52 protein-coding genes and 1 tRNA gene (1 of these 53 running past the window's edge) are annotated in these 57,671 nt (G+C 35.3%); 24 read left to right on the top strand and 29 right to left on the bottom strand.

Going from position 1 to position 57,671, the window contains the following annotated elements; genetic code table 11:
- Nucleotides 1-2,048, top strand: the 3' portion of a protein-coding gene (locus ACFSQ0_RS07600; protein WP_379046463.1) for a DNA polymerase III subunit alpha. The gene continues 919 nt to the left of window position 1, outside the view; only the last 2,048 of its 2,967 coding nucleotides appear in the window; the start codon falls outside the window, past its left edge; the stop codon is at nucleotides 2,046-2,048.
- 253 nt (nucleotides 2,049-2,301) lie between these two features.
- Complete coding sequence (locus ACFSQ0_RS07595) at nucleotides 2,302-2,451, top strand: hypothetical protein (RefSeq protein ID WP_379046460.1); 150 nt, start codon at nucleotides 2,302-2,304, stop codon at nucleotides 2,449-2,451.
- Here ACFSQ0_RS07595 and ACFSQ0_RS07590 read toward each other — a convergent pair.
- The 5 genes from ACFSQ0_RS07590 to ACFSQ0_RS07570 form a co-directional block, all read right to left on the bottom strand.
- A complete protein-coding gene (locus ACFSQ0_RS07590; protein ID WP_379046457.1) occupies nucleotides 2,441-3,163 on the bottom strand; it encodes a hypothetical protein in 723 nt (240 codons plus the stop codon). The genes ACFSQ0_RS07595 and ACFSQ0_RS07590 overlap by 11 nt on opposite strands.
- Nucleotides 3,164-3,430: 267 nt before the next feature.
- A complete protein-coding gene (locus tag ACFSQ0_RS07585) occupies nucleotides 3,431-3,637 on the bottom strand; it encodes a YgaP family membrane protein (RefSeq protein ID WP_379046454.1) in 207 nt (68 codons plus the stop codon).
- A 46-nt stretch (nucleotides 3,638-3,683) separates the two neighbouring features.
- Entirely contained in the window at nucleotides 3,684-6,875 is a 3,192-nt protein-coding gene (locus ACFSQ0_RS07580; RefSeq protein ID WP_379046451.1) for an efflux RND transporter permease subunit, read from the bottom strand.
- 5 nt (nucleotides 6,876-6,880) lie between these two features.
- A complete protein-coding gene (locus tag ACFSQ0_RS07575) occupies nucleotides 6,881-7,972 on the bottom strand; it encodes an efflux RND transporter periplasmic adaptor subunit (RefSeq protein ID WP_379046448.1) in 1,092 nt (363 codons plus the stop codon).
- 32 nt (nucleotides 7,973-8,004) lie between these two features.
- Nucleotides 8,005-9,306 carry a TolC family protein gene (locus ACFSQ0_RS07570; protein WP_379046446.1) on the bottom strand — a complete coding sequence of 434 codons (1,302 nt, stop codon included), beginning with the start codon at nucleotides 9,304-9,306 and terminating at the stop codon, nucleotides 8,005-8,007.
- A 201-nt stretch (nucleotides 9,307-9,507) separates the two neighbouring features.
- Between ACFSQ0_RS07570 and ACFSQ0_RS07565 the strand changes: the two genes are divergently transcribed.
- Nucleotides 9,508-9,924 (top strand): PepSY-like domain-containing protein, encoded by a 417-nt coding sequence (locus tag ACFSQ0_RS07565; protein WP_379046443.1) that lies wholly within the window; start codon nucleotides 9,508-9,510, stop codon nucleotides 9,922-9,924.
- Nucleotides 9,925-10,001: 77 nt separating this feature from the next.
- Here the strand turns inward: ACFSQ0_RS07565 and ACFSQ0_RS07560 are convergent, their stop codons facing one another.
- Nucleotides 10,002-10,634, bottom strand: a complete 633-nt coding sequence (locus ACFSQ0_RS07560) for a Crp/Fnr family transcriptional regulator (RefSeq protein ID WP_379046440.1) — start codon at nucleotides 10,632-10,634, stop codon at nucleotides 10,002-10,004.
- 40 nt (nucleotides 10,635-10,674) lie between these two features.
- Entirely contained in the window at nucleotides 10,675-11,904 is a 1,230-nt protein-coding gene (locus tag ACFSQ0_RS07555) for a multidrug effflux MFS transporter (protein ID WP_379046437.1), read from the bottom strand.
- A gap of 214 nt (nucleotides 11,905-12,118) precedes the next feature.
- Between ACFSQ0_RS07555 and ACFSQ0_RS07550 the strand changes: the two genes are divergently transcribed.
- Nucleotides 12,119-12,196, top strand: a tRNA-Pro gene (locus ACFSQ0_RS07550).
- Between the two features lie 217 nt (nucleotides 12,197-12,413).
- Here the strand turns inward: ACFSQ0_RS07550 and ACFSQ0_RS07545 are convergent.
- A complete protein-coding gene (locus ACFSQ0_RS07545) occupies nucleotides 12,414-12,722 on the bottom strand; it encodes a hypothetical protein (RefSeq protein ID WP_379046434.1) in 309 nt (102 codons plus the stop codon).
- Nucleotides 12,723-13,056: 334 nt separating this feature from the next.
- Here ACFSQ0_RS07545 and ACFSQ0_RS07540 point away from each other — a divergent pair, with 334 nt between their 5' ends.
- Nucleotides 13,057-13,725: a hypothetical protein gene (locus ACFSQ0_RS07540; RefSeq protein ID WP_379046431.1), complete on the top strand. Its 669-nt coding sequence runs from the start codon at nucleotides 13,057-13,059 to the stop codon at nucleotides 13,723-13,725.
- Nucleotides 13,726-13,929: 204 nt separating this feature from the next.
- On the opposite strand, the gene ACFSQ0_RS07535 is transcribed toward ACFSQ0_RS07540, so the two are convergent.
- The 21 genes from ACFSQ0_RS07535 to ACFSQ0_RS07435 form a co-directional block, all read right to left on the bottom strand.
- Nucleotides 13,930-14,571 (bottom strand): DUF6266 family protein, encoded by a 642-nt coding sequence (locus ACFSQ0_RS07535; RefSeq protein ID WP_106676379.1) that lies wholly within the window; start codon nucleotides 14,569-14,571, stop codon nucleotides 13,930-13,932.
- Between the two features lie 88 nt (nucleotides 14,572-14,659).
- Nucleotides 14,660-15,133, bottom strand: a complete 474-nt coding sequence (locus ACFSQ0_RS07530; protein WP_379046428.1) for a DUF6943 family protein — start codon at nucleotides 15,131-15,133, stop codon at nucleotides 14,660-14,662.
- Nucleotides 15,134-15,364: 231 nt separating this feature from the next.
- Nucleotides 15,365-15,661, bottom strand: a complete 297-nt coding sequence (locus tag ACFSQ0_RS07525) for a helix-turn-helix domain-containing protein (RefSeq protein WP_223077120.1) — start codon at nucleotides 15,659-15,661, stop codon at nucleotides 15,365-15,367.
- Nucleotides 15,662-16,431: 770 nt separating this feature from the next.
- Nucleotides 16,432-18,381, bottom strand: coding sequence for a heavy metal translocating P-type ATPase (locus ACFSQ0_RS07520; RefSeq protein ID WP_379046425.1), 1,950 nt, complete (start codon nucleotides 18,379-18,381; stop codon nucleotides 16,432-16,434).
- Nucleotides 18,382-18,414: 33 nt separating this feature from the next.
- On the bottom strand, nucleotides 18,415-19,206 hold the full coding sequence (locus ACFSQ0_RS07515) for a cation transporter (protein ID WP_181898143.1): 792 nt from the start codon (nucleotides 19,204-19,206) through the stop codon (nucleotides 18,415-18,417).
- 27 nt (nucleotides 19,207-19,233) lie between these two features.
- Nucleotides 19,234-19,674 (bottom strand): Fur family transcriptional regulator, encoded by a 441-nt coding sequence (locus tag ACFSQ0_RS07510; protein WP_379046421.1) that lies wholly within the window; start codon nucleotides 19,672-19,674, stop codon nucleotides 19,234-19,236.
- A 50-nt stretch (nucleotides 19,675-19,724) separates the two neighbouring features.
- A complete protein-coding gene (locus tag ACFSQ0_RS07505; protein WP_379046418.1) occupies nucleotides 19,725-22,253 on the bottom strand; it encodes a heavy metal translocating P-type ATPase in 2,529 nt (842 codons plus the stop codon).
- Entirely contained in the window at nucleotides 22,250-22,612 is a 363-nt protein-coding gene (locus tag ACFSQ0_RS07500) for a SpoIIAA family protein (RefSeq protein ID WP_379046415.1), read from the bottom strand. The genes ACFSQ0_RS07505 and ACFSQ0_RS07500 overlap by 4 nt, the downstream gene beginning before the upstream one ends.
- A 44-nt stretch (nucleotides 22,613-22,656) precedes the next feature.
- Complete coding sequence (locus ACFSQ0_RS07495; protein WP_379046412.1) at nucleotides 22,657-23,079, bottom strand: Fur family transcriptional regulator; 423 nt, start codon at nucleotides 23,077-23,079, stop codon at nucleotides 22,657-22,659.
- Nucleotides 23,080-23,094: 15 nt separating this feature from the next.
- Nucleotides 23,095-23,433 (bottom strand): P-II family nitrogen regulator, encoded by a 339-nt coding sequence (locus tag ACFSQ0_RS07490; RefSeq protein WP_045079539.1) that lies wholly within the window; start codon nucleotides 23,431-23,433, stop codon nucleotides 23,095-23,097.
- 115 nt (nucleotides 23,434-23,548) lie between these two features.
- Nucleotides 23,549-24,802, bottom strand: a complete 1,254-nt coding sequence (locus ACFSQ0_RS07485; RefSeq protein WP_110473894.1) for an efflux RND transporter periplasmic adaptor subunit — start codon at nucleotides 24,800-24,802, stop codon at nucleotides 23,549-23,551.
- A 17-nt stretch (nucleotides 24,803-24,819) separates the two neighbouring features.
- Nucleotides 24,820-29,235 (bottom strand): CusA/CzcA family heavy metal efflux RND transporter, encoded by a 4,416-nt coding sequence (locus ACFSQ0_RS07480; protein ID WP_379046407.1) that lies wholly within the window; start codon nucleotides 29,233-29,235, stop codon nucleotides 24,820-24,822.
- 117 nt (nucleotides 29,236-29,352) lie between these two features.
- Nucleotides 29,353-29,685 (bottom strand): hypothetical protein, encoded by a 333-nt coding sequence (locus tag ACFSQ0_RS07475; protein ID WP_379046404.1) that lies wholly within the window; start codon nucleotides 29,683-29,685, stop codon nucleotides 29,353-29,355.
- Nucleotides 29,686-29,810: 125 nt separating this feature from the next.
- A complete protein-coding gene (locus ACFSQ0_RS07470; RefSeq protein ID WP_379046401.1) occupies nucleotides 29,811-31,874 on the bottom strand; it encodes a Piwi domain-containing protein in 2,064 nt (687 codons plus the stop codon).
- 20 nt (nucleotides 31,875-31,894) lie between these two features.
- Nucleotides 31,895-32,188, bottom strand: a complete 294-nt coding sequence (locus ACFSQ0_RS07465; protein WP_379046398.1) for a helix-turn-helix domain-containing protein — start codon at nucleotides 32,186-32,188, stop codon at nucleotides 31,895-31,897.
- Nucleotides 32,189-32,366: 178 nt separating this feature from the next.
- Nucleotides 32,367-34,106 carry a DUF3987 domain-containing protein gene (locus ACFSQ0_RS07460; RefSeq protein ID WP_379046395.1) on the bottom strand — a complete coding sequence of 580 codons (1,740 nt, stop codon included), beginning with the start codon at nucleotides 34,104-34,106 and terminating at the stop codon, nucleotides 32,367-32,369.
- Entirely contained in the window at nucleotides 34,103-35,011 is a 909-nt protein-coding gene (locus ACFSQ0_RS07455; RefSeq protein WP_379046392.1) for a BT4734/BF3469 family protein, read from the bottom strand. The genes ACFSQ0_RS07460 and ACFSQ0_RS07455 overlap by 4 nt, the downstream gene beginning before the upstream one ends.
- A complete protein-coding gene (locus ACFSQ0_RS07450; protein ID WP_093026612.1) occupies nucleotides 34,998-35,294 on the bottom strand; it encodes a helix-turn-helix domain-containing protein in 297 nt (98 codons plus the stop codon). Before ACFSQ0_RS07450 ends, ACFSQ0_RS07455 begins: the two co-directional genes overlap by 14 nt.
- A 2-nt stretch (nucleotides 35,295-35,296) precedes the next feature.
- Nucleotides 35,297-35,593, bottom strand: coding sequence for a helix-turn-helix domain-containing protein (locus ACFSQ0_RS07445; protein WP_093026613.1), 297 nt, complete (start codon nucleotides 35,591-35,593; stop codon nucleotides 35,297-35,299).
- 211 nt (nucleotides 35,594-35,804) lie between these two features.
- Nucleotides 35,805-36,809 (bottom strand): DUF6617 family protein, encoded by a 1,005-nt coding sequence (locus ACFSQ0_RS07440; RefSeq protein ID WP_111126202.1) that lies wholly within the window; start codon nucleotides 36,807-36,809, stop codon nucleotides 35,805-35,807.
- A complete protein-coding gene (locus ACFSQ0_RS07435; protein ID WP_111126203.1) occupies nucleotides 36,802-37,914 on the bottom strand; it encodes a site-specific integrase in 1,113 nt (370 codons plus the stop codon). The genes ACFSQ0_RS07440 and ACFSQ0_RS07435 overlap by 8 nt, the downstream gene beginning before the upstream one ends.
- 295 nt (nucleotides 37,915-38,209) lie before the next feature.
- On the opposite strand from ACFSQ0_RS07435, the gene ACFSQ0_RS07430 reads away from it, so the two are divergent.
- The 19 genes from ACFSQ0_RS07430 to ACFSQ0_RS07340 form a co-directional block, all read left to right on the top strand.
- The gene (locus ACFSQ0_RS07430; RefSeq protein WP_225037337.1) at nucleotides 38,210-39,004 is read left to right on the top strand and encodes a cation transporter; all 795 of its coding nucleotides are present in this window, start codon (nucleotides 38,210-38,212) and stop codon (nucleotides 39,002-39,004) included.
- A 153-nt stretch (nucleotides 39,005-39,157) separates the two neighbouring features.
- Nucleotides 39,158-39,739 carry a DUF1287 domain-containing protein gene (locus ACFSQ0_RS07425; RefSeq protein WP_379046386.1) on the top strand — a complete coding sequence of 194 codons (582 nt, stop codon included), beginning with the start codon at nucleotides 39,158-39,160 and terminating at the stop codon, nucleotides 39,737-39,739.
- A 221-nt stretch (nucleotides 39,740-39,960) separates the two neighbouring features.
- On the top strand, nucleotides 39,961-41,280 hold the full coding sequence (gene creD / locus ACFSQ0_RS07420; RefSeq protein WP_379046383.1) for a cell envelope integrity protein CreD: 1,320 nt from the start codon (nucleotides 39,961-39,963) through the stop codon (nucleotides 41,278-41,280).
- Nucleotides 41,281-41,502: 222 nt separating this feature from the next.
- A complete protein-coding gene (locus ACFSQ0_RS07415; protein ID WP_379046380.1) occupies nucleotides 41,503-42,204 on the top strand; it encodes a hypothetical protein in 702 nt (233 codons plus the stop codon).
- 201 nt (nucleotides 42,205-42,405) lie between these two features.
- A complete protein-coding gene (locus tag ACFSQ0_RS07410; RefSeq protein WP_379046377.1) occupies nucleotides 42,406-42,981 on the top strand; it encodes a hypothetical protein in 576 nt (191 codons plus the stop codon).
- Nucleotides 42,982-43,162: 181 nt separating this feature from the next.
- On the top strand, nucleotides 43,163-43,774 hold the full coding sequence (locus ACFSQ0_RS07405) for a hypothetical protein (protein WP_379046374.1): 612 nt from the start codon (nucleotides 43,163-43,165) through the stop codon (nucleotides 43,772-43,774).
- A 453-nt stretch (nucleotides 43,775-44,227) separates the two neighbouring features.
- Nucleotides 44,228-44,767, top strand: coding sequence for a hypothetical protein (locus ACFSQ0_RS07400; protein ID WP_379046371.1), 540 nt, complete (start codon nucleotides 44,228-44,230; stop codon nucleotides 44,765-44,767).
- 414 nt (nucleotides 44,768-45,181) lie between these two features.
- The gene (locus tag ACFSQ0_RS07395; RefSeq protein ID WP_047788656.1) at nucleotides 45,182-45,592 is read left to right on the top strand and encodes a Fur family transcriptional regulator; all 411 of its coding nucleotides are present in this window, start codon (nucleotides 45,182-45,184) and stop codon (nucleotides 45,590-45,592) included.
- A gap of 67 nt (nucleotides 45,593-45,659) precedes the next feature.
- Nucleotides 45,660-47,843 carry a TonB-dependent receptor gene (locus ACFSQ0_RS07390; RefSeq protein ID WP_379046368.1) on the top strand — a complete coding sequence of 728 codons (2,184 nt, stop codon included), beginning with the start codon at nucleotides 45,660-45,662 and terminating at the stop codon, nucleotides 47,841-47,843.
- Between the two features lies 1 nt (nucleotide 47,844).
- Complete coding sequence (locus ACFSQ0_RS07385) at nucleotides 47,845-48,639, top strand: cation transporter (RefSeq protein ID WP_379046366.1); 795 nt, start codon at nucleotides 47,845-47,847, stop codon at nucleotides 48,637-48,639.
- A gap of 285 nt (nucleotides 48,640-48,924) precedes the next feature.
- Complete coding sequence (locus ACFSQ0_RS07380; RefSeq protein WP_379046362.1) at nucleotides 48,925-49,758, top strand: hypothetical protein; 834 nt, start codon at nucleotides 48,925-48,927, stop codon at nucleotides 49,756-49,758.
- Nucleotides 49,759-50,285: 527 nt separating this feature from the next.
- Nucleotides 50,286-50,921 (top strand): hypothetical protein, encoded by a 636-nt coding sequence (locus ACFSQ0_RS07375; protein WP_379046359.1) that lies wholly within the window; start codon nucleotides 50,286-50,288, stop codon nucleotides 50,919-50,921.
- 410 nt (nucleotides 50,922-51,331) lie between these two features.
- The gene (locus tag ACFSQ0_RS07370) at nucleotides 51,332-51,829 is read left to right on the top strand and encodes a hypothetical protein (RefSeq protein WP_379046356.1); all 498 of its coding nucleotides are present in this window, start codon (nucleotides 51,332-51,334) and stop codon (nucleotides 51,827-51,829) included.
- A gap of 475 nt (nucleotides 51,830-52,304) precedes the next feature.
- Nucleotides 52,305-52,739 (top strand): hypothetical protein, encoded by a 435-nt coding sequence (locus tag ACFSQ0_RS07365; protein WP_379046353.1) that lies wholly within the window; start codon nucleotides 52,305-52,307, stop codon nucleotides 52,737-52,739.
- A 171-nt stretch (nucleotides 52,740-52,910) separates the two neighbouring features.
- Nucleotides 52,911-54,020, top strand: a complete 1,110-nt coding sequence (locus ACFSQ0_RS07360; protein ID WP_379046351.1) for a hypothetical protein — start codon at nucleotides 52,911-52,913, stop codon at nucleotides 54,018-54,020.
- A gap of 522 nt (nucleotides 54,021-54,542) precedes the next feature.
- The gene (locus tag ACFSQ0_RS07355) at nucleotides 54,543-55,172 is read left to right on the top strand and encodes a hypothetical protein (protein WP_379046348.1); all 630 of its coding nucleotides are present in this window, start codon (nucleotides 54,543-54,545) and stop codon (nucleotides 55,170-55,172) included.
- A 55-nt stretch (nucleotides 55,173-55,227) separates the two neighbouring features.
- Complete coding sequence (locus ACFSQ0_RS07350; RefSeq protein WP_379046345.1) at nucleotides 55,228-56,160, top strand: hypothetical protein; 933 nt, start codon at nucleotides 55,228-55,230, stop codon at nucleotides 56,158-56,160.
- 296 nt (nucleotides 56,161-56,456) lie between these two features.
- Nucleotides 56,457-57,125, top strand: coding sequence for a hypothetical protein (locus tag ACFSQ0_RS07345; RefSeq protein WP_379046342.1), 669 nt, complete (start codon nucleotides 56,457-56,459; stop codon nucleotides 57,123-57,125).
- Between the two features lie 61 nt (nucleotides 57,126-57,186).
- A partial coding sequence (locus ACFSQ0_RS07340) for a hypothetical protein (RefSeq protein ID WP_379046339.1) occupies nucleotides 57,187-57,671 on the top strand: 485 nt, incomplete at its 3' end.

Below are 57,671 nucleotides of genomic sequence, written 5' to 3'. Positions count from 1 at the left end.
ACGCCTATATTGGGCGGGGTAGTGGAGCCAATTCGGTAGTGGCTTACATTTTAGAAATCACCAATGTAGATCCTATTGAACTCGATTTGTATTTTGAACGCTTTATCAATGCAGGACGCAGTTCACCTCCCGATTTTGATCTCGATTTTTCTTGGAAAGATAGAGATGACATCACCCGGTATATTTTCTCTAAATATACGCATACCGCTTTGATGGGTACTTATGTGACTTTTAAACGCAAAGCGGTAATTAGGGAGTTGGGTAAAGTTTTTGGTTTGCCCAAAGCACAAATAGACCGTTTGAGTAAAGGGAGGTTTAATGATAATCAGCTCGATCATTTAGAGCGCTTGGTGTTACGCTACAGCAAATACATAGCAGGTTTTCCCAATTATATAAGCGTGCATTCTGGTGGTATTCTCATTTTAAATCAACCGGTTTTTCATTATGCCGCCACTTTTATGCCACCCAAGGGTTTTGCTACCATACAAATAGATATGCATATTGCCGAAGAAGCTGGTATACATAAATTTGACATTTTGGCTCAGCGTGGTCTTTCAAAAATCACCGATGCACTCGCTTTAATAAAAGCCAATCAACCTCAGGCTAAACTTAAAGACATCAATAAGGTAGATGACTTTAAACAAGACACGCGTATAAATGCTCTGCTAGCTCAAGGCGATTGCATGGGCGTTTTCTATATTGAGTCTCCCGGTATGCGTGCTTTGTTAACCAAACTAAAAACCGATAATTACCTGAATTTAGTTGCTGCCAGCTCGATTATACGCCCCGGGGTTTCTAGTGCAGGTATGAAAGAAGAGTTCATCAAAAGACACCGACAACCCGAAAAAAGAAAAGAAGCGCACCCGGTTTTGAATCAGATTATGCCCGATACTTACGGTATTATGGTATATCAAGAAGATGTGATGAAGGTAGCGCATCACTTTGCTGGCTTAGACTTAGAAGATGCCGATATTTTACGCCGTGGTATGAGCGGTAAAAAAACGTCTAAAGATCAAATGCAGCGCATAAAACAAAAGTTTATTAGCAACTGCCTGCAAAAAGGTTACTCCAGAGAAATTATACATGAAATTTGGGGACAGATAGCTTCTTTTGCCGGATATGCTTTTCCTAAAGGGCATTCGGCATCTTATGCGGTAGAGAGCTATCAAAGTTTGTACTTAAAATGTTATTTTCCTCTAGAATTTATGGTGGCTGTTATTAATAATGGAGGCGGATTTTATGGTATGCAAACCTACTTGCAAGAGCTGCGAAACTGCGGAGGGCGTGTGCATTTGCCTTGTGTAAACCAGAGTCATTTTGCTCTAACTATTGATAAACAAGATGTTTATTTGGGTCTGGGATACTTAAAAGAACTAGAACAAAAAAACATACAATTACTTTTAGAAGAAAGAAATTTTGGTGGCGCATTCCGCTCGCTCGAAGACTTTTTAAATCGGCTAAATGTTTCTATCGAGCAAGTAAGTATTTTGATTAATGCTGGAGCCTTTAGATTCACGGGGCAATCTAAATATGAATTGCTTTGGCAAGCTCATTTTCAGCTTTCTACAAATCCGTATCAACAGCAAGTCAATCGCTGGCAACAAAAGCTATTTGTAAATCCCACAAAGAAATATGAGTTACCGGCTTTAGAACAAAATTTTTTGAGTGATGCTTATGACCAAATGCATCTTTTGGGATTTCATGTGTACCATCCGTTTCAACTGCTTCAACATAAAATAAGCAGCAAGCTAGGCGTGCGCCACTTCTCTTCTTGGGCAGGTAAAAGCATTTGTATTTACGGCGATTTAATTTGCTTAAAAACCACAAAAACCAGCAAAGGGGCATATATGGCTTTTGGAACTTTCTATGACGCTTGGTTTGAAGTTTTTGATACGGTACATTTTCCAGCAACTTACAATCAATTCCCTATTTATGGTATGGGTATTTATAAAATTGTAGGTAAGCTCACCTACGCTTATGAGTACCCCAGCATTATAGTGAGCAGTATAGAAAAACAAGCCGTACGTAAAGATCCGCGTTTTGTTTAGAAAATGTAGCTACTGCTTAAAAGAAAAAATAGTACTAAGTATTGGGCGTGACCAATAAGAGATTTCATATGCCAAACATATAGGTAAATTACATTCTGATGCAGATATATAGCAAATGAGCTGCACGAGCAACTAGAATTGCGTTGACTTAAATATAGCCTTAAACATTGGGATGTAGGAATTTATCTATAAAGCGAGCAGATAAAGTAAATGCTCAAATAGAATCAATTGTTTTAGAAAAAGGATTTTGACTATGCGAAGCTTTATAATTTTACGGTTAACTTGGCAAGTATTCACCAAGCAAATAGTCCTGCATCTGCCAATACTTTACGAATTAAAAGTAAGCGAAGACAAGCCATTAATCATAGATTTAGCAATGGGCATAGAATATATTAGTAACTAAACGGACTTTTAAAGGTTGTCCAATCGGTTGTTTTTAATGATTTCCCTTCAGTATTCATTGGCGTGAACCTAACTTTATATTTTCCTTTATTTTTAAATCTAAATGCACCCGAACACATTCCATGTCCAACATTTAGTTTGGCATTCTGAGCTTTAATATAAAATGTTTTTTTAATGTCGGAGCTTAAGTCAACCACTTCAGTCTTGTACCAAATTTCAGATTCGGGGTTATTTTTAATAACGAAAATAGCATTAGCAGCTGGTCCACAACCATAATGTATAACTTCGGTTTTTTCGAATTCAATTTTCAGATTAGACTTTAGCGGCTCGAGTTCCTTTTTGTCTGTTGTTCTCCAATAAACGCTCTCTCTTTTTTCATTTTTAAATTGGTCAGCGTAATTAATATAGTATTTTGTATTGGGTTTTAATTCTATAGAGGAACAAAAAACAGCTTGGGTTAACTGCATTTGTCCTACGTGTATTTCTTCAAGATTCAGTTCAATTAATTCACCGGTTTCACTTTCAAGATAAACTTTTTTGTTTTTGAAACTATTAATTGTTTTTTGACTTGAAGCGTATCCTTGGATGATAAATTTTGAATTTAAGCCAATTTCTCTTTCTTCTGGAAAGAAAGTTATTCCACTCATCGAGCAGTCTGCAAACACTGTTTCACTACCGAAAGTGAGTAATAAAAGAAGTACAATATTTTTCATGATGATGTTTTTTAAACTTAGGTCAAATTTCGTTCCATTTATATTTTAACCCTTTGTACCTATACGGTATATACATCCGCTTTAAGCGGAATTGTGTACTTTAAAATCATAAGAAACCTCTTGTTTTATTATTAAAAGTACCCCAACGCCATAAAAAGTATTTTAGCTCACAAGCCTACTACTTTTAATCAAATTAAAATTTAAAATAAAAAAAGGTCATCTAGCATTAGCTTAGACGACCCATTTATAATTTTCAAGAATTTACTCTTATCTTGAGCAGCAATCTCCTGCTTCTTTTACCCCTAATTTTTTGAGGATATCTTCCATAAGACACCATTTAGTAAGGGAGGACTGCAGGAGATTAATTCCTACAAAACCTGTAAACCATAAAAAATTCAAGTTTACATATACGGCCAGTAAAACACTTATTATAACAAAACTACCAGCAATTGCTCTTATCCATCTATTAATCATATTCTTTATTTTTATTTAATTATTTATTTAGCATTTATCTTTTACTTTACGGATGATTTTTACGCTCAACTAAGTAATACACCAACGGCACTACCAGTAGCGTTAAAAAAGTAGAGGCTATGGTACCACCCATTAGTGAAATAGCCAGTCCTTGAAATATTGGATCAAACAAAATTACAAAGGCGCCAATGACCACTGTCCCAGCTGTAAGCAGAATAGGGGTAGTACGTACTGCACCCGCTTCAATCACCGCTTCTTTAAAAGGCATTCCTTCGGCAAGTTGCAGGTTAATAAAATCAATGAGTAGTACTGAGTTACGCACCATAATACCTGCCAAGGCAATCATACCAATAAATGAGGTAGCCGTAAAAAAGGCGCCCATCATCCAATGCCCTAGAATAATGCCTATTAAAGACAATGGGATGGCTACCATCATTACGATAGGGGCTTTAAAGTTTTGAAACCAACCTACAATAAGCATATATATTATGATGATTACCCCTAAAAAGGCGATACCTAAATCTCTAAAAACTTCTAAAGTTACCTGCCATTCTCCATCCCATTTAACAGTATAATCGGTTTCATTTTCTGGGGAACCTAAGTACAGCTCATCTATTTGATAACCTACTGGCAAATCCAATTCTTTTAGTTTTTGGGTCATTCCTAAAATAGCATAAACCGGACTTTCGAGTACTCCCGCCATATCGGCGGTAACAAAAACCACTCGTTTTTGGTCTTTGCGGTAAATACTTTGTGGTGCTTGGCGTTTTTCAATACTTACTAACGAATGCAAGGGAATCATTTGTCCGTTTGCATTTTTTATACTTAAATCGGTGATAGCGTCAATATGATTCTTTTGAGCATTTGTTAAACTCAATACAAGGTTCACGGCCTCTGCAGCTTCGGGTTGGTAAACTCTACCAATTGACCGTTCAGCCAAAGCCAATTGTGCAGTTTGTACAATTTTTTGTGTACTTATACCTTGAAGCATGGCTTTGTCTTGGTTAACTATTAGATTGTACTCTTCAAAAGGGTCTTCACTCATCCAATCTACATCTACCACATCTGAAGTAGTGCGTAAAAGTTGTTTTATATCTTTAGCCAATTGTAGTTGTTGATCATAGTCGGGACCATATATTTCGGCTACTATAGTCGATAACACCGGCGGACCCGGAGGTACTTCTACCACTTTTATATTTGCACCAAATTTATCGCCTATTGCTTGAATGTGCGGTCTTAGCAATTTTGCAATAGCATGGCTCTGCTCAGACCTATCTTTCTTATCGCGTAAATTTACTTGAATATCGGCGGTATGGCTACCGGCACGTAAATCATAGTGACGCACTAAACCATTAAAGGTTATAGGAGCTGCGGTACCCACATAGTTTTGATAACTTACTACTTCTGGACGAGTTTTTAAAAACTGTCCGATTTCTCGGGTCACTACTGCGGTACGTTCTAAACTTGTGCCTTCGGGCATATCGATAATGAGCTGAAATTCATTCTTATTATCAAAAGGTAGCATTTTTACGGCAACACTCTCGGTAAAAAATAAACCCATACTTAAAAATAAAATGCCGAAGGTGCCCAGTAAAAATCCCCAACGCCAGGCTTTGCGTTCTAATAGCGGACGCTCGAATTTATTGTACAGATTATAAATTATACCTCTTCCTTCTTTTTGAGCTTTAGGCTTAGCCTCTTTTTTCTCTTTTTCACGCAAGAAAATAAAACCTAAATAAGGGGTAATGGTTAAAGCTACAAATAAAGATAGAATCATTGCAATAGAGGCACCAATAGGCATCGGACTCATATAGGGGCCCATCATACCACTCACAAAAGCCATAGGCAACACCGAAGCAATTACGGTAAAAGTTGCCAATATGGTAGGGTTTCCTACTTCGTTAATAGCATATAATGCAGCATCTTTAAATGCTAATTTTTTCATTTTAAAATGCCGGTGCATATTTTCGGCAATGATAATAGAATCATCTACCACAATACCAGTAACAAAAACCAAAGCAAATAAGGTAATACGGTTTAAGGTGTAATCGAGCATGTAATAGCTTAGCAAGGTTAAGGCAAAGGTTATGGGTACAGATAAAAATACCACTAAACCACCGCGCCAGCCCATAGCCATCATAACCACCAAAGTTACCGCTATAATGGCGCCAATAAGGTGCAATAATAGTTCACTTACCTTTTGCGAAGCGGTCTCACCATAATTACGCGTTACCTCTACGTGTACATCAGGAGTTAGGGTGGAAGCCCTTAGACTCTCTACTTTTTCTAAAATTTTATCGGCAAGTTGCATAGCGTCAGCACCTTTTCTTTTGGCTATAGATAAGGTTACTGCTGGATATTCACTTTGAAAGTCTTGTTGCGCATCGTGTCCCTTACCAAAACCAAGCGAGACATAAGTGGTTGATCGCTCTGGGGTTTCTTCTATTTGCGCAATTTGTTTAAGATAAACAGGTTTACCGGCTTGTGTGCCTACGATTAATTGTTCAACTTCTTGTTGGCTTTTTAAAAATCTACCAGTTTTAACCTGGTACTCAGTATCGTTTTGATTAAATTTACCTACGTACTGTTTATGGTTGTTGGCACCGATTAATTGCACCACCTGTTGTAAATCAAGTTGACGCTCTCGTAGCTTGTTTTTGTCTATGCTAATGCGCATTTCTTTACTACGGCCTCCAATGATTGAAGTCTGACTTACATCGGGTATTTTTTCAATGGCGTTTCGAGTTTCTTGTGCGATTTGTTTTAGCATATAATCATCTAGATGCTCGCTCCATAGGGTTAAACCTAGAACGGGTACATCGTCTATGGCTCTGGTTTTTACCAAAGGCATACTTACCCCGCTGGGCATCAAATCCATATGTTTTTGAATCTCATTGTAAAGTTTAACATAGGATCGTTCGGTATCTTCGCCCACATAAAATTGAGCAATAAGCATCCCACCATCTTTCTGTGCTACGGCTTGCACATGTTTTACTCCCGTAATATTGGTGAGTATCTTTTCTAGTGGTTCAATTACACGCGATTCTACCTCTTGAGGACTGGCTCCCGGATATCCGATAAAAATATCGGCCATCGGCACTTCAATTTGCGGTTCTTCTTCGCGCGGAATCAAAAACGAACTCCATACGCCTACCACCATAAAAACAATCATCAATAATATGGTGAGTTTTGACTGTATAAACGATTTGGCAATTTTGCCAGCAATACCTTCTTTCATCCGATTCATTTTTTAACAATGGGGGTTCCGTTCTGCAACCTGCCTTGTGAATTAATAATAATTTGTTCTTCAGGAGATAAACCGCTCAAAACTTCTACTTGGTCACCAAAATCTTGACCCAAGCGCAACCAACGTAATACGGCGGTGTTTTGAAGGCTAGGGGTGAACACTCCGGTTAATTGACCCTGTTTTACCAAAGCCTCTTTAGGAATTAGAAGCGGAGCGGCTTGCAATTCGTGGTCTTTTTTTAATTCAATGGGGAGTTTTACCTGTGCATACATTCCAGCTTTTACGCTCGCTGGCGGATTAATTAAACGAACTTTTAATGTATACTGTCCGCCTGTAAAGCGTGCCGAATTACTTAACTCAAAGACTTCGGCTTTAAGTCGCTGGTCAATACTACTTAAATAAACCGCTACACTATCTTGCTGATTGATACGATTAATATCGGATTCGGGGATACGGGTTTCAACCAATAAACTTTGGTCACCTTCTAATTGCATCAATACCTGCCCTGGTTTGGCTAAATCGCCTACTTGAACATTTTTGCTAGTAATAGTACCGGTGAAAGGTGCTTTTATTTGTGTATATGCAAATTGCGACTCAATTTCATTTTGCATTTCTTGCGCGGCCTTTAAGCGAGCTTGCGCCATGCTATATTGGGTTTGCATATCATCTAGTTCTTTTTGGGTGGCACTATTTTGTTTAAAGAGTTGGGTATAGCGTTCGTAATCTTTTTGAGCATTTAGAAAAGCCGCTCTAGCCTCTGTCTGCTTGGCTTTTACCTGTGCCAATTGAGCCGAAAGCTCTGTATTGCTAATGTTAATCAAGCTCTGACCCTTTTTTACTTTATCGCCTAGTTTAGCATACACAGCTTTCACATAACCCATATGCCGAGTGCTTATCTGCGCTGCATTATCGGCTGCGACCGTACCGCTTACCATAATATAAGGTTGATTTTCTTGTGCTTTTTTAAGCGTGAAAAGGTTTACCGCAACCGGATTGGCTTGTTGAGTTTTTGCAGCCGACTGTTCTTTATTGCATGAGATAAACAATAAGGCTATGACTAGGCCAACAGGGAATAATATATTTTTCATTTGTAAAGGTTTATAGAATCGTGTTATCATCATTAATTGGTTAAAAAGTTGACATAATATAAGGCTTGGTTGTAGCTATAAATGCTTTGGTAATACTGTAAGCGTTTTTGTGCATAGACCGCTTCTGCTTGTAAAAGTTCGGTGGTTTTTTCGAGTCCGGCTTTAAAGCGGTTAGCTCTTATGCGAAGCGCTTCTTTTGCTTGCTCTACTGCCAATTCGGCTTGTGCTACTTCACGCTCTGCATCTTGTAACTGGCGTTTTGCTTGCTCAAGCTCTGCTAAACTCTCTTGTTCATAATCTTTGGTTTCAAGAACGGCTTTTTCCCATTCATTTTTAGCGCGTTTGTTTTTAGCAAATCGCTGGCCGCCCTCAAAGAGTGTCCAGCTTATTTGAGCACCTATCCAATAGCCTTCGGCTTGTGTTCCAAATAGTGCATCATCGTGCCATTGGTAGCTCCCAAAGGCTGCAAGTTGGGGTAAAAATTGCATGCGCGCTGCCCGTAATAAATTCTTTTGAGCCTCGGTAGCCTGTTTCTTCGCCATTATATCATTACGCTGTTGTAAATTATAATTTGTATTTAAAGCAACCATTTGTAGTTGCAGGCTATCTGCTGGTTGGTAGGCAGTGGCCAAATTATTGCCCATCAATAAATTCAGATGATCAGAGGCATTTTGAATAGCACTTTTAGCATAGTTCAACTTGGTTTGAATATCACTCACTCGCATTTGTACCAAAAGTACATCGGCATCTTGTAAGTAACCGGCGGCTCGATTGTCTTGAGCCATTTTGAAGTGTGCTTGTGCGGCGACTAAAATTTTTTGCAATACCGCATAGTTTTTGTGTGCTAACTGCAATTGCATATAAGCCATTTTGGCCTGATATATCATAAAAGTTTGTGTGTGCTGTTCTTGGTATTGAGCTGCTTGCCAGGCTTTTTTGGCTGCTTTTCGCTCATAAATACCGTCTAAATGAAGTAAAGGCATTTGTATGCTGGCCTTGGTTTGAAAATTCTCTATGGCTTCTGGATTATTCAAGCGCATAGGGTCAAAATCAATTGGTGTTAAGATTTCTTGATTGAGTTTAGACCCAAAGGCCATCAAGGGGTTGGTAGTGGTGGTGGCCTGATGAGAAATTCCTAGTTCGGGTAAGAATACCGCGGCACTTTGTTGATAGTCGGCTTGCGCCATGCGCGTATTGTACCCCGCAATTTTAATTTTAGCATTTTTTTTCTGCACCTGTGCTAATACTTCCTGTTGAGTAAGCAGGTTGTATTCCTGTGCTTGACTTAAAAATCCGCTTAAAGCGAAAATATACAGTAAAAACTTGACCTTCATTGTTTCTAATTTTAAACAAAGGTATTTGTATATTGATCTACTTTTCGTAACCTAAGTTACCTAAACCTTAATTAAATTATAAAAGGAGGCCTATAACGTTAAAGCGAATTAAATTCACATGATTTTAATACAAGACAGAAATTATTTTAATAGCTTTGGGTAAACATAAAAACAAAGTTGAATTTTAAATTTTAAAATATTATGAAAAAGATAATTTTAGGTGGAGCAATGGCACTTTTTAGTTTTAGCTTTATGCAAGCTCAAAGCGTAAACGACTTACCACAACCAGCAAAAGATGTTATTCAGAAGCATTATAAGGCTTGGAAGGTAGATAAAGTAAATATAGATAAAGATGACCGTCAAGAAGCTTTTCAAGTGAAGTTTGCAAACGGTGCTAAAATGGATTTTAATATTGAAGGTTACCTTACCGAAATTAAAGGTGATACCGAAATTCCTGCGGCTTTAATTCCTGAAAAAGTAAGTTACTTTGTGCAAAATAAATATCCTGAACAAAAGATTACCGAATGGGAATATGAAGACGGTAAACACGAAATTGGTTTAGACAACGGTACCGAATTGGAATTTGACGGAAACGGAAAATTTTTAAAAGTTGACTAATAACCATTGATTAAATTGAAAAACCCAAACTTTAAGTTTGGGTTTTTTTATGTTTGATTATAACTAACAAACTACGTTTAGACTTTTAGTAGTTCTAGGCTATTGCGATTAATTTTGAGGTAACCTTGATATTCTAGTTTTTTTAATAGGCGAGAAATAACCACGCGCGACGAGTTTAAATCTGATGCTATTTCTTGGTGAGTCATTTCTAGATGAACCGAACGGTTGATTTTCTTTTTGCTTTCTAAATAACGTAGAAGGCGCTCGTCTAACTTGGTAAAAGCAATATTGTCTATAGCCGAAAGTACTTCCATCAAGCGGTTGTGGTAGCTTTCAAAAACATAATTGCGCCAAGATTTATACTTAGAAGACCATTCTTCCATTTTAAAAACGGGAACCATGAGTAAAGTAGAGTTTAATTCAGCTACAGCTTTAATTTCACTTTGTTTGTGCCCCACACAACAACTAAGGGTCATGGCGCAGGTTTCGCCGCGCTCTAAAAAATAGAGCAATAACTCATATCCGTCTTCATCTACACGCGAAATTTTAATCGCACCATCTAGTAATAAAGGCATAGAGCGTATATAGTCGCCTACTTGTATCAGCTCTTCACCGGCTTTTACCTCTTTAATCACACCAACGTCTTCAATTTCGGCGATTAATTCAGGTTGAAAAAGCGATTGGTAAGCTCCGTCTAAGGTGTTGGGCATAATTAGGTCTGTTTAGCATTAGTGTTTTACTAAGGTACACTTATTTTGCACTTTTTAAAAAACTTACGGCGGCTTTTTCTTTCCACTCAAAACCAATCAGTAAAACATAGCTCAGTAAAAAACAAAGAAAAATACAAATGGCCATAGGCAATAAATACTGCCCAGAAAATGAGCTGATTACAAAGGAGGAGACCGCTCCTAAAATCATTTTAAAACTGCCTACCAACGCCGAAGCTCGTCCGGCTTTTCGTGTAAACGGATAAAGCGATAGGGCAGTGGTATTGGGGTTTTGAAAACCCAATAAAAATAATATTACAAACAAGCAACCTAATATACTGATGTAATGATCTACATACAACGAGAAAACTACCAGTAAAATACTAAATACCAGCAGAATAAAACCAACAAATTTAGTGGTTTGGTAGGTGCTAAATCGTTTGAGTACCACCCGGTTTAACTGACTTCCCGCAATAAGTCCTGCGGCGTTTAAACCGAATAACCAACCGAATTGCAATTCGGTGAAATGAAATTTATCGGTAAATAAAACTGGCGCATTGGCGATATAAGCAAATAGCGCTCCTATGCATAAACTACCGGCAAGCGAGTAGGTGAGGAAAATTTTGTTTTTAAAAATACCCACATACTTTTTGGTTACCTCAATCGGATTCAGGTTTACGCTATAATCGGCAGGAAAATTATCGGGTAGAAACCTAAACACACTTACAAACATCAAGCTGGCGACAATAACCAAAGCCAAAAAGATGTAGGGCCAATGCAGGTGGTGAATGATAAAGCCGCCTAGAGTAGGAGCCACAATGGGCGCACCTCCCATAATGAGCATTAAAAATGAAATGGCCCGGGCTACTTCTTCGGGTTTAAAAACGTCGCGCACCACAGCTTTTGAAGCGACCATACCTGCCGAAGCACCTATGGCTTGTAAAAAACGTGCAGCCATGAGCCACCAAATATTGGGAGAGAAAAAGCAAATTAAAGCGGCAAAGATATACAACACTAAGCCGAATAACAGTGGAGTTTTACGACCAAACTTATCCATCACCGGACCGTACATTAATTGCCCCAGAGCAATTCCGATAAAATAAGTGGTAAGCGAATAACCTACTTGTGATTTGGGTATACTAAAATCCTGTGCTATTTGTTCAAAAGCTGGCAAATACATATCAATAGAAAGCGGACCTAGAGCAATTAAGGTTCCTAGCACCCAGAGAATAATCTGTTGCTTTTTCTTATGTGTTAAAGTCGTGGAAGGCATTTTGCAAAGGTGCAAGTAAATTGGATAATAGCGAACGGTTATAGGTTAGTTTAACAAAAGATTAATCGGAGTCTAAAAGCGACTAAAAGCTTAGCGTCTTGGTAATGAAAAGTTTAGTATACTACGCAATACGAGGCTAATTATCTGGTGCAGATTAAGCCTTTTAATATTTGGTAAATTGTCAAAAACTTAAGTATATTTGCGCTGCAACATTCGGGATGTAGCTTAGTCCGGTTAAAGTGCGCGTCTGGGGGGCGCGAGATCGGAGGTTCGAATCCTCTCATCCCGACCAAAGGAATCCAATCACGAGAGTGATTGGATTTTTTATTTTTAGCCCTAAAGCCTAGCTTTAAAGGGCATAAAAATAAAAAATCCAATTTCAGGCGGTAGCCTGTTGGATTCATTTGAGCAACGATCCCTTAATGAGGATCAACGCAGTTAATCCTAGTAAAGATAGCCCTAAAGCCTAGCTTTAAAGGGCATAAAAACAAAAAATCCAATTTCAGGCGCTAGCCTGTTGGATTCATTTGAGCACCGATTCCTTTTTGAGGATCAACGCAGTTAATCCTAGTATAGATAGCCCTAAAGCCCAGCTTTAAAGGGCATAAAAACAAAAAATCCAATTTCAGGCGGTAGCCTGTTGGATTTATTTGAGCACCGATTCCTTTTTGAGGATCAACGCAGTTAATCCTAGTATAGATAGCCCTAAAGCGCAGCTTTAAAGGGCATAAAAACAAAAAATCCAATTTCAGGCGGTAGCCTGTTGGATTCATTTGAGCACCGATTCCTTTTTTTTGAGGAAAATCTCTCGTCTGCATTGCTTTACATTCCCAACCTGGCTTATCCTTTTTCTTTATTAAAATGTATCAAAAATGTATCTTTAAAGAAACGGTAAAATAGTAGGCCTTTAATTCAAAGGCATGCCTCCAGATTGTTATGGTATCTATGGCAAGGATAAATGTATAAGACTCATGAAACAATTTATTTCATTGCGCTCCTTGTAGCTTATAAACTAAATCTGCCTCTACTGGTTAAAACTGACTCTAACACATTCACTCCTCAATAACTTAGTTACACTTTATCCAATAAAGAAATTGTTTTAAAAGAGTATATTTGGGTTGATAAAACGAGTTGTGCCTCATTTGAAAAAAATTGAATTATCTGTTTAAAGACATAGAAAAAAGCTTAATTCGGAAATTAAAAAACTCCGAACCCAACAGCGTTTGGACTGAATTTGTAAGAGTGGTATTTGAATTTGAAAATTCCTATATCGAAATTGACTGCCTACCAGAAAAAGCCGATTCACAAAATATCGCTGACGAAGCAATGACTGTCAAAATTCGAGAGAAAACAGAAAAGTACCAACCTAACGAACAAGCAATAAAAATTAAAGAAAAGAATAAGATTACAGATATCAAAATTGCCCGAACACTACTCTATTTCACTGACGCCATAACACAAACTAAAAAGGTGAAAAAGTTAGATTCCAAATGGAATAGAATGTTAAGCAAAATTTCTGGAGTTAGGAAAAGTGAAATCGATAAGTTACTTGAAGGGACTACAAGCAGTTATCACAGTCAAATTATTTGTAGTCCTGATTCAGAAGAATCAAAAAACGCAAGTGCAAAATACTCGAACTTAATCGACGTTGGAATTGTAGTGGAATTTGACAATCAATATTTACCTGCTTTGGTTCAAGGAAACGCTTTTGGATTTGCACATTTGGAAATGAAACCGCTTCTGTCATCGAATGAAATCGAAAGGTCGTTGAATAAATATAAACTGATAGAAATAAAAAACGAGGCACAACAACGTGTATAGTTCATTGCTTCTGAGATTCCTACTCGGAAATTAAGAAACCCTTATTTATAAGGGATTTCAATTAAAAAGGCAACAATAAGGCAACAAATATTTGATTATAAGAACTAATCAAAGGAAAGAAATAATAGATAAAATTAGGAACTTATTAAACGATAAAAATAAAACCGTTCGTGTAGAACGGTTTTATTATTTAAACATCAACCGTTAATTAGCTGTTCCAGAGCCTAAATAAACGCTGTTTGAGACGATACTACCATCAGCAGTAATAAATGCCATAAAAAGCTCAACAGTATCACCTGCATAGGTACTTGGAATTGTAATGATTTGTGATCCTACAGTTCTATCAGCACCATCAAGAATATACATTGATTCTTTTTTACTTGGATTGTAAACTAAAACCATTGCTTTATCGGTTGCATTTGCATTACCTTCAGCAGAGTTGTCATCCCAAGTAAATTCTACTTGTCCCGCAGTTGCTAAATCTGTTGCAGGGTTCAATGCTCCAGATAGATTACCTCTACTTAATAAAGCTAAAGCATAATCTACTGTAAAGTTTGGTGCAGCTCCTGTAATAGCATTATTCAATACATATGACATTGCTGCATTAAACTCTGTTTTTTGTACCGCATAAGATTTATACCCTTTCTTGATAAAACCTAAATTCGGTTGAAGATACTCCAAAGTAACAGTAAACTTGTTTCTTTGGTTAACTTGTCCTTCTGTTCGTGGATTTGCCACATTTGAAGGCTTAATTCTCAAATAGTCAATACCTTTCCAAGAAGCACCAACTACGTTTCCTACTTTACCTGATACACCGCCCAGGATTCCTTGTGAAATAACACCCATTGTATATAAAATTTAAAATTAATACTTGTTCGAAGTTGGTACGGACTTGGTACGGTCTTTAACCAACACAAGTAATATATGGCAAATACTATGCTAATAGATTGATTTGGTTTTTGTTGCCCTTTGTTGCCCGATTTTGCTTTTTAGAAAATAGATTTTGTATGTATGACACTTTTAAATCTGCCATTTTTGAAATTACTTTTTGAAGTTCAGCTTCTTTTTTGCTAATTGCTGACACTATGTTAATATGCTTTTGTAATTCTTCAAATTCAATTAGCATAGAATTGTAACCATCTTTAAGCGTGTTTCTGCAATCATTTACAGAAATGAATGGAATAACACTACCTTTTAGATGATACGCATAGAAACCACCTATTTGTAGCATCATTGATAAATGATAAAGGGTGTTTTTTTCTTCTTCTGTTGGTACAGTTACCACAAAGCAATTAGGACAGGGATTTATTAAAGGCTTTCCGCTGTTTTGCCCTTTGTTCAGGATAAAAAAATGAGGTTGCGAGTAGATTCTTCCGATTTGGTGTGTTTTCAGTTCAAAAGTTGACATAGCTATCCAATTTAAAATTGCTTCGCTACGCTTCGCACCATTAATTTTTTAAAAGAAAAACAATAAAAAAAGAAAGCCGTATGTTCTTGTGGCGTGGATAAGGCTGTCAAGGTTTTTGGAAAAAATACTACCCTCTTTTTTAAATAATATTGGGGTGGAGATTTTTTTCAAAACCCGTAGGGCGTGACCTTTATAGCCTTGCGCGTTGGCTGTGGTAGCCACATATATTTGCTACCTTTTTTTATGTATTTTTTGTTGTTCTAAAACATCTAATATGTCTTCTTTTTTATAAAAAATTCTGTTGCCCATACGAATTGGATTTAAAATGCCGTGTTTATTCCAGGAATGTATTGTTACTAAACTTATCTTTAAATAATCGGATACTTCTTGTCTTGTTAGGATTTCATCATTTTGTTTTTTAGATAATTCTTTAAGGTAGTTTTCAATTTTAAACATTAGTTTATCTGCTACCGCATCTGCTAATTCATCTATTGTAACCTCTGTGATTTGGATTGTTTTTGTAATCATCTTGTTTTCTTTTTAGTTAATTGATTTCCACTTTTTGGGGCATAAACTCTTAAAAAAATAGGTTACAATACGTATTTGAGCATTGGATGAAGCGGTTGTATGGGTAGCGTTTTAAATATTTGTTTGATAAAACAGCATTTAAACAAGCTACTTATACAGGATTTATAGGCAATAGCTTTTTGTTTTTTTGAGGTACGAGAAAAAGCAATATGCTATGGCTTATTACTACATATTCTAAACCTATTTTTTTATAACCGCTGACTTGGGTGGTGGGGAAAAGTGGTCTTTTATATTTGTTAACGAAATGAAACAAACAAAGACTTGAGGTAAGGAATACTTGGACTTAACGATGGTTTTGTGCAGCTTGAATAAGGTAACGAATATGCATCATTTTAAGCTAAATTTTCATATGGCTATTGTTTCAGTTTAGTTCGGATTTTTATTAAAAGTTCGGGTGTGAGCGTGGGAAAAGCGGCTATTTTACATAATGGCGTTATAACTACAGCTTTGGTGATGCGGTGGGTGTAGCGGCTGCTATTATAACTACCCGTTATGTAAACATAGCTTGGGGTGGTTTTTGGTGTGCGCGTTGGGAACAGCTCTTTGCTTTTTTATTGTACCACTTTTTAAAATATACCCGCAAATAAAATAAGCAATGTGCTGTGTGAGGGTTGGCAACCAAAAACTACAAGTGCGGTGGATAGCGGAACAAAACAAAAGACAGAGGATTTTGAGGTACGAAAAAACTGGGTTTTGTTTTGTGGGGACAATTACCAACTCATTCGTTGTAATCTAACTGCATTTAAAATTGCTAATAATGCTACTCCTACATCTGCAAAAACTGCTTCCCACATTGTAGCTAAACCACCTGCTCCTAAAATTAAGACAATGACTTTAACACCAAAAGCTAAAATGATATTCTGCCAAACAATTTTTCGTGTGGAACGACTTATTTTAATGGCTCTAACTACTTTTGAAGGTTGGTCGGTTTGAATGATAACGTCTGCTGTTTCAATAGCTACATCACTACCCAAACCACCCATTGCAATTCCAACGTTACTTGCTGCTAAAACAGGCGCATCGTTTATACCATCCCCTATAAATGCTACTTTATTTTCAGGATTCTTTTTTAATATTTCAACTTCGTTTAACTTATCTTCTGGAAGTAAATCACCTTTTGCATTTTCGATGTTCAACTCTTTAGCGACTTGTTGAGTAATGGAATCTTTGTCACCGGAAAGCATCATAATATTTTTGATACCAACTTTTTGTAATTTGACAATTGTTTCTTTGGCATCTTCTTTTAATTCGTCTGCTATTACCACATAACCAGCAAACTTGTTATCTATTGCAACTAATACAATAGATTCTACAATATTTTCCGTTTCCGCTGGGACTTCTATATTATTAGCAATCATTAATGCTTTATTACCTACTAAAACTGTTTTACTATTTACAATTCCTTTTAATCCTTTACCTGCAATTTCAGAAACGTCTTGAGCTTCAAAATCTTCTCCTTCTGATTTATACTCTAAAATTGCTTTAGCAATTGGATGCGTGGATTGTTCTTCCATCGCCATTAAATATTGCATAAATTCGGTTTCTTTCCAATCAATTGCTTTTACTTCTTTGATTTTAAAAACACCTTTAGTTACGGTTCCTGTTTTGTCCATTACCAAAGTATTTATCTTGGTCATTGCATCTAAAAATGAAGCACCTTTAAATAATATTCCATTTTTTGAAGCTGCTCCCAATCCACCGAAATATCCTAATGGAATTGAAATCACTAACGCACAAGGACAAGATATTACCAAGAAAATTAATGCTCTGTATAACCAATCTCTAAACACATAATCATCTACAAAAAAGTAAGGTATAAAAGTAACACCAATAGCCAAGAACACTACAATTGGTGTGTAGATACGAGCAAACTGTCTGATGAATAATTCTGTTTTAGATTTACGTGCTGTTGCATTTTGAACCAAGTCTAATATTCTCGCAATAGAACTGTCTTCAAACTTATTGGTTACCTCAACTTCAATAACGCTTTCCAAATTAATACTACCTGCGTAAACCTTTGCTTCTTTTTGAATGGAATCTGGTTTGCTTTCTCCTGTTAACGCAGCTGTATTTAAAGATGCTTTTTCGGATAATAAAATGCCATCCAATGGAATTTTTTCACCTACACGAATTTGAATTTTCTCTCCAATATTGACAACTTCAGGCGAAACACTTTTATAATCTCCCTCACGAAATACATTGGCTTCTTTAGGTCTAACATCTAATAATGCTTTTATATTTCCTTTTGCACGATTTACAGCAGCACTTTGAAATAATTCGCCTACTGCATAAAATAGCATAACCGCAACGCCTTCGGGATATTCACCTATTATAAATGCCCCAATAGTTGCTATAGACATTAAAAAGAACTCTGTAAAAACATCACCTTTTTTAATACTAATCCAACCCTCTTTTACAACAGGAAACCCTACAGGAAGATATGCAATACCATACCAAGCAATACGAATCCAATCCTTAAAGAAGGAAACATCAAAATAATCTAAACCTATACCAATGATAAGCATTGTAAAACTTATGATTGCAGGTACATAGGTTTTGAATGCACTACCATTACCGTGGTTATGGCCATCGTCGTGACTGTGCTCGCCTTGTTGTTTTTTTGGTTCTAAGTCACGTAAGTTTATTTTTTTCTTTTTCATATGTTCAAATCAAGTTTGATATCATTTTAAAAACTACTTCGATAATTTCAATATTCTCAATGCACCGCGCATTACAAAAGTGAAAACGATGCCGCCAATCACTAAATCGGGCCATTTACTATTCAGAAAATAAACCAGCACCCCAGCTACTATAACACCACCATTAACAATAATATCATTGGATGTAAAAATGGCACTTGCCTGCATATGAGCCTCTTGACTCTTTGCCTTGTTGATGAGCCAGAGCGATATCAAATTACCTGCCAATGCGAAAATTGAAACGATAATCATCCATTGAAACAAGGGTGTTTCGGTATTGCTAAAAAACCTTCTCAAGACCTCTGCAAACCCAAGTGTTGCCAATGCCATCTGAAAGTATCCGCTGTATTTCGCAACCTTCTTTTTTCTTGAAATGGCACCGCCTACCGCAAATAGGCTTAATGCATATACGATGGAATCTGCCAGCATATCTAATGAGTCTGCCACAAGACCCATCGAAGAAGAAATCCAACCGGTGGTCATTTCGATAACGAAAAAGCCAAAGTTGATGCCCAAGACCCACCATAGGATTCTTTTTTGTTTGGATTGGTCTTCCATTACGGGTGGTTCGGCTTCTGTGGTTCCTTCTAAGGAATCCCCAAGTTTTAAGCTGGCTATAGACGTTTTTATCGCCTTGACGTCGTCCACGTGATATACTTCCAATTTTCTGTTTGGAATATCAAAATCCAAGTGTTTTACTTGAGCATAAGACTCTAACTTCATCCGAATCATCTGCTCTTCTGAAGGGCAGTCCATTTTAGTTATTATAAAAGTGCTTTTTTTCAAAATCAATCTAATTTGTTCGTTTGTTTATTAAAGTAAATTACTGCTGCATTTTTCGCATATTCCCTTTAATATCAGGTTCACATTTCTCACTTCATAATCGTCTGGCAAGCTTTCTTTCGATATCTTATTCGGTAAACAGATTGTTCTTCTGCAATCGGTACAATGAAAATGCAGATGTAAATCTATACCGTATTTATCTTTGGCGTTTTCATCAGAAATAGCATATTTTGCCACTCCGACCCCATCATTAATCTGATGAATCAGCCCTTTATCCTCGAAAATCTTGAGATTTCGATAAAATGTCGTTCTGTTTGCTGTTTTATTGGTTTCGCTCTTTTGAACAAAAGCCTTTTTCAAATCGGAAAAGGACACGGCACTTTGCTTCCTTTTCAGGAACTTGTATATCTTCAACCTCATTTGAGTAGGTCGAATACCGTGATTTAATAGTATCTTTTCCGTTTTAGTCATTGCAATATTAATTCAAAAGCAAACCCTTTTTTCAAAACATATATTTGATGCTATTTCTTATAAGCCAAAAGCCTTAACGCATTAAAAACCACAAGTAATGTTGAGCCTTCGTGGATGACCACTGCAATACCGATATTGGCCCAACCCATAATGGTCGATGGGATAAGCAATGCCACAATACCGAGGCTTACCCAAAGGTTTTGCTTGATAATTGCCTTTGCCTTCCTGCTCAAGCCTATGGCAAAGGGCAGGGTTTCCAATTTATCGGCCATTAGGGCAATGTCTGCAGTTTCCAAGGCCACATCACTGCCCGCTGCACCCATTGCGATACCTACTGTGCTGTTTGCCATTGCAGGGGCATCGTTCACACCGTCGCCTACCATTGCGACTTTGGATTCCTGTTCTTTTAATTTTTTAATGGCATCTACCTTTTCCTCTGGCAACAGGCTTCCCCAGGCATCGGTCAACCCAATTTCTTTAGCAACGGCATCGGCAACCTTTTGATTATCCCCGGTTAGCATTATCATCCGCTTGATACCGATTTCCTTTAATTTTTTCAGTGTTTCCTTGGCCGCTTCCCGTGGGGTGTCCATCAGGGCGATGATACCTATATATTCTTTGTTCCTTCTTATGAGCATCGTAGTATTTCCACCACCTTCAAGTTCTTTTACTTTATTCGATATATCTTCGGATGGTTTTGCTTCATCGAGGTCTTCGTACAAGTCAAGGTTTCCAATATAGATTTTATCCTTGCCCAAAGAAGCCTTGATACCTTTTCCGAGAACTGCTTCCAAATCTGACGCATCGATAATATCAGTACCTTTCAGACGCTCTTTCCCATCCCTTACGACGGCTTTGGCCAAAGGGTGGTCGCTCAAGTTTTCAACGGCAACGGCTATCTTTAACAGTTCATTTTCTTCAATATCCCCCAATGGTACTACTTCGGTAAGTTTGGGCTTGCCTTCGGTAAGCGTGCCTGTTTTATCAAAAGCCAAAGCGGTTATGACCCCTAAATCCTCAAGTGGTCGCCCACCTTTGATGAGCACGCCGCCACGTGCTGCCCTTGCCACACCGCTCAATACGGCACTTGGTGTTGAAATGGCCAGTGCACAGGGACTTGCAGCTACCAATACCGCCATTGCACGATAAAAGCTGGCACTAAACGGTTCGTCAATGACCAGAAAAGCAAAGAGTAGGATACCAACCAGTATCAGTACGGATGGCACAAAGTATTTTTCGAACTTATCGGTCAGCAGTTGCGTGGGGGACTTCTGGGTCTGTGCCTCGTTGACCAATTTGACCAGTCGGGACAGGGTAGAGTCTTTGGCTTCTTTGATTACCTTTATTTCCAGCGTGTTATTACCGTTGATAGTTCCGGCAAATACCCGATTTTCATCCTTAATATCATCGTCTGCCGAATAGTCCCTGCCTGTATCTTCCACGGGAAGTTTATCCACGGGTACACTTTCCCCAGTAATAGGGGCCTGGTTTACACTGCTTTTTCCGTTGACCACGACGCCATCTGCGGATATTTTACTATTGGGCTTGACCACTATAATATCGCCAATACTCAATTGCTCAATTCCAACTTCTTCGGTCTTGCCATCTTTTTTAAGCAATGCTGTTTTTGGTGCAAGGTCTGCAAGCGCAGCAATGCTTTTTCTTGCTTTGTTCATTGCGTAATGTTCCAAGGCGTGCCCAAGGCTAAATAAAAACAACAACAGTGCACCTTCTGCCCATTCTCCCAGAATGGCGGCACCAATGGCAGCGACCAGCATTAAAAAATCAATTTCAAAACCACCCTTGGCCACAGTTTGAACCGCTTCCTTGGCCGTAAAGAAACCACCGAAAAAGTACGCGCCAATGTACAAAGTAAGACTGACCCAATCCGGGATGGATTCCACATAAGAAAGCCCGAAACCTATCCCGAGAAGTGCCCCACAGATAATGGAAAAAATAAGTTCCGTATTTTTACCGAAAACCCCACCGTGGGCGTGCTCTTCTCCTTCCTCGTGGGTCTCGCCCTCCTTGTGCTCGTGGCCCTTTGTGGAAGTTTGCTCTTTAGTATCTTCCTTCTTTGAACGCACCTCTTTTTTTTTGGATGCTTCGATGTAATCATTTTCGTTTGAAGAACTCCGCTGAACCTGAAGGTTTTCCTTTTCAATCTGTTTACTTATTTCATCAAAATTTGTTTGCTTTTTATCAAACTCAAGGCGAACCATTCCAGAGGCCGAAACGGAAGCCTCCAAAACCCCATTGATTGCCAAAAGGCTTTTCTCTATGGAACGTGCCTGTCTTGTATGTCTGATTCCTTTAACCTCAATGAGCAAATGCCCGTATTTTTCGGTAATCTCGGCACCTGTCCGTTCTGCGAGAGATTGAATGCGGTCTATGGAAATAATATCGGGGTCATAATGAAAACAGAGCTGTGGCGTGGCATCTTCTTTTGTATCGGCAACGTGCACTTTTTCAATACCCTCTTTAGCCTGTAGTTCTTGAATAAGCCTTTCAACACAATTATCTTTTTCGTTTGGAACTTGCGGTAGGATAACCGGGATTTTTATTTGTAGTTTTTTCATTTTTTACTATTTTTTTTAATCCATTCTTTGGCATCGTCTTTTTCTTCTGGCTTATAAAATTTTATATGTGCCTCTGAAAAAGGAAGCAATGCCTCGGTAAATTGCTCCTGCCATATAACGCTACCCACTAAAGCAACACGCTTTAAATGTGTTTCATTCGGAAGATTTAATTCAATGCCCTTCCAATAGGCACTTACCGTCCAGCCTTCAAAATTTTGCATTTCAATGTACCAGGAAACTTCCTGATATGCAGTTATATGTTCTGTTAAGACCGGTATCAAGTTTTCATAATCCTTGGCATCCAGCTTATTCTCTGCCACCATATATACAGTAGCCTCTTTTTTATAGATTGTTATCATTGCTCACTATTTATAAATGATAATTGAATTTAAAAACCAAACGTTTAATCCAGATTGTCGCTGCATTTTTCACAAATGCCCTTTACCACCAAGTTGATATCCTCGGTAATGTAGCCATCAGGTAAGTTGATATGAGGGATTTTATACTCTGTTAAACAGACAGTTTCATTACAATTGTTGCAATGAAAGTGTAAATGAAGGTCGTTGCCAACCTCGCACTCACAATTTTCTTCGCAAAGGGCGTATTTTATAACACCTGTCCCATCCTCAATTTGATGTACAATACCTTTTTCCTCAAACGCTTTCATAGTCCTAAATAGGGTGCTTCTTTCACTGACCTTAAAATCCTTTTCCAAATCGCCAAGACTGATGGCCACCTCTAATTCTGCTAAACGCTTATAAGTCATAAGGCGCATAGCCGTAGGTCGTATCCCTTTGCTTTCAAGTAGTTGGACTATTTTTTCCATTTGTGATAAAGTGTTTTATAGGTCGTACCGTTTTAAGGAATCTCCAGTTTTAATCTGAAAGGCATCTTCAATATTTGCTATATATATAATACCATCTCCAGGCCCGTCGGTTTTGGCGTTGGCTATAATTGTTTCAATGGCCGCTTGGGCTTCCTCATTTTGGCAGACCAGTTCCAACTTAACCACTGGACTATCTGTTACGTGAAAATCCAACGACGGTCTTGCACCTTTTGATTTGAATGCGCCAGTGCCTTCTGCTTGTGAAAGGGTCATACTTTCAAATCCATTATCTGATAGTGCTTCAATGACTCTTTGGATTCGGTTCGGTTTTATAAATGCTTTTATTTCCTTCATATTATGAATTTTTTAAATTTTTAATCGATTTTGAACCGAGCCTGTTTTCTAATTTTTAACAAACTAATTAAGACGATAAACAAACTCGGAATCAAAACCTTTGGTTTTTCTTGAATTAATGGTCGTGTTCCAGTTCGCCTTTAACCATTTCAGAAGACAGGTTATAAGCTCCTTTGATGACCACTTTGGCATCCGTTGAAACTTCGGCAGGAAGATTGACTTCAACAAAGCCCAAATCAGTTAGTCCAACCGTTACGGGTACCATTTTAAATTTCATTTTGTTCGCTTCCATTGCTTCATCTTCATCCAAAATAAAAATAAAGGATTGCTCGCCTTCTTTTATAATGGCAGCTTCCGGTACTGCAAAACCTTTTTTCTCGCCCTGCACTATGCGTCCTTCCACGTACATACCCGGCAACAGGTTTTTATCCTTGTTCTCAATATCTGCCAAAACTTCCAATGCTTTTGGGTCAGTATTGAAGGTTTTGCCAACAGACCTAACGGTTGCCTTAAGCAGTTCGTCCGGACGAGAAGCCGTTGAAAAATATATCTGTTGCCCTTTCTTGATTTGCTTTATGTCCTTCTCATATACTTTGAAGTTGACATAAATCTTTGAATTATCGCTTATTGAGAACATTTTGGATTGTTGTGCCACATAATCGCCCAGACTAATCATTACTTCATCCACATAGCCACTTATGGGCGTGATAATGGGAACTGCGGAATATATTTGGCCTTCAGCCACCTTGTCCGGGTTGATGCCCAACAGTCTCAATTGGGAACGCAAACCATTGACGCTGGATGTTGTGGAACGAAATTTTGACTGCGCCATCTGAAATTCCTTGCCAGAAGAAACACCTTTATCATAAAGAGTCTGCTTACGCTCAAAATCCTGTTTCAAAAAGACCAGTTCATCATTTTTTTCCTGATAATCCTGTTGAATTGCAATGATATCTGGATGCTCAATATACGCAAGCACCTGTCCTTTGCTTACGTTATCTCCAGGTACAACTTTTATGGAACTCACATTTCCACCAACAAACGGACTGATGTTCGCCTTGTCCTGTGGGTAAAGTTCCAGCGTACCCGTTACCTTAATGTTGTTCCCTAAATTCCGTTCCTCCAGAGGTTTCATTTCCAAACCGATGGTTTCAGCCTGTTGCTTTGTAAGTTCTACAACGCCTTCTTCCTCACTATGGCCTCCTTCTTCTTCGTCGTGACCTTCTTCGCCGTGTGCATCTTCGCCACCTGCTTCGGTTTTTGATACGCCTTCAGCTTCGTTATGCCCAAGTTCAGATTTTTGGCCATCGTTACAACTCATAAACATAAGCGTAAATAATACGGTACTTACTAATAGTATATTCTTCATTTTTCTTCTTTATTATATTATAGATTACCCAACTGATATTGTACCTCAATAGATTGTTGGTTGTATTGATTGATGTATTCCAAATGTGTTTGCTTTATCCTGATGGCACTGTTAAGGATGGTTATATAGTTGACATAATCTATTTCGCCTTCCTTGGATGCCAATTCTGCGGTGGTTATTTGTTCTTCCGCCAAAAGCAATGCGCCTTCTTCATAATACTGCAATATTTTCCGCGTTTTTTCAAGGGATTTGAACAATTGCGACACCCTACTTTCGGTGGTTGCCTTTTGCTCCAAATATTGATTTTCTGCGACCATTGCATCTGCCTTGGCTGCCTTTATCCTCGATTTCTGCGGAAAAAACCATAACGGAATACTAATACCTGCCTGATAGGTATTGAATCCAGAAACATCATCCACTACTTGCCTTCCAAACGATAAACTGAATTTCGGTAGGAGTTGCGATTTTTCAACACCCACATTTGCTTTACTTACTTCGGCGTTCTGCAACGCATATTGCAATATTGGGTTGTTTGCTACCGAGGTAGAATCCAAATTTGCCATAAAATCCAATGGCTCGTAAAAATCGTTCACCGTTTCAATGCTTTCATCCGTTCCCAAATACTGTTTTAAAGCACGTTTGGCAATTTCAATATCATCATAGGCTTGTTGTTTTAATACTTGTATTTGCTGATATTCCGAAGATGCTGCAATAAATTCCAATTTCCCGGTTTCCCCTGTTTCATAACGCAATTCAGCAGCCTCCCTAAAATTAATATAAACACTATCCAGCTGTTCTGCAAAACGCAACTGTGCCTTGTAATAATTAATTTGGTCATAGGCTTGCATCACATTGCGCACCAACTGTTGTTCATTGGCCACATAAAACTTTTCTCCCAAGGCAATACGCTCTTTGTAAAACTTCGATTTTGAAAATCCTGAAAGCAAATCAATGTTGCCCTGTTGCACACCAATGGTAGTCTGTACTCCGGGAAGATTATTGCCATATTCTTCCTTTCCCGTAAAAACTTGCGTACTGCCCAAGTCGAAACTTGTGCCTTTCATAGCCTGTTCACGTTCTATAAAGGCTTGACTTTCTTTAAGAGAAGGATAATTCTGTTTTGCCAAAGCGATGGCCTCATCCACGGTCAAGGTTTTTGGAATTGTTCCATCTGCATTGGTGTCTTGGGCAAAAGCAGTTCCAGAAGCCATCAAACCGCCAACCATCAATAATACGGTTACAATGTTAGTTGATTTGTTGACATAGCTTATAGCTCCATCGTTATTGTTTCGTTCTTTTCTCGATTCGAGCCAGTAATAAAGAATAGGAATAACCACCAAGGTCAGAAAGGTTGCCGTAAGCATTCCTCCAATCACTACTGTTGCCAATGGTCGTTGTACTTCGGCACCACCAGAGGTGGAAACCGCCATTGGGATAAAGCCCATAATTGTTGTAATGGCTGTCAATAAAATTGGACGTAAACGTTCGTGCGTAGCTTCGTATATACGTTTTTTTATATCTGTCATTCCACTGTCTTTTAGTTCATTGAATTTGTTTATAAGAATCAAGCCGTTTAATACGGCAACTCCGAAGAGTACGATAAACCCGACTCCCGCCGAAATACTGAAAGGCATTCCACGAATCCACAAAACGAAAACGCCACCTATGGCTGCCAAAGGTACCGCCATATAGATCATCAAGGCTTGTGAAAATGAATTCAAAGCAAAGTAAAGCAGAACAAATATTGTTAATAGAACGATTGGGACTACAATCATCAATCGGTCTGATGCTCGTTGTAGGTTTTCAAATGATCCGCCGTAGGTTACAAAATAACCTGGTGGCAGTTTAACATCCGTTTCCAATTTTTGTTGAATTTCCTCGACCATCGATTTTACATCGCGCCCACGAACATTCACGCCCACGGAAGTACGACGAGAGGTATTGTCTCTTGAAATCTGCATTGGTCCGGGTTTATAGCTGATATCTGCCACCTCCTTTAATGGTACTTGTGCACCGTTTGGCAGGTCTATATAAAGGTTTTTTAAGCTATTGATGTCTTGTCGATATTCCTCTGCCAAACGAATGACCACATCGAACCGTTTTTCCCCTTCAAAAATCACACCTGCGGCTTCTCCTGAAAACGATGCACTCACATAATCATTCAGCTTGTCAACGGTTACTCCGTATTGAGCCATTTTTGCGCGGTTATACACCACGGTCATTTGGGGCAAACCACTTGTAGCCTCTACGTTAAGGTCTGCAGCACCCGGAACTTTCCGTATGACCGCAGCAATTTCCTGAACCTTATCTGCCAACACGTTTAAATCTTCTCCATATAATTTGATGGCTACGTCCTCACGAACGCCAGTCAGCAATTCATTAAATCGAAGTTCAACAGGTTGTGTAAACACAAAATTTACGCCGGGAACTACTGAAATTTTTTCTTGAATCTTTTCTATGAGTTCTTCTTTACTATCTGCGGATGTCCATTTACTCTTGTCCTTTTCAAGAATAATATAACTATCCGCAATATCCATAGGCATTGGGTCTGTTGGTATTTCGGCCACACCAATCCTTGAAACTACCGTTTTTACTTCTGGAAATTCATTGATTAAATTCTGAAGTTTTTTTGAAGCCTCAATAGATTCTGTAAGACTGCTCCCTGGTTTTATCAAGGCTTGAAAGGCAATATCGCCTTCATCAAATTTCGGGACAAATTCTGCTCCCATATTGCTAAATACAAATCCTGCAATTAATAGCAATGAAACCGCTCCTATAACCACACCAGCCCTAAAGCGAAGTGCAAAATTTAATATTGGCAGATAGATACGATTCAGAACCCCCATAATTTTATCACTGAACCTATCAATCTTGTTTTCAAATTTGGCAAACCAACTATTTTGATTTTTAGCAGGTTTTAAAAATAATGATGACATCATTGGTACGTAGGTAAGGCAAAGAATAATTGCCCCTAAAACGGCAAAACCAAATGTAAATGCCATTGGTCGAAACATTTTCCCTTCCACACCGGTCAAAAACAGAATAGGTGTAAAAACTATAAGAACAATTAGTTGACCGAAGAAGGCAGAATTCATCATTTTACTTGAAGAGTCATAGGCGATTTCATCCATTTCAGCTTGGTTAATGGCGGTTGTGGATTTTTTCATCCGTTGATGAATGTGGAAAACCGCTCCTTCCACGATAATCACCGCACCATCTACAATAATCCCAAAATCGATCGCACCCAAGGACATTAAATTTGCCCAAATGCCAAATTGTTTCATCAAAATAAATGCAAATAATAGGCATAAAGGGATTACCGACGCTGCTATCAAGCCACCACGGAAGCTTCCTAAAAGCAAGACCAAAACAAATATGACAATAAGGGCACCTTCTATTAGATTTGTTTTAACGGTACTTGTGGTTGCCTCAATAAGTTCACTTCGACTTAAAAAAGCATCAATATAAACGCCTTCCGGTAAGGATTTTTGGATTTCTACAATGCGCTTTTCAACATTTTCTATAACGTTACTTGGACTTTCGCCTTTCAGCATCAGTATTTGTCCACCAACAGATTCGTGGCCATCTTGGGTAAACGCACCATATCGCACCTGATTCCCATAGCCCACTTTTTCAGCGACATCCCGCACTAAAACAGGGCTTCCGTTTTGTGTGGTTACAACGGTGTTTTCCAAATCTTCAATGCTACGCGCCAAACCTTCTCCGCGAATGAAATTTGCTTGGTGGTTTTTCTCGATATAAGCACCACCTGTATTGGCATTGTTCACTTTCAGGGCTTCAAAAACCTGATTCATTGTAATGCCAAAACTTTTTAATTTATCAGGATTTATGGCCACTTCATATTGTTTCACATACCCTCCAAAAGCATTGACCTCGACCACTCCTGGAACTAATGCCATTTGGCGTTTTACAATCCAATCTTGAATAGTACGAAGCTCCATTGCATCGTATTTATCTTCGTAGCCCTCTTTTAGTTTTAGGGTGTATTGGTAAATTTCGCCCAGACCTGTAGTTATTGGTGCCATAAATGGCGTACCAAAGCCTTCAGGAATTTCTCCAGCAACTTCGGTTAATTTCTCTTGCACCAATTGCCGGGGAAGATAAGTGCCTGCCTCGTCCTTAAAAACAATGGTAACTACAGACAACCCAAAACGAGACACCGAACGCAGTTCGATAACATCAGGAAGATTTGCCATTGCCAATTCTACCGGATAGGTTACAAACTGCTCAATATCTTCAGTACCTAAATTTGGGGCAACTGTAATAACCTGTACTTGGTTGTTGGTAATATCGGGTACAGAACCCAGATTTATAGTGGCCATAGACCAAATGCCCGTACCTACAAGTGCCACTATAAAGAGCCCAATAATAAACTTGTTATTAATGGAAAATGAAATGATTTTGTTAATCATAGAAAAAGTATTAATTCAGTTTAAACATCGCAATGCAAAGAGATGCAATGCGTTTATGATGCGATACTTACTTTGAAAAGCATCACGGTAGGATATAACTATCCTAAAAAAACTGAATTATACTTTAGGGGGTTGGAAAAGTGATTCCAAATATCTGGAAGTGAAGTTTACTTTATGTAAATTATATTGTTTTTTCTCTTCAAACTTTAGTCGATTGGTTAAAGCCAAATTATTGTTAGCAATAATTAAAACTAAAGGGTGACAGCATTGATTATGGGAATGGACTGGTGTATTCTCCTTATCTGGGTTGTGATGATGCTCTTCATTTTTTGCATCGCTGTCAATGTAATCTTCAACTACATAATCAAGGAAAGAGTCTCCATAAACTTTATGGTCTTGATAATGGGTAATAATGCTTGAAATTTCTTTAATTGGTCCACAAAAGTCCATATCTATGCTTATCCCTTGAAAAAAGAATAAAATTGACATTGATATGGAAAAGAATATTTTCATAAATTTTGACAAAGATACAAATTAATCGATGCACAGGTTGTGCAAAGAAAAAAGGCTTCGGATTATAAAAACCATAAGGTTTCTTGACCAAAAGGTGGTATTTCCTTGCTTTCAAAACGAGGTGCTATTTCTGCAACCATTTCAGGATATTTAATTGTTATTGGTACGTTTTGTTGACGTAAGGATTTCCAATATAGCCTACTAAATTGATACACTTGCTCTATTAGCTTTCTAATCATTTTACTATCATTTAAAGCCTCTGGTGTAGGACTTGATATTTTAAGTTTTATTGGAAATGAATAACTTGAATGACTTGGGTATTTTACAGTATTGTTATACCTCAAATTATTAAAGAGTAAATATTTATATTCTCCTTTAGGGCCAATATTTATATATGTGCCACTCATTGGAATTAACTCACCATTCCAATTTTGGTCAAAAGCAATAATATCTTGTGATTTAGTTTTATTAATATTAAGAACAAAAAGAGGACAAGGCAATTGAAGTTTATCCATCATTTCTAAAACAGGTTGTATTTCTTCATCCTTCATATCCTTATAAAAGTGAATAACTATTTTTTCAGGTATTTGGTTTGTTGGTACGTATTGATAGATAGCATCACTTAATGCACCCCCTAACTGTTTAACATCAGATTTACTGAAATAATGAAATTCATTAAACCTTCCATTATTTTTAAAACTGAATGCACTTGCTACATATCGAATGTTTTCTTCGGTATTTTTAAATGCACCCACACCAATAACTAATTCATTTTTAGGTTTGACATTTAGTTGCCAAGGTGTACCATCTAATTTTGCTAATAAGGCTAATGAAATGTTTGTTAAATCGTATATGAACTTATGTTGATTTCTTCTAAATCTATCAAACTCTATTACTTGAGATATAATTCTTTTATATAAAAGCTGTTCTTTAACCTTGTAATACACTAACTTTTTTTCAAGATTGGGTTCGTGCTTATTAAAAGGACTTAAATAAATAGCAACATAATTAATATTAGGGTCTGATTTAAAATCTTTTATACCCTTTGCAATTTGAGGTAATGGATTTTCTAAATCATCAAATATTATATTGACATTATTATCGAAATGTGCTAAAACACCTGCATAAATATTTAAACCTTTATACCAACTTGTACCATCTTCCAATAATTTTTGCAATGCTTCTACTTCTTTAGCATAACTTGTATGATGTATAAAGAAGAAATGCACATTATCTAACTGACAAGGATTTAAAGGTTTTAAGTTCTTAAAATCTATTTTGGGATTTCTACCAACACCATTTTGGAACAATAAATCATTACTTTCATCAGTTACTTCACCAATGCGATTTATTTCTACTGGCAGGTAATCATCATTATTTACAGGGATAACTTTCTTAAATTCATCACTTAAAATGAAATGTTGAATAAACTTATCAATTTTGTGTTTATAACCAATATATTTATTGGAATCATCTTTGGGTTCTGGTTTAATTTTAAACGCATTACGTAAATCGTTATTCAAAATGGCAAAAGCCTTTGTGTTATCATCAATAAATTCCTTTTCCTTATGATATTTTAATAACCTCATTTTATATACAACTTTATTAAGATTTGTTGTTGAGGTATGTTTTATAATTTCAGAAATAGGTTTTTTAAACACTTTAGCCATACCATCATAAGAAATAACTAACTCACCATATTCACTAACTTCTTTAATTTGTACTTTGACCGTAAACTTATAATACTGCGCGAAACTTTTATTTTGATATGATCTATTACCTATCCAAATTTGATTATCATTCACAAAGTTTTGACCAACAAGTTTTTTAATGCTATTAAAGAATTTTTTGATACGCCAATTATAATAGTGTTTAATTAAGTCGGTTGGTTGTTCCTTTAGATTGAGTGATAAGGGATGATAGCCTTCTTTTTCGTAAATAAACGATGTGTATATGAAATCAGGGTTTTCTTCTTTTATACCAGGAAACAATTCTTCAATATTGGTTGGAAACTTTGTTTTATAGAGCTTTTGAGCATTACCAATTTTCTCTTTACTTAAATAAAAAGTTATTGGTTTGTCTGGTAAATCAAACGTTATGATATTGAAATAAAGTTCCTGACTCATAATACTTGGGTTTATTAATTCTACTTCTTGCTCAATCTATTAATTTTTTGTTCTACAATTTTGAGGATTTCCGTACTGTTCTTTTCATCTTTTAACATAAAGACAATTTTATCTGCCATCCAGAATTGAAGCAATTCATTTTTATTTTGTTTTAATGCTTTAGCTAATGCTTCAGCTTGCTCTTTACGAGCCATACGAGTACCACGTTCAATTTTACTTAAAAGTGCCGTATCAATATTCATTTGAGAAGCAACTTCTCTTAATAATAATTGCTTTTCTTCTCGTATTTCTCTGATGTATTCTCCAAACGTCATTTTGGGGATATTTTGACTTGTCAATATTTGTCTAATGTAAGAAAAAGAAAATAAGAACTAACAAAAAGATATTAACAATTATAAACAGGAAATGAGGAAGTTAAGGATTTGAGGATATGAATAAAAAAACCTCCCTAAAAAGAGAGGTTTCCTTAAATCCTGTATTTCCTTAAAATCCTTATTGTGCTTTTGTGGGATTTGTATAATTGTTATGTGCTTCCCTATGTATTAGACCAGCATCAACAAATTTAGTAATATAGCCTTCTGCTGTTTTATGAGGAATCTTGTTTTTGTCGGCTATATTTAGGTAATCTTGTCTTGAAAATTGATAAGGTAGTGCTTCTAAAAAACGTTCTTTACGATTGGCTCTTTTTACTTCTTTTTGTTCGATAGGTAAATCGTTAAACACCTTACTACTGTGCTTTACTAATACGCTTATCATTTCCAATGTATTTTCAAAATCTATATCCTCACAATATCTTACTTGGTTTACATCACCATCTTCCATAATGCGAAATACAGAAAACAACATTATAATTCTAAATGCTATTAACCCCAAACGTCTAACAGTTGCTATATAGTCATCGGGTTGAAGATTGAGGTATTTGGTTTGAAGCTTCTCAAAAAACACATTAAACTTTTGTTGTTGCTCGGTTGTTAGCCTTACTTCAATATCAGGATTGTTTTTTAGGGTTTTGTATAACCCAAAAAATTCTTTTCCTAATTGGTCGTAATATTCATCTAAACCATTGGTTGTATCAGTTTGAAAAACGTTCTTCCAAGTAGGTTTGATATTCATATAATAAAACATAAAACGACTAAACAAGCCATTTTCAGCACTTGGAACCAATGCCTGAATCTGCTTTGGTGTACCAGACAACACCGTTGACAAACAAGGTCTTTCAATATCTACATACTCTCTGTCCGTTCTACGATAGTAACTAATGGTTTCGTGGTGGAATGCTTTACGAAAACCATCGGAATAATTACCGTAATCACTTTTAAAAGCTTGTGCTAAAGTATCTCCTTCGGTTTCAAAAATTAACCCTCTACCTTCATTATCCGATATTAATTGATAAACACCTGTTACACTATTGTTAGCCGGAATAAACAGCATTCTTTCAGGTGGTTTACTCGGTTTTTCCATAGTTTCACTTTTGCCCTTATTCATATTATAAGTAGCCATTTCAACTTGATGCTGTTGTTTTAGGGTTTTGGATTGTTCGCGCTTTTCTTTGTGAACAGGATTTACCATATTTTTAATTTGGTTTAATCTCCCTTTTCCTGCTGAAGCAGGTGCAGTAACAAATAAATACAAGTTGCTAAACACTTTCCGTTGGTCGTACACACCAAACAATTTAGGAAAACAAGCACTAAATGCTGTTAATGCACCCAACAACAAAATATCACGTTCTTCATTACTGTCTGATGGTTTTACTACTTGTTGCAAAAATGTTGGGATGTTGTTGTAAACTGTTGTAGGTATTGTTGGCAATGGTTGTTTTTCTTCCTCTGGATGTTGCGATACTTCAACAACTTGTTGTTGCTGTTTTGGTTTAATACCAACTTGATGCAAATGGTGGTATAAGGTTGCTATGCTTATACCGTGTCCTTTTGCTTGTAAGCATTTATTATACTGTTCGTCGCATTCTTTATGGTCGTAACCTGAATAATTTCTGCTAATTCTATGGTAGTAATCACGTCCAGCTTCACCGTATTCCTCTGAAATAGCAAAACCAATATCACGCCACTTTTCATAAGTATCAGTAATATCGATACCTGATTGTTCTAAAGCGTTGATATATGTTTCAATATCATTTGCAACAACCGTTGTCGGTTTGTTGTTGATTGGTTTTTTAGGTACTTCTTTTTGCTCTGGAACAGCTAACCAATCTTTCGGGTTGAATATTTTTGTCATAGCTTTTGATGTCTTTTATGTAGGTATGCCAATGGATCGTGGGATAAAAAACACGCTCTGGAAATGTCTTTACCCGATTGGTCAACCTCTATGTTATATGTATGTTTTATGTAATTGGCCACCGCAATAAAATATTCGTTGTGTGGCACTTTAGATATATCGATTCTAATTATCCATTTTAAGCCTTCACCAGAAGGTGATGTAAACAACAATTCGGTATCAAAATATTCATCGTTTAATAATTGTTGTTTTAGTTCTTCAAGATTTTGTAAATGGTCAAAATCGATTGTTAATAGTGATGAATGCTCTATTAAGCTATCATCATTTCGTTTAGAAAACACGCCTGAAAATGTTACATAATCAAAATGATTTGCTTTAAATTTCCGTGCTTCTTTAGGGTCTTTAATCGCTCTAAATTGCTCTGTGATACTTTTATACTTATTGCTTGTAATACGCTCAAATATTTGATGTAATCTTACTTTTTCTGTTGGAAACACATTTCTAATTGGTGCTCTATAAAAACTGCTGTAAGCATACCAAGTATCATCGGGTGCATCTAACCAGGATAATTCATCTTCTTTTTTAACTTCAAAATTTAGATGCAGTTCCTCATTAATTTTAAGTAACAATTCTTCTTCATTAATACTTTTAAAATGATAGGATGCAAAATCGAATACATCGCCTTTAAAATCGGTTAATTCTGTGTCGTAATGGATTGCTTTATTTTCAACAACATTAATTTGTAATGTTGATTTACCACCGTTAAAAGGATTGCGGGTTATCCCACAGTCCCTTCCTTTTAAGGAAAGGACTGTTGATTTAGGATAATACTGCCTTAATACATAAGCATAAATATTTAACCCGTAATGCGTTTTCTTTAAGATACTTTCTTTACTTATTTCCATCGCATTTAAAATTTGGGTTATAATAATTGCTCTGTAATAGTTCCTCTATATCAGATACTTTGTAATAAAATTTACCTTGTATCTTGCTATATGGAATCGTGCCATTTGAACGGAATGTTTGCAATGTGCGTTGGCTAATATGTAGCGTTTGCATTACATCCTGATTATCAATCCACATATCTTTTAAGCGTTCTGCTCTCGTAGCTCTTATTAATTCGATACGTGCTTTTAAATCCTTAATCTCTTGTGAGAGTGCCAAGAGTAAATCGATAATTTCAGTCATAACTAAATCCTTCCTTTTTTGATTAAATAATTAGCTGCCTGTTGCTCGATTTCATCTTGGGAATCCATACGGTTACGCAGTAACCATTGGTCTAACTCCTGACGTTGGAAATAGATTTTTTTACCATTCGGTTTATAGTGTGGAATGGCTCCCGTACTTGTAAGTTTATACAAGTGCGATTGTGATAGTTCTAAATACTGGCAAGTTTCATTGAAATTCAATACTTGCTTTTGCAACGTTTGTTGTTCTACTAACAACTTTTCGATGCGTTCTAAACGTTCAATTATTTTAACGTCCATCTTATTATAAATTTTAATTTAAAAATGGACTTCTGCGCAAAAGTCATCCTTGATTGTCAAGGACATAACAAATATTGAAAAAGGTGTTTGGTATAACAGAAAAGAGAAAAAATGGTATTATTAAACCATTGTAAAACAATAAGTTATATTGTTTTTGGTATTATCTATTTGGTATTAAGTAGAGAAAATACCACTTTTAAAAGGTGAAGTTTTATTTGATTTGGTCAAGCCAAAAATTGGCTTCAACTAATTTTTGATAGGCTCTTTTTTCAGTACCTAAAAATCTACGGTATTCTTTACCTGCATTACTACTTGGCCCATACCTATAAGCAAAGAATTTATAAATGTGTTTAGGCTCTATTTTTTTAGATGGTTTACTGTCAAAAAATATTCTTTCATTAAAATATTTAGTTTCTGTTAACTTAACCATAAAAGCTGCAAGTAATATTTTATTACCTCTATCCTTTATGAAGTTATATTCATCATCTATAATGCCTTTTTCATTTAATAGCTCCTCTAATTTTGCAAATTCTCTTTGTTTAATCTTATTAATAAGTGCGTTATAGGATAAGACATCATTGTTTTCCTTTCTAAAATCACCTTGTATAGCGTTGAAAATTGAACTTTGTTTTACTTGTTTCCTGACCGTTTTTATTTCTGCACCGGAATAGGATTTTACAATTAACTCTTGAGGTGGTTCTTCATTAAAAAATACTTCGTGCAGTTCTTCTATTGTATAAATTTCAGCATCACTTAATTCTGAAAATCGTTCTTGAAGTTCCATAAAAAGCATCATCGCATTTGCTTTTAAAAATGAAATGATATAGGCTTCATCAGATTTATCATTTTGAATTGGCTTTAAAGACAAACTTTCAACAATAACATTATCTGAAATGTAATTTTTAATCTGGGTTAAATAATTTAAAAATTTACGGTGAGCATTATCATATAGAAAAGACAAGTGATCAGCTGTTGAGTTTGCATCAAGTGCATCATTAATTTGATTAAAATTTTTGATGTACTCGTTTTCTATTAATTTTAAATAGTATTTACGCTTGTTAGAATACGCCTTTTTGAAGTCGATTTCATATTTAGGCGTTGTATTGAGGTATTGCTTTTTAAAGCCTTTTAAAAGCTCTTTAAATTGGTTTTCGGTTCTTTTATCATCAGTAACCTTTTCCACATACAGTAAGTCGATAAATAAGTCTTTAGCCATTTGGGTTAAGGTTTATTCTGTAAGCTGCTTGTTTCTTTTTGTCATCAATTACTTTAGCGTAAATTTGAGTTGTTTTCAAATTCTTATGACCTAACATTTTTGATACTGTATATATATCAGTACCCAAAGTCAGTTGTAATGTTGCAAATGAATGTCGCGCACAATGGAACGTGATATTCTTCTTAATTTCTGCATCACCAACCCATTCTTTTAGTAGGTCATAATTTCTCTGAACGTTATTAATATTCTCGAAAACTTTTTTAGTCGATTCGCCTTTTTCTCCTAACAATTCAAATGCTTGTTCGGAAATTGGTAAGGTTTCAGCTCCTTTAGTTTTCTTTTGCTTAAATCTAATAAAATTTCCATAGGTTTCTGAATATTGGATTTCAGACCATTGAAGTTTTGTAATATCTGACCAACGTAAACCTGTAAGGCAGGAAAATAGAAAAGCATTTTTTAATTGTGGATGTCTGCTATCTGTATTAAAAAGCTTTCTAACTTCTTCTAAAGTTAAAAATTCCATATGTGTATCTTCTTCTTTAAAATTTTCAACTGAAATAGCAGGATTGTATTGAATTACTTTTTCTTTAACAGCTTGTCGTAATACAGCTAAAAGCTTTTTAAAATATGCTGATTTTGTGTTTTGGCTTAATGGTCTTTTACTTCTGGAAAGTGCTTTTTTGTCTAAATACTCTTTAAAACCTTCTACCCACTCTTCATCTATTCTTTCAAAAGAAATTCCCGTAGGATGATAATCTTTTAAATGTTTTAGAGTACTATTCCATACACCTAAATTACCTTTACTTTCTGAACGTCTTTCAATCCATTGTTCTAAATACACGAAAAAATTGCCTTGTTTCTTTTCTTTATTTTCAAAACCATAAATATTATTCTGTACCTCTAAATGTCTTTTGGCTCTGATGCTTTCAGCAAGTTGTAAGATTTTCTTGTTTTCTAATTTCTGCGCTTTAGTTAAGGACCCTTTGTCGGGTTCTGGCGTTAAATATAATTTCAAGTACTCGTATTTACGATTACCGTTTTCGTAATAATCAAGATATAAACTAATTCGTTTCCCTTTTCTACGTTGGCGTAAAGTAACTTTCATTTTCCTTATATTTACTGTGTTATACTATGCGTTTTAAGAGTGTTATATGGGCAACAATACGGCAACAAATATAAGCAAAAAAGGGTAGTTTGGCAACAAAAAAGAATACCAAAAACCCTATAAAACAATGATTAATAGGTAGATAACAAATAAAAGAAAGATAATGAATTTCCTAATCGGAATTTCCTCGCAAATGTACTATCTTGGTTTCTTAATCTGAAAATCCTTGCGGATTTTCACGCAACGAAACCATACACAAACCGTTGTAAGTAATGCCGAAAAACCCAGAAACCAAGTGAATAAAACAATATTTGAAATTACCAAAATGGATTGTCCTTCAGAGGAAAATCTTATCCGAATGAAATTGGACGGAATTTCAAGCATTGCGAATTTGGACTTTGATATTCCGAATCGAAAATTGACCGTTTTTCACAGCGGAGAAATTGACCAAATCGAAAAGTCCGTTATCGAATTGAATTTAGGTGGAAAAAAAATCTCAACGGAACAAACCGACCGTACGGAATTTAAAGAAAACGAAAATCAGAAAAAACTACTTTGGTCTGTACTTGCCATAAATTTTGCTTTTTTCATTATTGAAATGACAACAGGAATTATCTCAAAATCTATGGGACTTGTTGCCGATAGTTTAGATATGCTTGCGGACAGTTTTGTGTACGGAATTAGTTTGTTTGCGGTTGGCGGAACAGTAATAAAGAAAAAACGGATTGCCAAACTTGCTGGATATTTTCAAATAATACTTGCGATTATTGGTTTTGTAGAAGTCTTGAGAAGATTTTTCGGAAACGAGAAACTTCCCGATTTTTCAACAATGATTATAGTTTCGATTTTTGCACTTATTGCAAACGGAATTTGTCTTTATATTTTGCAAAAGTCAAAGAGCAAAGAAGAAGCACATATGAAAGCGAGTATGATTTTCACTTCGAATGACGTGATTATCAATTTGGGAGTAATTATTGCAGGAATTTTAGTGCATTATTTGAGTTCTAATAAGCCTGATTTAATTATCGGAACAATTGTTTTTGCATTGGTAATTCAAGGAGCATTTCGGATTTTGAAATTAAGTAAGTGAACTAAAAAAGCACTACTTACAACAACGTGTATAATTAATGGCTGGTTCTCGCCTACTTACGAAAATCCTCGCGGATTTTCTTTTCGGTTTTTATTTGCTAAATTAGGTGTTAAACCACGCAACGAAACCATAACCAAACATCTTACCCTCAATATGAAAAAATTATTTTTAATAACATTATTTTTAAGTTTTAAGCTCTGCTTTTCACAAACAACGGTTGAGAAAAATGATTTATCCGACTGTGCACTTGAGTTGACAAAACAAAAGGTAACTTATGACCCGAGCTACTTTTCAATTGATTATCCTAACGGAGATGTTCCGAGTGACAAAGGTGTTTGTACTGACGTTGTAATTCGTGCTTACCGAAAAATTGGAATTGACTTGCAAAAAGAAGTGCACGAGGATATGAAGGTAAACTTTAGTTCTTATCCAAAAATTTGGGGACTTAAATCAACCGACAAAAATATTGACCATCGGAGAGTTCCCAATTTAATGACTTTTTTTAAACGAAAAGGTGCCGAAAAATCTATATCTAAAGAAGCAATCGATTATAAACCTGGAGATATTGTTTGTTGGAGTTTAGGTGGATCTAAAACTCATATTGGAATCGTGGTAGATAAAAAATCAAAAGACGGAAAGCGGAATTTAATAGTTCATAACATTGGTGACGGACAAGTTTTAGAAGACTGTTTATTTGACTATAAAATAATCGGACACTATAGATATAAAATTTAGATTACACGTACTTAAAATGTATAACCGCAATTACGGCGTCCCGAGCCGTCGGGAGACTACGTCCGAATCTACTCGGAATTGCTGACGTCTGTACTTATCCGAAAATTATTAACTTTAAAACCGTGACTGACGGTTTTTCAAACCCGTTTCCTCATCTTTAAAATTTAATTTTACAGGACAATAGACACAAAAAATTTAACAGAATAAAATAAATACAGACTATGGAAAAACTCAAATCAAATATTTTTTTTAAAATTGGAGTCATTATTTTTTTAATCCTAATCTTGTTAATTCCGACTTCGATGGTTAAAGATTTAATTGATGAAAGAGAAGATGTTCAAACTAATGCAATTGATGAAGTTAGCTTAAAGTGGGGAAGCGGTCAAACAATTACGGGGCCATTTATTTCAATCCCTTACGATCGATATGTAAAGCGGTTCAATAAAAAAGATTCTATTAATGAAATAGTAAAAGTCAAAGAATGGGCACATTTTTTACCAGAAAATTTAGATATACGTGGGGAGATAAAACCAGAAAAAAGATATAGAGGAATTTATGAAGTAGTGGTATATGAATCTAAATTAAAAATTAATGGAAATTTCAATAATATTAATTTTAAACAATTTGATATCGAAAAGGCCAATATTCATTTCGATAAGGCTTCACTGAACTTTGGAATTAACGATTTAAAGGGAATAGAGAAGCAAGTATCTCTAAAGTGGAATAATAAGAATATTTCTTTTAATTCTGGTACATCTAATAAACAAATTGTTTCAAGTGGAATAAATGCATTAGTACCATTGCGTAAGGACAGCATTGTTAATTATGAATTTACAACTGAAATCGACTTAAAAGGTAGTCAATACCTATACTTCACACCTGTAGGCAAAACTACAGATGTTAATATTTCTTCAGATTGGAACACTCCTAGTTTTACTGGAACTTATTTACCTGACGAACGAACCGTTTCTGATCAAGGATTTACTTCAAATTGGAACATTCTTCATTTAAACAGAAACTTTCCGCAAGAATGGACAGGTAGTAAATATCAAATCGAAAAAAGTTCTTTTGGGACTGACTTGCTATTACCTGTTGATAATTACAAAAAGTCTTATCGCGTTGCCAAATATGCGATTTTGCTTTTAGTTTTAACTTATATGACATTCTTTTTTGTAGAAATTATGAAAAAAGTTTTTATTCACCCAATACAATATCTATTGGTAGGTATAGCTTTGATTGTTTTTTATACCCTATTATTATCTTTTAGTGAACATATAAAATTCAATCTTTCATATATTTTAGCCACTGTTTTAACGCTTACATTAATTTCACTATATACAATGGCAATATTAAGATCAAAACAAATTGGATTCTTCATTTTTAGTATTTTACTTATTATGTATACTTTTATTTTTACAATTATCCAATTAGAAGATTATGCTCTATTGATTGGAAGTCTTGGAATGTTTGTCATTTTGGGTATCGTGATGTATTTTTCTAGAAAAATTGATTGGTATGATATTAAACTTGGCAAGGAATAATTAGAATAAAAACTACACCACAAGAACTAAGCCTTTGTATGTCTGGTACAGCTTGCGTCACGTTCTCATAGCCCTATAAACCAAGATAGCTTCGACAGGTTAAGGTAAACCTATTTTAATTACGATCCAATAACCTTGATGCACTGTATCTAGTACAAAATTGTATTAAAAATGTAAATTTGATTTGATATAACGAGTTGCCTACAATTATGAAAAACGTCTATGAAAAAGAGTTTAATAATATTGGTAATAATTGCTTTTGCGTTTCAAAGTTGCGAAAAGGAAGATGATTTAATAAGTCAAAACTGTGAAGCAGATTGTACTGAAATAGTCGGAAAATTGATGACTGATGATGGAACTACACCAATAACAAATCAGAAAATTACTGTTGTCTGGGACAATACAAGCTTAGGATTCGGAACAGTAAGAACAAAAGCGACTGCAAGAACTGACTCAAATGGCGACTTTAGTATAAGTTTCTTTATGCGAGACGACGAATTAGAAAGCGGAATTCATAGAATGAGATTTGATAGACTTAATGAAAATGAATTTCTTCGTTCAGATTTGAATGGAATGCCGTCAATTCCATCTGTTCGGGATACTTTGGTTGTTCGGAACCATAATATTGTTAAGAAAGCTTTTGTGAATTTAACTCTATTAAATCTTGACGACATCCAAGGTAGTGACCGACTTTGGACAAATTTTGAATATCCACGACCCTCAGGTTTTTCTCAATCTATCGATGGCAATATAAGAGGTTGGACAAACGAGTTTGACAGCAATCAATTATTGGAAACAGCAGGAAATCAACCAGTGGTTATTGAAATTGTACGTAAAATTAACGATATAACAACGAGAGAAAACGATACGCTATTTATCGATGCAGGAAAAACTTTGGATTACATAGTTGATTTCAATAATTAAAAAACTAGTGCCAATAACTAAACCTTCCCCCCGCTGCTGCGCGATTGCATCGCGTTCTTCTTGCCTTTTAAACCGAGTCAACTCGACTGGTTAAATCTGACTCTAACACATTCACTCCTCAATAACTTAGTTACACTTTAACCAATAAAGAAATTGTTTTAAAAGTGTATATTTGGGTTGATATAACGAGTTGTGCAAAATATGACAAAATTCACTCTAATATTAACAATTCTGATTTCTTTAAATATTTCAGCACAAGAATTTCAAAAAATATTCTTTGAGGATTTTGTTGAATGTTATTACTCTAAAAAATCAAATGAATCAATTCTAATTTTCAATAAACCAAATGGATATAAAATTGGCGAATTGAATCAATTGACTGAAAAGAATTGTTGGTACAAATTCGCAATTTCCGATTCAAAAAATGGTTGGTTAAAGATTGAAAATATTCTGGTAGTTCCTTCGTGCGGTGATAATGAAGATGCAAATGATTTTAAAAAATATAAAGACAGTTGGATTCTCGCAAAAAACTTAAAAATAAATATTGCGGATCTAAATGTTTCACAAGAGATTGGAATTAAATTCTTTAAAAACCCTAATTTAAATTCTGATATAGTTTATCAATCTGAAAAGTTTATGGAAACAGAACTAATAGAAATAAACGGACTTTGGGCTAAAGTATCATTTATTACTAATGGTGAAAAAAAAATTGGATGGTTACAAAGAAAAGACCAATGTGCTTATCCTTGGACTTCTTGTCCTTTTAAAACGAATTAAAATACTTTGCACAACAACGTTTATCTTCAATCGTGGCTTTGTGTCCTGCGGACACAGACGCTGGCGCGTCGAAGTCATTTCTTTTTACTATCTTCATTTCCTAAATTCCCACAACTGAAAGATAAACAAAACCGTTGTGCGTCATTTAAGAAAACCCGTGAAATACATTAAACTGATTTTAATGTTACTTTTTTTTGGTTCGTGCTCAACGAATAAATCGGTAATTGGTTTATATGGAAAGTGCGGAAAAAATTATTTAGCTTGTACTCAAATTGAACTGAAATCGGACAAAACTTTTGAATATTTCATTTTTATGGATGTTGATGGTGGAACTGTTGTAAAAGGAAATTGGGAGCAAATATCCAAAGACAGTATAAAATTAAACACATTTGAACAACCAAAAAACCCAAGCACGACTTATAGCGGAAAAATAAATCCTGACCGAATTGACAACGTGAAAATCACAATCCGAGATTTAGAATTACCACTTGCAGCAGCATTTATTGTAATTAATGACCAAAACGAGGGAAAAGCGGCTGACGTGAATGGAATTGCGGAATTGAAAGCTCAAGAAATTAAGACGATTACATATCATTATTTAGGACAAAAAGAAACTATAAAAATCGACAATCCGAATTTTAACGAAATAGAAATTATTGTAAGGGATTTGGACTTAAATGCTGTACCAAGATTTTTGACTGATAAAATAATGACTTTAGAAAATGGAAAATTGTTTTTTAACGATGGATATTCATTAAAGAAAACCAACTTAAAAAACAGACAATGGAAATAAAAAACGAACGCACAATAACTAAGCGTTCCCCAATGAAAAATCGGGGCAAGCTGTGTGGCCGGTACAGCTTGTCACGACTTCTTTTTTCGGCAGCCTAACAAGAACGCCGTATTGACTAACCCGGCTGTTTGTCGGTTGGTACTATGGGGATTAATCTATTGCTGTGCTGCTCTTTTAGAGATGATTAGCCACATTTCTTTTCTTAGCGGTAGACTTAGGATACCCAAAAAGCTTATAAATTGCACCTCTTTGCGTATTGAATGGTTTATTGCTATCCCCGCTAGTGCGCGGTTGCATCGCGTTCACCTTGCCTTTTAAACCGAGTCAACTCGACAGGTTAATGATGACTCTATCTTATTTACATCGCAATTAGCTGGTAGCGCTTTACCCAGTACAAAATTGTTTTAAAAGTGTATATTTGGGTTGATATAACGAGTTGCCACCAATTAAAAAATGACCTCGGAAAACTTCAAAATTGAACTTCTAAAAACAAATTGGATATCTGAAACAGATACTCAAACTGACTTATGTGCTCACGGACAAATACGAGTGAATATTGGAAATGAAATTGTTGTTGACCAAACCGAAAATAGTGGCTGGACGATTAGTGCAACCGCTCAACTCTTACTTCGTACTTTGGAACGGAATCACACAAAGGAAAATCCCGTTGGAGACCAATTAGTCCCTTGTTGTGGACACTTTTTGGTATTTGAAAATGATATGGAAGAAGTTTATATTGGAAGTTGTCCGACTGGAATTGATTGGGAAGTTACTCACGAAAACGGAATTGTAACGCTGAAAACAGAAAGCGGAACTGAAACAAAAATTGATTTTGAGAATTATAAAAGCGAAGTTTTAAGTTTTGTCGATGAAGTTGAGGAGTTTTATAAAAATAGTCCTGAAAAAGAAATCCCGGAAGACGAATTTGACCGAAGAGGATATTTGCAGTTCTGGAAAGAATGGAATGAAAAAAGAAATAAATGGAAAAAATAACTGGTGGCAACAACGTATAACGCGTATTGTGCACGGCTGGTTAACAGTATTTGATTTCTTACAGATTTATAACAAAACTAGCTTTAACTGAAAAATACGTAACTTCACAAGCGCACAACACGAGGCGTTATACAATCCCGTCAGACTGTCTCAAAACCTCTAATTTTGTATTGAGTATTCGGGTAGCTACCTGAGAAAATTTTAGAATACTTGATTCTCATAAGGTTGTTTTGAGTTTTGAGACGGACTGCCGTTGTGCATAATGCAAAAAATCGTGCTAAATTCAACATTTGAACTAAAAAAGCCAACCGCACAAACAGCACATTTATTTTTTTGCCAACGCGAAATACCAACGCTAAAAAAATAAAAGAGCTGTTTTTCGCCAACGCTCGAAAAAAATGATACATTAGGAAAATGCAAACCGAAGAAGAAATCCTAAAAATAAAAAAAGTAAAAAACACCGCAGTCAGAACTGTGGTTTTACGTCATCTTTTGAGCCAAGAAAAAGCACAATCGTTGAAAGATATTGAAAACGCATTGGCATATACTGACAGAAGTTCGATTTTCAGAACGCTGAAAACATTTGAGGAAAACAAAGTTATCCACAGCATTGAAGATGGTTCTGGAATGACCAAATATGCGGTTTGTGCCAAAGGCTGTAACTGCGACCCAAAGGATTTGCACTATCATTTTTACTGTACAAACTGCGATAAAACATTCTGCCTTTTCGATGTTCCAATTCCTCAAATTGAACTTCCTCAAAACTTCAAACTACAACAAGCTAATATGGTTGTAAAAGGCTTGTGCGACAACTGCAACAAGTAATCTTTGCAATCGAGTTGCAATAAAAGGAATTTACATTTGTACTATTCTTTTAAATCAGAATAAGCAGATGAAAAACATATTTTTAAACACATTATTTTTATTCGTATCAATCATATCGTTCTCACAGACGAGCGATATTTCCATTTCTGTTAGCGATGCAGGAACCAACGAACCATTATTGGGTGCTACCGTCTATTTTGAAGAATTAGCAAAAGGAGCAGTAACAGATTTTTACGGAATTGCCACATTTACAGAAATCCCAAATGGAAACCACATTATAAAAATTTCATACATAGGCTTCAAAACCATAGAAACTACTATTGATGTTGGAACAAAAAAGGAGTTCGCTTTCAAGCTCGAATCTGGAGGTAATGAACTTGACGAAGTTGTCATACAATCTTCAAGAAGTACACGAACTGTTAGAAAAATTCCAACTCGAATTGAATTTATTGGAGCGGAAGAATTAGGCGAAAAAGCAGTAATGAACCCGACAAATATTTCAATGGTACTTCGAGAAAGTACAGGCATACAGATGCAACAAACTTCGTTAAGTAGCGGAAATACCAACATTAGAATTCAAGGTCTCGATGGACGCTATACACAACTTTTGAGAGATGGATTTCCACTTTATGGCGGTTTTTCCAGCGGTTTGAGTATTTTACAAATTCCGCCATTGGACTTAAAACAATTTGAAATAATAAAAGGAAGTTCATCAACACTTTATGGTGGTGGAGCAATTGGAGGTTTGATAAATATGGTATCAAAAACACCAGATGAAGAACCAACTTTGGATATTATGTTGACACAAACACAAGCGTTAGGAAGTACTGCGAATGTATTTTATAGCAAACGAAATGAAAAATTTGGTGTTTCACTTTATGGTTCAGGTCATTATCAAAAAGCGTATGACCCAGAAGATGATGACTTTAGTAACTTGCCAAAAACAACTTCGATTTCATTCAACCCAAAGTTCTTTTATTATCCATCGGAAAAAACAACATTTTGGTTTGGCTTAAACGGAACGTATGACGACAGAATTGGTGGCGACATCACAAAAATTGAAAGTGGCGAAAATGGCGTCCATCAATATACCGAAGAAAACGTATCGAAAAGATTGAGCAGTCAAGCGGTTTACGAAACTCAAATAGATTCCGTCAGTTCATTAACTATCAAAAATAGTATCTCGTTCTTCGACAGAGAACTGACCATTCCCGATTTTACATTTGACGGTAAACAAACCAATACATTCACAGAAATAAACTATCAAAAGTCAGCCAATAAAACTGATTGGATTTTTGGTGCAAACCTATATGCTTCTGATTTTGATGAAAATGATAATGCAACTTTGCAACGCGACCAAACGGATATAACTTATGGAGCATTTGTAAATAACATTTATGACATTTCGGATAATTGGATTTTGGAAACAGGATTGCGAGCAGATTACAATACCGATTTTGGCTTTTTCCCGCTTCCACGAGTTTCATTGCTATACAAAAACGATAGCGGATTTTCCAGCAGAATTGGTGGTGGTTTAGGTTACAAAATTCCTGATATTTTTACAGAAGAGGCGGAATTTATCAATTTTGAAAATGTACTTGGTATTGATAAATCTTCACTAAATGCGGAACGTTCTTACGGTGTAAATCTTGACTTCAACTATCAAACACGTTTATTTGAAACAATTGGTTTTTCTATTAATCAACTGTTTTATATAACTGCGATTAATGATGCATTACTGTTAAATTCAACTGATAATGGATTTTTCCAATTTGAGAATGCAACAGATGAAATTTTGAGCAAAGGTGCTGAAACAAACATCAAGTTTACCTATAAAGATTTTCGTTGGTTCTTGAATTATGCACTCATTGACACAAAATTGAATTATTTGGCTGGCAATCCACAAAAACCTCTAACTGCAAAACATAACGCAGGAAGTGTTTTGATGTACGAATCTGAAAAATGGCGAATCGGTTATGAAACGTTTTACACAGGAAAACAATTTTTGTCTAATGGAACAGAAACAACCGATTTTGTAACGATGGGATTATTGTTAATGCGAAACTTTAAATTTGGTAGTGCTTTTGTGAATTTTGAAAACTTTACCGATAGAAGACAAAGCAAATTCTCGCCTTTGGTTTTGCCACCACACGACAATCCAGAATTTCCCGAAATCTATGCACCAACAGACGGTTTTATATTTAGCGTTGGAATAATTATCAAACCTTTTGGAAACGAAGATGACGACTAAAATGAACAAAACAATTTTTGAAATCAGTAAAATGGATTGTCCTTCCGAGGAAAATCTAATCCGAATGAAACTGGACGGAATTGAAGAAATCAAAAATCTCGATTTTGACATTCCCAACCGAAAATTGACCGTTTTTCACGATGGTCATAACGACCAAATTGAAAAGTCAATTATCGAATTAAAATTAGGCGGAAAGAAAATCTCGACCGAAGAAACCAACAAAAAAGATTTTGTAGAAAACACCAACCAAAAAAAGCTACTTTGGATTGTACTGGCGATAAATTTTGTCTTCTTCATTATCGAAATGACCACAGGGCTCATCTCGAAATCAATGGGATTGGTTGCCGATAGTTTGGATATGCTTGCCGATAGTTTTGTTTACGGAATTAGTTTGTTTGCGGTTGGCGGAACAGTAATAAAGAAAAAACGGATTGCCAAACTTGCTGGATATTTTCAAATAATACTTGCGATTATTGGATTTGTAGAAGTCTTGAGAAGATTTTTCGGAAACGAGAAACTTCCCGATTTTTCAACAATGATTATAGTTTCGATTTTTGCACTTATTGCAAACGGAATTTGTCTTTATATTTTGCAAAAGTCAAAGAGCAAAGAAGAAGCACATATGAAAGCGAGTATGATTTTCACTTCGAATGACGTGATTATCAATTTGGGAGTAATTATTGCAGGAATTTTAGTGCATTATTTGAGTTCTAATAAACCTGATTTGATTATCGGAACAATTGTTTTTGCATTGGTAATTCAAGGAGCATTTCGGATTTTGAAATTAAGTAAGTGAACTAAAAAAGCGCTACTTACAATAACTAAGCGTTCGAATGCCTGGTACAGCTTGCATCGCGCTTTCTATCCCTTTTAAGTCAAGTCAACTCGATAGGTTAAGGTAAACCTATTTTAATTACGAGCCAATATCCTTGATGCATTTTATCCAATAAGGAACTGTTATTAAAAGTGTATATTTGGGTTGATATTACGAGTTGTGCAACATTTATAAATCAAAATTTTTAGTGACATTTGAATTTTATTTTGGTTTTGAAGTTTGATTATTATTTGAAATAGTTTATTGATGAGAGCAAAATTTATCTTTTTATTTATAGTTTTTTATTGCAATATTAGTCAAAGTCAAAATCTATATACTTTAAAATCATCTGAGGATAATTCACCTATAAAATATGCTTATATTTATGCAAATAATAATATATTAACTTCTAGTGATTCTTTAGGCATATTTAAAATTAAAGATAAATACTTAAATTCAACAATTAAGATAGAAGCACTTGGTTATAAAACTCTTGATAGTGTTCCAATTAAAAACACATCAAATATTTTAATGGAAATTAAACCAATTACATTAAGTGAGGTTGTTTTAACTCAGAAAAAAAATTCAAAAAAATATAAATTAGGAAAAGCTAAAAATGGAAATGTAGGCATTGTTTGTACTATTCAAAATAACACCATATCACAAGTTTCTAAATTATTTAAAAAACCAACTCAAAATATAGTATTCCTAGATAAAGTTAAGTTTAAAACATTATGCTCGGATAAAAATAGAATATTATCAGTATTCATTTATTCCGTAGATAACAATGGTAAGCCAGGTAGAATCCTTAATAATGAAGACATAATATGCAATTTAAAAAAAGGGCACAACGCATTTGAATTAGACTTAAGCCATTTAAATATAACTTTTCCTGAAAAAGGTGTTTTCATCGCCTTGAATTATATTTTTTTGAATCAAAATAAATGTTTTCCTAATAAAAATAATAACTGGTATTATTATGAACCATCAATTGACGCAATAAGCGTTGATAATTATACTGATAGTTGGTATAATATTAATGGTTTATGGAAAAAATCACAAACATATAGTATTAGTATGCAGTTAACCGTAACTAACTAGTAAGTTTCTATGATGACTGGTTTTGCGAAATTAAAAAGTTATATCAACAGAAAAAAGCGAATTTTGAATTTAACGAATAAAAAACGTTGCACAATAACTAAGCGTTCCCCAATGAAAAATCGGGGCAAGCTGTGTGGCCGGTACAGCTTGTCCCAACTTCTTTTTTCGGGAGCCTAACATGAACGCCGTGTTTACTAACCCGGCTGTTTGTCGGTTGGTACTATGGGGATTAATCTATTGCTGTGCTGCTCTTTTAGAGATGATTAGCAACATTTCTTTTCTTAGCGGTAGACTTAGTATACCCAAAAAGCTTATAAATTGCACCTCTTTGCGTATTGAATGGTTTATTGCTATCCCCGCTAGTGCGCGGTTGCATCGCGTTTTCTATCCCTTTTAAGCCAAGTCAACTCGACAGGTTAATGATGACTCTATCTTATTTACTTCCCAATAACCTAGTTGCATTTTATCCAATAAAGAAATTGTTTTAAAAGTGTATATTTGGGTTGATATAACGAGTTAGCACCAATATGAAAATGGAAACAACTTTACAAGTTTTAGAAATAATAAATTACATTGCAACTATCATTCTTGTTATTGTAGCAATAATCGGATTGCAACAACTAAAAATATCTAAAGAAACAAGAAAAATAACTTCAAAAAGAGAAGCATTCAAAATTGCTGCTGAACAGTGTAATTTCTATTTGGAGAAAATTATTCCTGAAATCAATAAATTAAATAAAGTGATTGAAAAAAAAGAACTTGATTTCTTTTCTAAATCACAAGTGAATATTGACGGAGAGAAGATATCTGTTGTTCCCTACACCGAAAATGATTCTATTGAAAGATTAATTGATAAAGGAATAGATGAAGTAATGACTGTCAGCAATCTATTAGAAAGTTTCTCTCTTTATTTTGTTTCTGGAGTTGCTTCAGAAGAAGTTGGATTTAATACTGTTGGAAATACCTTCGTTTATTCAGTGAAAAACTATTTACCTTTTTATATTTCTATGTCGAATAGTGGAGCTTACAAACACACATTATCTTTATTTGTAAACTGGAACAATAAAATTGAATTAGAAAAACTTAATAAAGAAAAAGATAAAATAGAAAAGAAATTAAAAGGAAGCAAAACGGTAACAATAAAAACAATAGGAACTGAATAAATACTGGTGCTAATAACTAAGCGTTCGTGTGGCCGGTACAGCCTAACATGAACGCCGTATTGACTAACCCGGCTGTTTTTCGGTTGGTACTATGGGGATTAATCTATTGCTGTGCTGCTCTTTTAGAGATGATTAGCAACATTTCTTTTCTTAGGGGTAGACTTAGGATACCCAAAAAGCTTATAAATTGCACCTCTTTGCGTATTGAATGGTTTATTGCTATCCCCGCTAGTGCACGGTTGCATCGCGTTCTTCTTACCTTATCACCAAAACTAGCCTCAACAAGTTAATACTGCACCTGTCTTATTTACATCGCAATTAGCTGGTAGCGCTTTACCCAATACAAAATTGTATTAAAAATGTATATTTGAGTTGATATAACGAGTTGGCAAACATTTGAAAAAAACGAAATGAAGATAATTCCGTCTGATAAAATTGAAATAATAACTACTCTTTCAAATCAAGAAGTTAGAAAAATATTAGCGGAAAATATTCGACCAAAAAAAGGATTGAAAATTGGATTTGACAAATCTCATAAAAAGGAATTGTTTGAAGGAAATTTTGAACAAGACAGGTTTGAAATTCAACGAATAATAACAGGTCGGAATTCTTTTCTTCCTCAAATCAAAGGAAAAATTCAACCGAATATAAATGGAACCAAATTAGTTGCGGATTTAAAAGTTCACACTTTCGTAATTGTGTTTATGCTATTCTGGCTGACTTTTGTCGGATTTGCCTTCATTATGGGAATTATAGGAGTTATAAATCAAGGAACTAATCCTATTTTGCTGATTTTTCCATTAATAATGATTGGTTTTGGAATTGGACTGGTACATTACGGATATAATAGTCAAAAGGACAAGTCTATAACTGATTTAGAGAAAATTATAAACGGACAACTAAAATAAAAAACGTGCTACAATAACTAAGCGTTCCCCAATGAAAAATCGGGGCAAGCTGTGTGGCCGGTACAGCTTGTCCCGACTTCTTTTTTCGGCAGCCTAACATGAACGCCGTATTGACTAACCCGGCTGTTTGTCGGTTGGTACTATGGGGATTAATCTATTGCTGTGCTGCTCTTTTAGAGATGATTAGCAACATTTCTTTTCTTCGCGGCAGACTTAGGATACCCAAAAAGCTTATAAATTGCACCTCTTTGCGTATTGAATGGTTTATTGCTATCCCCGCTGCATCGCGATTGCATCGCGTTCTTCTTGTCTTTTAAACCAAGTCAACTCGACTGGTTAAATCTGACTCTAATTTATTCATTCCTAAATAACTTAGTTGCACTTTATCCAATAAAGAAATTGTTTTAAAAGTGTATATTTGGGTTGATATAACGAGTTGTAAGCCATTTAAACCCAAAAAACAGATAGAATACTTATGAAAAAGAACTTTTTGACATTAATTTTAGGAATTCTGATAATTTCTTGTTCTTCAAACGATGATAACACCGAAACAATGAGTCTAGAAGAAAAAATCCTTGAAGGCACTTGGAATTTCCAAAGGCACGGAGAAGTATGCTCAAATGGATTTGATTTAGGTGAAGGAAACGCATATGAATTTAGGTTTTTAACAGACAATACTGTTGATTTCACTGACCCTGGATACTTAACAAGTTCTCATTATGAATTAAATGGAAATGAATTAATACTTGAGACAACTTATACATTACCCTCAGGTAGTACACGAGAATTTATTGGAAACTATATCTATTCAGAAAATAATGGGAATTTTACAGGGACTAATACATTTAATGCTTACGATGATGGTGAAACTCTTTGGACTTGTAACGGAACAACAAGTATTTTCAAATAAAAAACGGCTTACAACAACGGCTATAGTTCATTACGGCTGAAATTCCTAATCGGAATTTCGAGCCTTTTTGCTAAATTTATGGTTACGGCGGAATGATACTCGCGTACCATTCCGTAACGAAACCATAGCCAAAACCGTTGTGGGTAATGTAACCAAACCTTATAGAAAGAAATGAATGTAGAAAGTTTACTTAATAAGATTAAGATATTTACAGAGTTAGTTATCGACTCTGGATTTAAAAGAGATGTGATTGACTATAAACAATCAATAGCTCAAGCTCAAAACCAGAATTTAGTCTTTATGAAAGGGCTTTCTCAAAGTATAAAGGAGAATCTGATTTACTTTGAAAACAATTCCCTTGATAACGAATTAAATAGTGTTTTACGAGAGAATGAGCCATTTACTTCTCTAAATACATTGGAGGAATTAGAAGAATTGGATACGGACAAAGAAATTGATGGTCAACAATATTTTCAAAAGTTCAATCAAATTTTAAATAGACTTCAAAATGCAATACAAACAAACGAATCTGAACTAAATACAGTCAAAACAACTTTTGACAAATATGTTTCAGAAGATGATGAGTATGACGATGACGGAGAACAAGCCGTTATGTCTCTGATATTCAAAGACCTTAAATCCACAGGAAGCTTAAAGGAATTTTCAAGAGTATTACATAGATGGAATAGAACTTTACTTATTTACCATACTCTATTAAAATCTGAATCACCAAAAGAAATTTCGCTTGTTGAAATTCAGAATGGTTCAATAGATGTAATCTTTAATATAGACTTTGATGTTGCCATAGATTTGACTGAATTAATCAAAACTGGATTAAAAGTTTACGGAGCATATTTATTGTATAAATCCAAAACTGCTAAAGAGATTATTGCTTCATATATGGGTAATAAAAAACTAATTGCAACGGAGAAAGAAAGAGAAAAATTAATGTTAGATAATATTAAGGATTCGATAAAATTAAAAGCTCTTGAACAACATAAAGAAAATTTAAAAACTGATTCGCCACCGACAAAAACTGGAGCAACTAAAAAAGCAGATGAAGTAGCGAAAGTTATTACCGACCATATCGTAAAAGGCAATGAGGTTAAGCTGTTAACACCACCTGAACCGGAAGAGGAGGATAAACCAGATATGTCAACTGAATTAAGAACAGAAACTGCAACTGTAAGAGAAAGGTGGAAAAAGCTGGACGAGAAAGAAAAACAATTATTGCTCGACAAATACACAATTAAGGAAGAAGAAGAAAAAAAGGATGAATAAAACACTACCCACAATAACTAAGCGTTCCCCAATGAAAAATCGGGGCAAGCTGTGTGGCCGGTACAGCTTGTCCCGGCTTCTTTTTTCGGGAGCCTAACATGAACGCCGTGTTGACTAACCCGGCTGTTTGTCGGTTGGTACTATGGGGATTAATCTATTGCTGTGCTGCTCTTTTCGAGATGATTAGCAACATTTCTTTTCTTAGCAGTAGACTTAGGATACCCAAAAAGCTTATAAATTGCACCTCTTTGCGTATTGAATGGTTTATTGCTATCCCCGCTAGTGCGCGGTTGCATCGCGTTCTTCTTGCCTTTTAAACCGAGTCAACTCGACTGGTTAAATCTGACTCTAACACATTCACTCCTCAATAACTTAGTTGCACTTTATCCAATAAAGAAATTGTTTTAAAAGTGTATATTTGGGTTGATATAACGAGTTAGCAATAAGTTAAAATAAAAATGGGGAAATTAGCCGAACAGGAACCATAAAACAATAGTAGGCACAAACTAAATTTAAATAATTATGAAAAATTTAAAATTATCATTACATTTTTTAATTGCACTTTTTGTTAGTGCGGTTATATTTACAGGTTGTTCAGTAGACAATGAACAAATTGAAGAGGAAGTAGCAATTGATGAAAAGTCTTTAAATGAAAGTTTAACTTCTTATCAAAATTACACCGAATCAGAGAATAGAACAGCTGAAATTGATGGCTACCTTGTCAGAGAAGTTTTTGTTGGGGATGAAGAAATAGCTAGCAGGTACATCTTTGAAAGTACCCAAGTAGAAGAAACCGGAACTTATGTAGATGTAGACAGAGAAAACTTTACCTTAACTGTAACAGACATAGAAACCGCTGAGCAAGTTGTTTATAATGAAATAAATCAATTTTATGAATATGGACCAACAGACCAGTTTGATATTATTAGAATCATAATAAACCCTACCTTTCCAGACCCCATTACTGGAGAGCCTCAACCAGTTACACTAGGTTGGCGTTATTCTTATGGCTCTTGTGTAAATGGTGTAAGAGGTGTGTATAGAGCATACTATATTCTTGGTTTTAAAATTACTAAAGAAGAGCGTGTTATGGATAAGAACAACCCTAACAAGCAAGAAACTGTCGGATGTAATGAAGAGTACCAACCATAAATTAATCAATAACGGTACTGTTACATTTAGCAGTACCGTTTTTTAATAAAAGCAAATGAAAAATGCAATTATTTATATTTTACTGCTATTAACTTTAAATAGTTTTAGTCAAAAATTTATCGTTGTAGACAATGACACTTACGATTTAGTCGAATCTGTTTCCTTTACAATTTATAATGATAAAAAGGTTGTTTACCAAGGTATAACTAAAAATAATAAAGCAACTCCAATTCCGGAAGGTCTACAATACAATAAAATAGAATTTACTAAAACAGATTATAAAAAGCACACTATAGAAACAGAAAATTTGAATGAAGCCGTTTACCTATCTAAAGAATACATACAATTAGATGATCTGGTAATTTCTTCAAAAAAAGAGGGCTCTATTATTTTGGGGGAATCAAATAGAATTATAAATTCTCAAAGTAGATTTTTAGTATCAAATAAAGATTCTGGTATAATTTTCAGAAACTATATAAAGAATTTATATATTAATCAAACTACTTTTTATGTAGACAAAGTTAAATATAAAACTGCATATAAAATTCACTTTTTTGAAGTCGAAGAAAGTTTGCCCTTTGGCAATCTACAAACGCTTCAATTTAATAAAAAAATATATTCAACCGATACACTTTACTTAAACCCAAAAGATAAAAATAGAATTGAGATTGAACACAAAGAGAATATTGTATTTGAAGAAAACAAAACAGTATTTGTTTGTATTGAAGCCTTATATTATTTAGATGAAGATTATAATCAATTTATACCAGAAAATAGTGATAGGACTAAATTGAAGTTTCAACTATCTAATGAAAACAACTATTATGCTAAGACTGTAGACGCAAATTCAGGTAAAGTATCTCTTGAATTACGTAATTCAAATCTTATGGTTAAATATGATTTTGCTAATTACCTATTTAAAACCCCACATAAAAGTATTCTTATAACTCCTGCAATACAACTACACGTAACAGAGACAAAATTATAAAACAAAAAACCTATTGCTAACAGCGTATATCGCAAATTGCTACGGATTTATCCTCACGGATAAATCCTCACGTGTTCGAAATGTTTGCGTTTTTTAGCTATCTTAGTCCCAACTCGACCGCAACTTGGATCGATATACAAAACCGTTATGCCACATTAAAATCAGCATTACGGTCAAAAAGGACTGACCATCCATTCTTATGTGAGTGATGTCGTTTCAAAAAATCCATCACAATATTTTAATTAAAATATAATAATCTAGCTTTCTAAATAAAATGAGAGCATAAAAATTTTAAGATGAAGAATCAAAAATTAAATTTGAGCCTAATACTATTAGGCATTGTATTATTTTTCGGCTGTTCAAGAGATGAAGTTTTGAACAACGAAGTAAAGAGTTTAGAAAAAAACGGGCAATTAAAAGATGTTAATAGGTCTAAAACTTCTGAGGAATACGAAATGCAAACCAATTCAACAGAAGGTTGGTATTTTGATATTATCAATTCAAACAATGCTACTGCTGAATTTAATGCATTGTCAAATGAAGAAAAGGCGAATTTTTGGGTTATCAAATACAATATATTTGAAGAAAATTCCGAACTTTCCGATGAACAAATGCAGTATTTGAACATTTTATCTAGCTTTGTTCACGACGCCCATCTTAATCAAAACTACAATGAATATGAATTTAATGTATTGAATAAACACATCCTTGCGGTGTTCGAGCCTAATCAAGTAATCGACTTAATATATTACCTCGACACCCCGTCATTAGGTGTCGAACCCAATGCGTGCTTTTGGTGCAATGAAATTGTGGATCCAGGACCTTGTGAAATAAAAGAAAGGCCTCAAGGCGGTTATTACCTGGCAAGAAATGCCACGGTCAAAAAATATCGTTTTGGCATTGCTATGGGAGGAGGTTCAGTTGAAGTTCCTTGCACTTGGCAAGAATGGGTCGCAGAAGGATAAATATTTTGAATGAACATAACCTCTCGGATATATTGTCGGAGAGGTTAAAAATTTTTTAATTATGAACAAATATTTTTTGTTGGTTTTTCTGTTTCTTTTATTAATGTTCAACTTGGTAAGCGCGCAAAAGCACTATTATTTTGTTTCCAATAATGATTTTGATACCATCTCCAATTACAAACTTAAAGTATACAACCAAACCGACCCGATAATATATCTTCCTGGAAAAAATAATGCGCTTGACCTGAGCCTAGAAAAGATTGAAAAAGCCGACTCCATTGTTTTGTATTTTGATTATTGGTATCAAGAAAAAATTCCTAAAAGAAAATTTGATAAAAATCTAATTTATATAAATAAGCAATTGTATTTGGAGGAAGTGGTAGTGGTAAAAAAAGAAACTAAGACAATAGGTACATTTAATAAAAATATTAAAGGCATAAACACGCAAAATTCTCGTGGCGATATAGTGAGTTTCGAATTAAAACAACCCATAGAGATTGAAAGTTTCAGCATTTTAATTCACAAAAATAAAGTTGAAAATTCGGC

The organism is Mesonia sediminis (genome assembly GCF_042684705.1).
GTDB lineage: Bacteria > Bacteroidota > Bacteroidia > Flavobacteriales > Flavobacteriaceae > Mesonia > Mesonia sediminis.
The sequence above is the reverse complement of the archived record's forward strand: the minus strand, read 5'-3'. Positions and strand labels throughout refer to the sequence as shown.

Excerpts from the sequence above, each read along its gene's own strand:
- ACFSQ0_RS07460 (WP_379046395.1), bottom strand. The coding sequence starts at position 34,106 with ATGACAAAAATATTCAACCCGAAAGATTGGTTAGCTGTTCCAGAGCAA.
- ACFSQ0_RS07360 (WP_379046351.1), top strand. The coding sequence starts at position 52,911 with ATGAATGTAGAAAGTTTACTTAATAAGATTAAGATATTTACAGAGTTA.
- ACFSQ0_RS07520 (WP_379046425.1), bottom strand. The coding sequence starts at position 18,381 with ATGAAAAAGAAAAAAATAAACTTACGTGACTTAGAACCAAAAAAACAA.
- ACFSQ0_RS07500 (WP_379046415.1), bottom strand. The coding sequence starts at position 22,612 with ATGATAACAATCTATAAAAAAGAGGCTACTGTATATATGGTGGCAGAG.
- ACFSQ0_RS07415 (WP_379046380.1), top strand. The coding sequence starts at position 41,503 with ATGAAAAAGAGTTTAATAATATTGGTAATAATTGCTTTTGCGTTTCAA.
- ACFSQ0_RS07455 (WP_379046392.1), bottom strand. The coding sequence starts at position 35,011 with ATGGAAATAAGTAAAGAAAGTATCTTAAAGAAAACGCATTACGGGTTA.
- ACFSQ0_RS07530 (WP_379046428.1), bottom strand. The coding sequence starts at position 15,133 with ATGTCAACTTTTGAACTGAAAACACACCAAATCGGAAGAATCTACTCG.
- ACFSQ0_RS07490 (WP_045079539.1), bottom strand. The coding sequence starts at position 23,433 with ATGAAGGAAATAAAAGCATTTATAAAACCGAACCGAATCCAAAGAGTC.
- ACFSQ0_RS07445 (WP_093026613.1), bottom strand. The coding sequence starts at position 35,593 with ATGGACGTTAAAATAATTGAACGTTTAGAACGCATCGAAAAGTTGTTA.
- ACFSQ0_RS07365 (WP_379046353.1), top strand. The coding sequence starts at position 52,305 with ATGAAAAAGAACTTTTTGACATTAATTTTAGGAATTCTGATAATTTCT.
- ACFSQ0_RS07385 (WP_379046366.1), top strand. The coding sequence starts at position 47,845 with ATGAACAAAACAATTTTTGAAATCAGTAAAATGGATTGTCCTTCCGAG.
- ACFSQ0_RS07370 (WP_379046356.1), top strand. The coding sequence starts at position 51,332 with ATGAAGATAATTCCGTCTGATAAAATTGAAATAATAACTACTCTTTCA.
- ACFSQ0_RS07510 (WP_379046421.1), bottom strand. The coding sequence starts at position 19,674 with ATGACTAAAACGGAAAAGATACTATTAAATCACGGTATTCGACCTACT.
- creD (WP_379046383.1), top strand. The coding sequence starts at position 39,961 with ATGGAAAAACTCAAATCAAATATTTTTTTTAAAATTGGAGTCATTATT.
- ACFSQ0_RS07405 (WP_379046374.1), top strand. The coding sequence starts at position 43,163 with ATGTTACTTTTTTTTGGTTCGTGCTCAACGAATAAATCGGTAATTGGT.
- ACFSQ0_RS07390 (WP_379046368.1), top strand. The coding sequence starts at position 45,660 with ATGAAAAACATATTTTTAAACACATTATTTTTATTCGTATCAATCATA.
- ACFSQ0_RS07435 (WP_111126203.1), bottom strand. The coding sequence starts at position 37,914 with ATGAAAGTTACTTTACGCCAACGTAGAAAAGGGAAACGAATTAGTTTA.
- ACFSQ0_RS07560 (WP_379046440.1), bottom strand. The coding sequence starts at position 10,634 with ATGCCCAACACCTTAGACGGAGCTTACCAATCGCTTTTTCAACCTGAA.
- ACFSQ0_RS07485 (WP_110473894.1), bottom strand. The coding sequence starts at position 24,802 with ATGAAGAATATACTATTAGTAAGTACCGTATTATTTACGCTTATGTTT.
- ACFSQ0_RS07375 (WP_379046359.1), top strand. The coding sequence starts at position 50,286 with ATGAAAATGGAAACAACTTTACAAGTTTTAGAAATAATAAATTACATT.
- ACFSQ0_RS07505 (WP_379046418.1), bottom strand. The coding sequence starts at position 22,253 with ATGAAAAAACTACAAATAAAAATCCCGGTTATCCTACCGCAAGTTCCA.
- ACFSQ0_RS07525 (WP_223077120.1), bottom strand. The coding sequence starts at position 15,661 with ATGATTACAAAAACAATCCAAATCACAGAGGTTACAATAGATGAATTA.
- ACFSQ0_RS07585 (WP_379046454.1), bottom strand. The coding sequence starts at position 3,637 with ATGATTAATAGATGGATAAGAGCAATTGCTGGTAGTTTTGTTATAATA.
- ACFSQ0_RS07380 (WP_379046362.1), top strand. The coding sequence starts at position 48,925 with ATGAGAGCAAAATTTATCTTTTTATTTATAGTTTTTTATTGCAATATT.
- ACFSQ0_RS07410 (WP_379046377.1), top strand. The coding sequence starts at position 42,406 with ATGACAAAATTCACTCTAATATTAACAATTCTGATTTCTTTAAATATT.
- ACFSQ0_RS07350 (WP_379046345.1), top strand. The coding sequence starts at position 55,228 with ATGAAAAATGCAATTATTTATATTTTACTGCTATTAACTTTAAATAGT.
- ACFSQ0_RS07555 (WP_379046437.1), bottom strand. The coding sequence starts at position 11,904 with ATGCCTTCCACGACTTTAACACATAAGAAAAAGCAACAGATTATTCTC.
- ACFSQ0_RS07475 (WP_379046404.1), bottom strand. The coding sequence starts at position 29,685 with ATGGACTTTTGTGGACCAATTAAAGAAATTTCAAGCATTATTACCCAT.
- ACFSQ0_RS07570 (WP_379046446.1), bottom strand. The coding sequence starts at position 9,306 with ATGAAGGTCAAGTTTTTACTGTATATTTTCGCTTTAAGCGGATTTTTA.
- ACFSQ0_RS07565 (WP_379046443.1), top strand. The coding sequence starts at position 9,508 with ATGAAAAAGATAATTTTAGGTGGAGCAATGGCACTTTTTAGTTTTAGC.
- ACFSQ0_RS07580 (WP_379046451.1), bottom strand. The coding sequence starts at position 6,875 with ATGAAAGAAGGTATTGCTGGCAAAATTGCCAAATCGTTTATACAGTCA.
- ACFSQ0_RS07345 (WP_379046342.1), top strand. The coding sequence starts at position 56,457 with ATGAAGAATCAAAAATTAAATTTGAGCCTAATACTATTAGGCATTGTA.
- ACFSQ0_RS07545 (WP_379046434.1), bottom strand. The coding sequence starts at position 12,722 with ATGCAGACGAGAGATTTTCCTCAAAAAAAAGGAATCGGTGCTCAAATG.
- ACFSQ0_RS07595 (WP_379046460.1), top strand. The coding sequence starts at position 2,302 with ATGCGAAGCTTTATAATTTTACGGTTAACTTGGCAAGTATTCACCAAG.
- ACFSQ0_RS07495 (WP_379046412.1), bottom strand. The coding sequence starts at position 23,079 with ATGGAAAAAATAGTCCAACTACTTGAAAGCAAAGGGATACGACCTACG.
- ACFSQ0_RS07450 (WP_093026612.1), bottom strand. The coding sequence starts at position 35,294 with ATGACTGAAATTATCGATTTACTCTTGGCACTCTCACAAGAGATTAAG.
- ACFSQ0_RS07440 (WP_111126202.1), bottom strand. The coding sequence starts at position 36,809 with ATGGCTAAAGACTTATTTATCGACTTACTGTATGTGGAAAAGGTTACT.
- ACFSQ0_RS07590 (WP_379046457.1), bottom strand. The coding sequence starts at position 3,163 with ATGAAAAATATTGTACTTCTTTTATTACTCACTTTCGGTAGTGAAACA.
- ACFSQ0_RS07535 (WP_106676379.1), bottom strand. The coding sequence starts at position 14,571 with ATGGGTGTTATTTCACAAGGAATCCTGGGCGGTGTATCAGGTAAAGTA.
- ACFSQ0_RS07425 (WP_379046386.1), top strand. The coding sequence starts at position 39,158 with ATGAAAAAATTATTTTTAATAACATTATTTTTAAGTTTTAAGCTCTGC.
- ACFSQ0_RS07465 (WP_379046398.1), bottom strand. The coding sequence starts at position 32,188 with ATGACGTTTGGAGAATACATCAGAGAAATACGAGAAGAAAAGCAATTA.
- ACFSQ0_RS07470 (WP_379046401.1), bottom strand. The coding sequence starts at position 31,874 with ATGAGTCAGGAACTTTATTTCAATATCATAACGTTTGATTTACCAGAC.
- ACFSQ0_RS07400 (WP_379046371.1), top strand. The coding sequence starts at position 44,228 with ATGACCTCGGAAAACTTCAAAATTGAACTTCTAAAAACAAATTGGATA.
- ACFSQ0_RS07395 (WP_047788656.1), top strand. The coding sequence starts at position 45,182 with ATGCAAACCGAAGAAGAAATCCTAAAAATAAAAAAAGTAAAAAACACC.
- ACFSQ0_RS07480 (WP_379046407.1), bottom strand. The coding sequence starts at position 29,235 with ATGATTAACAAAATCATTTCATTTTCCATTAATAACAAGTTTATTATT.
- ACFSQ0_RS07575 (WP_379046448.1), bottom strand. The coding sequence starts at position 7,972 with ATGAAAAATATATTATTCCCTGTTGGCCTAGTCATAGCCTTATTGTTT.
- ACFSQ0_RS07355 (WP_379046348.1), top strand. The coding sequence starts at position 54,543 with ATGAAAAATTTAAAATTATCATTACATTTTTTAATTGCACTTTTTGTT.